The organism is Bacillus sp. Je.9.29.b (assembly GCF_051129925.1).
Classification (GTDB): Bacteria; Bacillota; Bacilli; order Bacillales; family Bacillaceae; genus Bacillus; species Bacillus safensis.
Genome location: NZ_JBCPSO010000001.1, coordinates 461,374 through 519,044 on the forward strand (window position 1 = coordinate 461,374; position 57,671 = coordinate 519,044).

At 41.1% G+C, this 57,671-nt stretch carries 60 protein-coding genes (2 of these 60 only partly in view); 42 read left to right on the forward strand and 18 right to left on the reverse strand.

The annotated features are described in order from the left end of the window. The 5 genes in view from AAZR19_RS02450 to moaD are tightly spaced (at most 9 nt apart) and all read left to right on the forward strand, a layout consistent with a single transcriptional unit that may run on beyond the window. On the forward strand, positions 1–900 hold the 3' portion of the coding sequence (locus AAZR19_RS02450) for a thiazole biosynthesis adenylyltransferase ThiF (protein ID WP_041108817.1). Its footprint begins 117 nt before the window's first position; 900 of the gene's 1,017 nt are visible here — the last part of the coding sequence; its start codon lies beyond the left edge, outside the window; the stop codon is at positions 898–900. Between the two features lie 9 nt (positions 901–909). Further along, complete coding sequence (locus tag AAZR19_RS02455; RefSeq protein ID WP_434702214.1) at positions 910–2,187, forward strand: molybdopterin molybdotransferase MoeA; 1,278 nt, start codon at positions 910–912, stop codon at positions 2,185–2,187. After that, on the forward strand, positions 2,169–2,699 hold the full coding sequence (mobB, locus tag AAZR19_RS02460) for a molybdopterin-guanine dinucleotide biosynthesis protein B (RefSeq protein WP_087975502.1): 531 nt from the start codon (positions 2,169–2,171) through the stop codon (positions 2,697–2,699). Before AAZR19_RS02455 ends, mobB begins: the two co-directional genes overlap by 19 nt. Continuing rightward, positions 2,696–3,187 (forward strand): molybdenum cofactor biosynthesis protein MoaE, encoded by a 492-nt coding sequence (locus tag AAZR19_RS02465; RefSeq protein ID WP_262089376.1) that lies wholly within the window; start codon positions 2,696–2,698, stop codon positions 3,185–3,187. Before mobB ends, AAZR19_RS02465 begins: the two co-directional genes overlap by 4 nt. Beyond that, positions 3,180–3,413 (forward strand): molybdopterin converting factor subunit 1, encoded by a 234-nt coding sequence (gene moaD / locus AAZR19_RS02470; protein WP_041108823.1) that lies wholly within the window; start codon positions 3,180–3,182, stop codon positions 3,411–3,413. The genes AAZR19_RS02465 and moaD overlap by 8 nt, the downstream gene beginning before the upstream one ends. Positions 3,414–3,460: 47 nt before the next feature. On the opposite strand, the gene AAZR19_RS02475 is transcribed toward moaD, so the two are convergent. Then, complete coding sequence (locus AAZR19_RS02475; protein WP_024424734.1) at positions 3,461–3,838, reverse strand: Rok-like winged helix domain-containing protein; 378 nt, start codon at positions 3,836–3,838, stop codon at positions 3,461–3,463. A gap of 517 nt (positions 3,839–4,355) precedes the next feature. On the opposite strand from AAZR19_RS02475, the gene AAZR19_RS02480 reads away from it, so the two are divergent. The 8 genes from AAZR19_RS02480 to lepB all read left to right on the forward strand — a co-directional run bounded on the left by AAZR19_RS02480 (position 4,356) and on the right by lepB (position 12,648). Continuing rightward, positions 4,356–4,982, forward strand: a complete 627-nt coding sequence (locus tag AAZR19_RS02480) for a YIP1 family protein (RefSeq protein WP_041108825.1) — start codon at positions 4,356–4,358, stop codon at positions 4,980–4,982. Between the two features lie 9 nt (positions 4,983–4,991). Beyond that, positions 4,992–6,098: an efflux RND transporter periplasmic adaptor subunit gene (locus AAZR19_RS02485; RefSeq protein ID WP_434702218.1), complete on the forward strand. Its 1,107-nt coding sequence runs from the start codon at positions 4,992–4,994 to the stop codon at positions 6,096–6,098. Further along, complete coding sequence (locus AAZR19_RS02490; RefSeq protein ID WP_434702220.1) at positions 6,095–6,796, forward strand: ABC transporter ATP-binding protein; 702 nt, start codon at positions 6,095–6,097, stop codon at positions 6,794–6,796. Before AAZR19_RS02485 ends, AAZR19_RS02490 begins: the two co-directional genes overlap by 4 nt. Beyond that, positions 6,783–7,976 (forward strand): ABC transporter permease, encoded by a 1,194-nt coding sequence (locus AAZR19_RS02495; protein WP_434702222.1) that lies wholly within the window; start codon positions 6,783–6,785, stop codon positions 7,974–7,976. The genes AAZR19_RS02490 and AAZR19_RS02495 overlap by 14 nt, the downstream gene beginning before the upstream one ends. A 318-nt stretch (positions 7,977–8,294) precedes the next feature. Further along, positions 8,295–9,050: a DeoR/GlpR family DNA-binding transcription regulator gene (locus AAZR19_RS02500; RefSeq protein WP_024424739.1), complete on the forward strand. Its 756-nt coding sequence runs from the start codon at positions 8,295–8,297 to the stop codon at positions 9,048–9,050. After that, positions 9,047–9,958, forward strand: a complete 912-nt coding sequence (pfkB, locus tag AAZR19_RS02505; RefSeq protein ID WP_041108833.1) for a 1-phosphofructokinase — start codon at positions 9,047–9,049, stop codon at positions 9,956–9,958. The genes AAZR19_RS02500 and pfkB overlap by 4 nt, the downstream gene beginning before the upstream one ends. Positions 9,959–9,971: 13 nt before the next feature. Then, positions 9,972–11,864 (forward strand): PTS fructose transporter subunit IIABC, encoded by a 1,893-nt coding sequence (locus tag AAZR19_RS02510; protein ID WP_041108835.1) that lies wholly within the window; start codon positions 9,972–9,974, stop codon positions 11,862–11,864. A gap of 211 nt (positions 11,865–12,075) precedes the next feature. Then, positions 12,076–12,648 (forward strand): signal peptidase I, encoded by a 573-nt coding sequence (gene lepB, locus AAZR19_RS02515; RefSeq protein ID WP_029706712.1) that lies wholly within the window; start codon positions 12,076–12,078, stop codon positions 12,646–12,648. 63 nt (positions 12,649–12,711) lie between these two features. On the opposite strand, the gene AAZR19_RS02520 is transcribed toward lepB, so the two are convergent. Beyond that, positions 12,712–12,987: a hypothetical protein gene (locus AAZR19_RS02520; RefSeq protein WP_041108837.1), complete on the reverse strand. Its 276-nt coding sequence runs from the start codon at positions 12,985–12,987 to the stop codon at positions 12,712–12,714. 143 nt (positions 12,988–13,130) lie between these two features. Here AAZR19_RS02520 and AAZR19_RS02525 point away from each other — a divergent pair, with 143 nt between their 5' ends. Continuing rightward, positions 13,131–14,750: an ABC-F family ATP-binding cassette domain-containing protein gene (locus tag AAZR19_RS02525; protein ID WP_024426884.1), complete on the forward strand. Its 1,620-nt coding sequence runs from the start codon at positions 13,131–13,133 to the stop codon at positions 14,748–14,750. A gap of 227 nt (positions 14,751–14,977) precedes the next feature. Here the strand turns inward: AAZR19_RS02525 and AAZR19_RS02530 are convergent, their stop codons facing one another. The 3 genes from AAZR19_RS02530 to mreBH form a co-directional block, all read right to left on the reverse strand. Then, complete coding sequence (locus AAZR19_RS02530) at positions 14,978–16,210, reverse strand: aminopeptidase (protein WP_434702225.1); 1,233 nt, start codon at positions 16,208–16,210, stop codon at positions 14,978–14,980. A 108-nt stretch (positions 16,211–16,318) separates the two neighbouring features. Further along, a complete protein-coding gene (locus tag AAZR19_RS02535) occupies positions 16,319–16,450 on the reverse strand; it encodes a protein YkpC (RefSeq protein ID WP_003210922.1) in 132 nt (43 codons plus the stop codon). A 74-nt stretch (positions 16,451–16,524) separates the two neighbouring features. Then, entirely contained in the window at positions 16,525–17,532 is a 1,008-nt protein-coding gene (gene mreBH / locus AAZR19_RS02540) for a rod-share determining protein MreBH (protein WP_024424745.1), read from the reverse strand. Positions 17,533–17,808: 276 nt separating this feature from the next. Between mreBH and AAZR19_RS02545 the strand changes: the two genes are divergently transcribed. The 5 genes from AAZR19_RS02545 (at position 17,809) to ade (ending at position 23,082) form a co-directional block, all read left to right on the forward strand. Continuing rightward, on the forward strand, positions 17,809–18,087 hold the full coding sequence (locus tag AAZR19_RS02545; protein WP_024424746.1) for an AbrB/MazE/SpoVT family DNA-binding domain-containing protein: 279 nt from the start codon (positions 17,809–17,811) through the stop codon (positions 18,085–18,087). Between the two features lie 144 nt (positions 18,088–18,231). Then, positions 18,232–19,542, forward strand: coding sequence for an ATP-binding protein (locus AAZR19_RS02550; protein ID WP_326148649.1), 1,311 nt, complete (start codon positions 18,232–18,234; stop codon positions 19,540–19,542). Positions 19,543–19,546: 4 nt separating this feature from the next. Then, positions 19,547–20,383, forward strand: coding sequence for a gamma-glutamylcyclotransferase (locus AAZR19_RS02555; RefSeq protein WP_434702229.1), 837 nt, complete (start codon positions 19,547–19,549; stop codon positions 20,381–20,383). A 37-nt stretch (positions 20,384–20,420) separates the two neighbouring features. Then, the gene (locus AAZR19_RS02560) at positions 20,421–21,089 is read left to right on the forward strand and encodes a potassium channel family protein (protein ID WP_008345123.1); all 669 of its coding nucleotides are present in this window, start codon (positions 20,421–20,423) and stop codon (positions 21,087–21,089) included. 262 nt (positions 21,090–21,351) lie between these two features. Continuing rightward, positions 21,352–23,082 carry an adenine deaminase gene (gene ade, locus AAZR19_RS02565; RefSeq protein ID WP_434702231.1) on the forward strand — a complete coding sequence of 577 codons (1,731 nt, stop codon included), beginning with the start codon at positions 21,352–21,354 and terminating at the stop codon, positions 23,080–23,082. A 92-nt stretch (positions 23,083–23,174) separates the two neighbouring features. Here the strand turns inward: ade and rnjA are convergent, their stop codons facing one another. Both rnjA and AAZR19_RS02575 read right to left on the reverse strand, forming a co-directional pair. Then, positions 23,175–24,842, reverse strand: a complete 1,668-nt coding sequence (rnjA, locus tag AAZR19_RS02570) for a ribonuclease J1 (protein ID WP_012009818.1) — start codon at positions 24,840–24,842, stop codon at positions 23,175–23,177. A 5-nt stretch (positions 24,843–24,847) separates the two neighbouring features. Continuing rightward, on the reverse strand, positions 24,848–25,057 hold the full coding sequence (locus tag AAZR19_RS02575) for a DNA-dependent RNA polymerase subunit epsilon (protein ID WP_008345114.1): 210 nt from the start codon (positions 25,055–25,057) through the stop codon (positions 24,848–24,850). A gap of 397 nt (positions 25,058–25,454) precedes the next feature. Here AAZR19_RS02575 and AAZR19_RS02580 point away from each other — a divergent pair, with 397 nt between their 5' ends. Then, positions 25,455–26,234: a Cof-type HAD-IIB family hydrolase gene (locus tag AAZR19_RS02580; protein WP_024426890.1), complete on the forward strand. Its 780-nt coding sequence runs from the start codon at positions 25,455–25,457 to the stop codon at positions 26,232–26,234. 38 nt (positions 26,235–26,272) lie between these two features. On the opposite strand, the gene def is transcribed toward AAZR19_RS02580, so the two are convergent. Together def and AAZR19_RS02590 are read right to left on the reverse strand one after the other, a co-directional pair. After that, positions 26,273–26,830 carry a peptide deformylase gene (gene def / locus AAZR19_RS02585; protein ID WP_024424751.1) on the reverse strand — a complete coding sequence of 186 codons (558 nt, stop codon included), beginning with the start codon at positions 26,828–26,830 and terminating at the stop codon, positions 26,273–26,275. A gap of 111 nt (positions 26,831–26,941) precedes the next feature. Beyond that, entirely contained in the window at positions 26,942–27,133 is a 192-nt protein-coding gene (locus tag AAZR19_RS02590; RefSeq protein WP_029706718.1) for a YjcZ family sporulation protein, read from the reverse strand. Positions 27,134–27,366: 233 nt separating this feature from the next. Between AAZR19_RS02590 and AAZR19_RS02595 the strand changes: the two genes are divergently transcribed. From AAZR19_RS02595 to lpdA, 5 genes are all read left to right on the forward strand, one after another. Then, on the forward strand, positions 27,367–28,035 hold the full coding sequence (locus AAZR19_RS02595) for a YkyA family protein (RefSeq protein WP_041108850.1): 669 nt from the start codon (positions 27,367–27,369) through the stop codon (positions 28,033–28,035). Between the two features lie 607 nt (positions 28,036–28,642). Then, complete coding sequence (pdhA, locus tag AAZR19_RS02600; RefSeq protein ID WP_024424754.1) at positions 28,643–29,758, forward strand: pyruvate dehydrogenase (acetyl-transferring) E1 component subunit alpha; 1,116 nt, start codon at positions 28,643–28,645, stop codon at positions 29,756–29,758. Positions 29,759–29,761: 3 nt separating this feature from the next. Beyond that, positions 29,762–30,739: a pyruvate dehydrogenase complex E1 component subunit beta gene (gene pdhB / locus AAZR19_RS02605; RefSeq protein WP_012009824.1), complete on the forward strand. Its 978-nt coding sequence runs from the start codon at positions 29,762–29,764 to the stop codon at positions 30,737–30,739. A gap of 107 nt (positions 30,740–30,846) precedes the next feature. After that, positions 30,847–32,187: a dihydrolipoamide acetyltransferase family protein gene (locus tag AAZR19_RS02610; protein WP_041108852.1), complete on the forward strand. Its 1,341-nt coding sequence runs from the start codon at positions 30,847–30,849 to the stop codon at positions 32,185–32,187. Positions 32,188–32,191: 4 nt separating this feature from the next. Continuing rightward, the gene (gene lpdA / locus AAZR19_RS02615) at positions 32,192–33,604 is read left to right on the forward strand and encodes a dihydrolipoyl dehydrogenase (protein ID WP_024426892.1); all 1,413 of its coding nucleotides are present in this window, start codon (positions 32,192–32,194) and stop codon (positions 33,602–33,604) included. 127 nt (positions 33,605–33,731) lie between these two features. Here lpdA and AAZR19_RS02620 read toward each other — a convergent pair whose 3' ends face one another. Continuing rightward, positions 33,732–34,112 (reverse strand): hypothetical protein, encoded by a 381-nt coding sequence (locus AAZR19_RS02620; protein WP_226014930.1) that lies wholly within the window; start codon positions 34,110–34,112, stop codon positions 33,732–33,734. A gap of 316 nt (positions 34,113–34,428) precedes the next feature. On the opposite strand from AAZR19_RS02620, the gene AAZR19_RS02625 reads away from it, so the two are divergent. After that, positions 34,429–34,548, forward strand: a complete 120-nt coding sequence (locus AAZR19_RS02625) for a GapA-binding peptide SR1P (RefSeq protein WP_003212464.1) — start codon at positions 34,429–34,431, stop codon at positions 34,546–34,548. A 43-nt stretch (positions 34,549–34,591) separates the two neighbouring features. Here the strand turns inward: AAZR19_RS02625 and AAZR19_RS02630 are convergent, their stop codons facing one another. Beyond that, positions 34,592–36,064, reverse strand: coding sequence for an aminotransferase class I/II-fold pyridoxal phosphate-dependent enzyme (locus AAZR19_RS02630; protein WP_087975682.1), 1,473 nt, complete (start codon positions 36,062–36,064; stop codon positions 34,592–34,594). 190 nt (positions 36,065–36,254) lie between these two features. On the opposite strand from AAZR19_RS02630, the gene AAZR19_RS02635 reads away from it, so the two are divergent. Continuing rightward, positions 36,255–36,524: a UPF0223 family protein gene (locus AAZR19_RS02635; protein ID WP_041108858.1), complete on the forward strand. Its 270-nt coding sequence runs from the start codon at positions 36,255–36,257 to the stop codon at positions 36,522–36,524. Positions 36,525–36,551: 27 nt separating this feature from the next. On the opposite strand, the gene AAZR19_RS02640 is transcribed toward AAZR19_RS02635, so the two are convergent. Next, positions 36,552–37,187 carry a DUF1054 domain-containing protein gene (locus AAZR19_RS02640; protein ID WP_024426894.1) on the reverse strand — a complete coding sequence of 212 codons (636 nt, stop codon included), beginning with the start codon at positions 37,185–37,187 and terminating at the stop codon, positions 36,552–36,554. A gap of 287 nt (positions 37,188–37,474) precedes the next feature. Here AAZR19_RS02640 and AAZR19_RS02645 point away from each other — a divergent pair, with 287 nt between their 5' ends. From AAZR19_RS02645 to AAZR19_RS02670, 6 genes are all read left to right on the forward strand, one after another. Next, the gene (locus AAZR19_RS02645; RefSeq protein ID WP_024424761.1) at positions 37,475–37,663 is read left to right on the forward strand and encodes a hypothetical protein; all 189 of its coding nucleotides are present in this window, start codon (positions 37,475–37,477) and stop codon (positions 37,661–37,663) included. Between the two features lie 132 nt (positions 37,664–37,795). Beyond that, positions 37,796–38,602, forward strand: a complete 807-nt coding sequence (locus tag AAZR19_RS02650; protein ID WP_024426895.1) for an inositol monophosphatase family protein — start codon at positions 37,796–37,798, stop codon at positions 38,600–38,602. A 111-nt stretch (positions 38,603–38,713) separates the two neighbouring features. Then, positions 38,714–40,645, forward strand: a complete 1,932-nt coding sequence (locus AAZR19_RS02655) for a hypothetical protein (protein ID WP_041108862.1) — start codon at positions 38,714–38,716, stop codon at positions 40,643–40,645. Then, entirely contained in the window at positions 40,635–40,898 is a 264-nt protein-coding gene (locus AAZR19_RS02660; protein ID WP_041108864.1) for a hypothetical protein, read from the forward strand. Before AAZR19_RS02655 ends, AAZR19_RS02660 begins: the two co-directional genes overlap by 11 nt. Beyond that, a complete protein-coding gene (locus AAZR19_RS02665; protein ID WP_041109739.1) occupies positions 40,898–41,416 on the forward strand; it encodes a sigma-70 family RNA polymerase sigma factor in 519 nt (172 codons plus the stop codon). The genes AAZR19_RS02660 and AAZR19_RS02665 overlap by 1 nt, the downstream gene beginning before the upstream one ends. Further along, positions 41,413–41,709, forward strand: a complete 297-nt coding sequence (locus AAZR19_RS02670) for an anti-sigma factor family protein (RefSeq protein WP_041108866.1) — start codon at positions 41,413–41,415, stop codon at positions 41,707–41,709. Before AAZR19_RS02665 ends, AAZR19_RS02670 begins: the two co-directional genes overlap by 4 nt. 42 nt (positions 41,710–41,751) lie before the next feature. Here AAZR19_RS02670 and AAZR19_RS02675 read toward each other — a convergent pair whose 3' ends face one another. Next, positions 41,752–42,387, reverse strand: coding sequence for a hypothetical protein (locus tag AAZR19_RS02675; RefSeq protein ID WP_041108868.1), 636 nt, complete (start codon positions 42,385–42,387; stop codon positions 41,752–41,754). Positions 42,388–42,662: 275 nt separating this feature from the next. Next, on the reverse strand, positions 42,663–42,842 hold the full coding sequence (locus AAZR19_RS02680) for a DUF5325 family protein (RefSeq protein WP_024424767.1): 180 nt from the start codon (positions 42,840–42,842) through the stop codon (positions 42,663–42,665). A 113-nt stretch (positions 42,843–42,955) separates the two neighbouring features. Here AAZR19_RS02680 and typA point away from each other — a divergent pair, with 113 nt between their 5' ends. Both typA and AAZR19_RS02690 read left to right on the forward strand, forming a co-directional pair. Then, a complete protein-coding gene (gene typA, locus AAZR19_RS02685; RefSeq protein ID WP_041084955.1) occupies positions 42,956–44,794 on the forward strand; it encodes a translational GTPase TypA in 1,839 nt (612 codons plus the stop codon). A gap of 96 nt (positions 44,795–44,890) precedes the next feature. Then, on the forward strand, positions 44,891–45,172 hold the full coding sequence (locus tag AAZR19_RS02690) for a YlaH-like family protein (RefSeq protein WP_051009092.1): 282 nt from the start codon (positions 44,891–44,893) through the stop codon (positions 45,170–45,172). A 31-nt stretch (positions 45,173–45,203) separates the two neighbouring features. Here AAZR19_RS02690 and AAZR19_RS02695 read toward each other — a convergent pair whose 3' ends face one another. Both AAZR19_RS02695 and AAZR19_RS02700 read right to left on the reverse strand, forming a co-directional pair. Then, positions 45,204–45,434, reverse strand: coding sequence for a YlaI family protein (locus tag AAZR19_RS02695; protein ID WP_024424769.1), 231 nt, complete (start codon positions 45,432–45,434; stop codon positions 45,204–45,206). 102 nt (positions 45,435–45,536) lie between these two features. Beyond that, complete coding sequence (locus AAZR19_RS02700) at positions 45,537–46,154, reverse strand: YhcN/YlaJ family sporulation lipoprotein (protein WP_041108870.1); 618 nt, start codon at positions 46,152–46,154, stop codon at positions 45,537–45,539. A gap of 140 nt (positions 46,155–46,294) precedes the next feature. Here AAZR19_RS02700 and AAZR19_RS02705 point away from each other — a divergent pair, with 140 nt between their 5' ends. Further along, positions 46,295–47,617, forward strand: coding sequence for a PhoH family protein (locus AAZR19_RS02705; protein WP_034281649.1), 1,323 nt, complete (start codon positions 46,295–46,297; stop codon positions 47,615–47,617). A gap of 15 nt (positions 47,618–47,632) precedes the next feature. Here the strand turns inward: AAZR19_RS02705 and AAZR19_RS02710 are convergent, their stop codons facing one another. Then, a complete protein-coding gene (locus AAZR19_RS02710; protein ID WP_434702240.1) occupies positions 47,633–48,115 on the reverse strand; it encodes a peptidyl-prolyl cis-trans isomerase in 483 nt (160 codons plus the stop codon). Between the two features lie 120 nt (positions 48,116–48,235). On the opposite strand from AAZR19_RS02710, the gene glsA reads away from it, so the two are divergent. The 5 genes from glsA (at position 48,236) to AAZR19_RS02735 (ending at position 56,028) form a co-directional block, all read left to right on the forward strand. Continuing rightward, positions 48,236–49,165 carry a glutaminase A gene (gene glsA, locus AAZR19_RS02715; protein ID WP_434702242.1) on the forward strand — a complete coding sequence of 310 codons (930 nt, stop codon included), beginning with the start codon at positions 48,236–48,238 and terminating at the stop codon, positions 49,163–49,165. Between the two features lie 122 nt (positions 49,166–49,287). After that, positions 49,288–49,569, forward strand: coding sequence for a YlaN family protein (locus AAZR19_RS02720; protein ID WP_003212509.1), 282 nt, complete (start codon positions 49,288–49,290; stop codon positions 49,567–49,569). Between the two features lie 210 nt (positions 49,570–49,779). Beyond that, positions 49,780–50,991 carry a putative lipid II flippase FtsW gene (gene ftsW / locus AAZR19_RS02725; RefSeq protein ID WP_024426905.1) on the forward strand — a complete coding sequence of 404 codons (1,212 nt, stop codon included), beginning with the start codon at positions 49,780–49,782 and terminating at the stop codon, positions 50,989–50,991. Between the two features lie 79 nt (positions 50,992–51,070). Continuing rightward, the gene (gene pyc, locus AAZR19_RS02730) at positions 51,071–54,517 is read left to right on the forward strand and encodes a pyruvate carboxylase (RefSeq protein ID WP_434702245.1); all 3,447 of its coding nucleotides are present in this window, start codon (positions 51,071–51,073) and stop codon (positions 54,515–54,517) included. A gap of 101 nt (positions 54,518–54,618) precedes the next feature. Next, the gene (locus AAZR19_RS02735; RefSeq protein WP_262089388.1) at positions 54,619–56,028 is read left to right on the forward strand and encodes a cryptochrome/photolyase family protein; all 1,410 of its coding nucleotides are present in this window, start codon (positions 54,619–54,621) and stop codon (positions 56,026–56,028) included. A gap of 64 nt (positions 56,029–56,092) precedes the next feature. Here AAZR19_RS02735 and AAZR19_RS02740 read toward each other — a convergent pair whose 3' ends face one another. Continuing rightward, positions 56,093–57,016, reverse strand: coding sequence for a COX15/CtaA family protein (locus AAZR19_RS02740; protein ID WP_076839830.1), 924 nt, complete (start codon positions 57,014–57,016; stop codon positions 56,093–56,095). Between the two features lie 393 nt (positions 57,017–57,409). Here AAZR19_RS02740 and cyoE point away from each other — a divergent pair, with 393 nt between their 5' ends. After that, a protein-coding gene (cyoE, locus tag AAZR19_RS02745; protein ID WP_034281660.1) for a heme o synthase crosses the window boundary here: on the forward strand, positions 57,410–57,671 show its start. The gene runs 656 nt beyond the window's last position; the window shows 262 of its 918 coding nt (coding positions 1–262); the start codon lies at positions 57,410–57,412; its stop codon lies beyond the right edge, outside the window.

The following is a 57,671-nucleotide window of genomic DNA, read 5'->3' on the forward strand; positions in this document are numbered from 1 at the left end:
GCGGAAGGGCTTGTTCGGTCTGGCATTGGTACGCTTACGATTGTCGATCGTGATTATGTGGAATTTTCAAATTTACAGCGGCAGCAGCTGTACACGGAACATGATGCAAAGGCACATGTGCCAAAAGCAGCTGCGGCAAAAAAACGTCTCGAGCAGATCAATCATGAAGTGACGATACACGCCCTGATTGAAGATGCAGGGGCGGAGCTGTTAAGGCCGTTATTCCAGAGAGCAGATATCGTCATTGATGCAACAGATAATTTTGAGACAAGAATGGTGATGAATGATTTATCACTAGAAACGAAGACGCCGTGGATATATGGCGCTTGTGTGAGCAGTCAGGGGATGTATATGACCATATTGCCGGATAAAACGCCATGTTTATCATGTGTGTTCACGGCAATGCCTGTTGGCGGCTTGACGTGTGATACAGCGGGGATTATTTCACCTGCCGTTCAAATGGTTTCTGCTTATCAGCAAACAGAGGCACTCAAATATTTAACAGGTCATGAAGAGCAAATCGAGCGGAAATTTGTCACGTTTGATCTTTGGCAGTCAACATCATTTAAAATGGATTTATCTCGCACTAAAGAGAAGACCTGTCCAACTTGCGGCACGGCAAGAACCTATCCTTATTTACATGACCAGCGTAAAAAATCGACGGTCCTTTGCGGACGTGACACTGTTCAAATTGTTTCAAAGGATTTAGCAAAACTATCATTTCAGCATATGAAAGAGCGGCTTTCATCTATATGTGAGGTGGAAGTAAACGACTTCTTAATCCATGTACGCTATGAAAACTACCGAATGGTCTGTTTCAAAGGGGGACGTGCATTAATCCATGGAACAAATGATGAAAAAGAAGCCAATTCATTACTAGCAAGACTGCTAGGGATATAGGAGTGATGTGTGATGGAAAGACGGCAGCCAATACCAGTAGAAGAGGCTATAAAGAAAGTCCACCAATACGAAAAACATGGAGAAATAGAATGGGTCCCTTTAAAGGATAGCCTTGGACGGTTTATTGCAGAAGATATTTTGGCAGACCATGATGTTCCGGCATTTGATCGTTCTCCTTATGATGGCTTTGCACTTCGGGCAGAAGATACAAAAGAAGCGTCAAGTGCGCATCCAGTGGAATTCGAGGTCATTGATCATATTGGTGCAGGAATGGTCTCAGCAAAAACCATCGGTCCCTTTCAGGCCATTCGTATTATGACAGGAGCAAAAATTCCAAATGGCGCAAATGTCGTTATCATGATTGAACTGACGAAGACTTTTGAAAAAGGCGGCAAATCATTCATGTCACTGAAAAGACCGCTGAAAAAGGGAGACAATATTTCTCGTCAAGGAGAAGAGGTACTCAAAGGAAACGTGATGGTCAAAAAAGGAATAGATGTCACTCCTGGCGTCACGGCTCTATTGGCGACATTCGGATATGCGGTAGTGCCAGTTGTCAAAAAACCGGTGATTGGCATTATCTCAACGGGCACAGAGCTTCTTCAAGTAAGTGATGCCATGGTGGACGGCAAGATTAGAAATAGTAATCTTAGTATGGTCTATGCGCAAGTACTTGAGGCCGGAGCTGAGCCGCTTGATTTAGGCGGAGTCTCCGATGATTTTGACAAAAGTTATCATGCAGTAAAAGCAGCCATGAGCAAGGTAGACATTCTGATCACAACAGGCGGTGTGTCAGTGGGTGATTTTGACTTTCTGCCTGCCATTTATGAAAAGCTGGGAGCCAAGGTCCTGTTTAATAAAGTAGCAATGAGACCTGGAAGTGTGACGACTGTGGCTGCAATGCCGAATGGTCAATTGCTGTTTGGGCTGTCCGGCAACCCTGCTGCCTGTTTTGTGGGCTTTGAATTATTTGTGAAACCGATCATTTATAAATGGTATAGGAAAGAAAATCCGTTTCCCGGCTTCGCTGAGGCGAAACTCACACATGATTTTCCAAAAGCCAATCCGTTCACTCGATTTGTCAGGGCGGCCCTTCAATTCACTGGCAGTCACATCAGTGTGACTCCAACAGGTCTTGATAAATCAAGTGCAGTGACCTCTATTGCAGAGGCTAACTGTTTCATCGTGCTGCCTGGGGGAACAAGAGGTTTTCAAGCAGGTGATCAAGTTGATGTTCTGCTGTTTCAGCACAAAGGCGGTGGGTCTCCATGCTGGATGACAAATTAAGCATATTACAGGTGGTCGGTTATCAAAATAGCGGCAAGACCACGTTGATCGAAAAGCTCTGTCAGCTGGCTGAACGTGAAGGGCTGAAGCTAGGCTGCTTTAAACACCATGGACATGGCGGGACACCAGAACGTCTTTTCAAAGACAAAGAAAAAGATACTGATCGATATATTCAGGCAGGTGCATATGCCGCAGGTGTGGAAGGAGAGGGTGAATTTCACTTTTCGATGCAGCACATCACGTTAGAGCAGCTGCTCAACATGTGTCAGCATCTTCCGTTAGACGCTGTGCTCATAGAGGGGTACAAACAGGCGCCTTATCGCAAAATCGTTTGTGTAAAGAATGAAGAGGAGCTTAATGACCTTTCGACTCTTTCTAATATACAAGCAGCTATTTATTTTTCTCAAGAGAATCCATTAACCGAAAATTACCCGTTTCCTGTGTTTTCAGCTTTTGATAAGCGCGGGATGACATTTGCTTTTCACTTATTGAAGGGAGGCGGCACGTTTTGAGCGAACTTTTTAAAATAACAAAAACGCCGATTGAGGTAAACGAATTGATTCAGCATGTGACAAGACGAAAGGCAGGAGCCATTACAACGTTTATCGGGACGGTCAGAGAATGGACAAACGGCAAGAAAACATTGCGTTTAACCTACGAAGCATACATACCAATGGCGGAAAGCATGCTAAGGCAGATTGGACAAGAAATGAAGAATCGGTGGCCTGACACTGAAGCAGCGATTGTGCACCGGATTGGAACACTTGAGATAACGGATATTGCTGTTGCGATCGCCGTTTCGTCTCCTCATAGGAAAGCTGCCTACGAAGCCAATGAATATGCTATTGAACGAATCAAGGAAATCGTTCCTATTTGGAAAAAAGAATATTGGGAAGATGGAGAGGCCTGGATAGGTGATCAGCTTGAAACGGTTTCATATCCAGAAGGTAAACCTAGCCATCTTCAACTTGCAGAGAAAGAAGGTGATCAGCATGATTAATGTGTTATTGTTCGCCGGCCTTGCTGAGAAGGCCGGTAAACAACAAATCATCATTCAAAAAGATCAAACAACGGTTGATGAGATTAAATTAGAATTACAGGAGGTATATGGTGTTGATGCTGCACAAAACGTAATGGTTGCAGTCAACGAAATATATACGAGGGAAAATGCTGAAGTGCGTAGCGGGGACACTGTTGCACTCATTCCTCCTGTAAGTGGTGGATAATAGATATTAGAGGATTTGGTTATGGCCACCCGGCTGTAACCAATTTTTTATGTGTGAAAAGTTTGTAGAGGTGCTTGGGTGTGATCTTCGTAAATAAAACATCCCCTTCTTGCTTTAGAAATGTGAGGATCGAGCTGCTGAATGAGATCATACAATTCGCTGATTCGTCTCACATTGAAATCTGTTTGAGCTTGAAGCTGTTCCTTTAATTCTTTTGTGCTCACAATGCTTCCCTTTTTCTCTTTAATAATATCTACACATCTTGCAGCGTAGTATATTTTGTCGTTAGAAGGTCTGCTTTCTTTCATATCAAGTAATTTGAGCTCATGATAAATCGATTCTCTTTCCTTTCGAAAGTATTGCCATGCTTCTTGTTCCTTTTCATACAGTAAAATCAATTGCATTTTTAATTTTTCTCTTAACATTCACTTGACTCCATTTCCACTATCATTTAACCTACCTCTATTTTACATTATATGAAAAAATAACTTTTGATCAAGTAAAATCCCTTTATTTTTAATTTTTTAATATGAAAGTATTGATACTAAAGGCTTATTTGTTCTGTAAAAGAAACCAATCATAGTCCTATAAAGCCGGGATTTGCCGAAATTACTAGGATTATTTTAACAAAAAATTGTTGTGTCTATCTAAGACCATGCGAATCCAAAAGAAAAGGATATTTATTCCGAAAGACATATTGTTTACTTAATAAAATGTTTTTAAGTCAGTAAAAGCACGATTCTTGATGTGAATATTGTCGGATCATGAGGTCATTTGAAGGGTTTCATTCGTGAAAATAGAATAATAGATAAAATTTTTTCTCAACGAAAATAAGAAAATTAAATGATCGATCACTTATTGGCAATCTTTTGATAAAATAGAAAGAAAAAGAGCGTCATTGTGCGTTTGCATACTTGCTTGACATAGAGAGGATGACATTTGGTGAAAGAAAACATGCAAAAACCTACGATCATTGGAGTGAGCACAAGACCATCAGAGCACCTGAAAAGAGTATGGGAACATCCAGTTGTTTGGTGGCCTTTATCTTGTGTGCTTATTTTAACAGTCGTTGTGACTTATTTGTCTGAGCTCGTAAATAAGGGAATGTGGGCAGATTTAAGTTTGCCGGTACCTGTTGTTTATGTGGTGACGCTTATTGGTCTGGTATTTGGGATTGTCATCAATGCTGCTATATATAAGTTCATCGTATTTTTAGCGAAAGGTGATGCATCATTTCGGCAGCTGTTTTCAGCGGTCCTGTTCATTACGCCCGTTACGATCATTGGGACGATTATTTCTCATTTGGCAGTAATCCTTTTTCATGTTCCAAAAGACATCACGGTTACCTCGTTAAACGCGCTCATTCGAATTTCTGGTCCATGGCAGGCGGTGTTAGCCAATATCGATCTTTTTGTGATCTGGAATCTTGTTTTAACAGGCTTTTTATTCATCCGAGTTGGGCGTATATCACCGAGAATTTCTTGGGTGATTATAGGCGTTTTTTATATCTTATCGTTAATTTTTCAATATGTAGGAACAGCAATTAACATATCAGTAAGCTGGGGGTAGAGGGTTTTTATGAGAAAGAAAATCATCATCGGATCTATTTTAATTATTGTGATTGGACTATTTATTGGATTTAATATTGCGAAAAACCAAGCAAAGCCTGCTTCTACAGCACCGATTAAAACAGTCAAACTCACGCCGAAAGAAATCACATCTACGGTGATGACACCCGGGACACTTTCGTTCTCTGAAGAGCAGTTCATCTATGAAGAAGAGGAAAAGGGGAAATTGAAGGGAATTGCTGTGAAAGAAGGGGAAAAGGTAAAGGCTGGAACGCCGCTTCTTACATATGAAAACAAGGAACTGGAGCTTGAGGAGCAGCAGCAAGCACTAGCCGCTGAGTCAAGTACATTAAAACTGGAACAATTGCAAAATAGGCTGAGTGAATTAGATGAGAAAAAAGCAGGCGGTTCTGACGCTAATGCCAAAAGCGAGCGAGATCAGCTTCAATTAGAACTGAAAGCGGCTGAATTAGAACAAAAGCAAGCAGAGATCAGCCAAGAAAAAGTAAAGGCGCAAATAGAAGATTTAACCGTACATAGTAAAATTGATGGAACAGTCATTTCCATTGAGCAAGAGGCCGGAGCAGGGGGGCCGGAAGAAAGGCAGCCGATCATCCATATTGGTAATGAGAAAAAAATGATTGTGCGGGGTTTGATCTCAGAGTATGATGCCATCAAAATCAAAAAGAAACAAAAAGTGAAGGTAACGTCTGATGTCATTCGCGGGAAGAGGTGGCAAGGAGTCGTGAAAAAAGTGGGCGCTGTTCCTGTCCAGACTGCAGCCGAAACACCTTCGAGCGATGAAACGGTTCAATATCCTGTTGAAGTTGAAATAAAGGGAAAGAAACCTGAGGCGAAGCCTGGTTTTAAAATGATCATGGAAATTGAAACAGATAAGCGCCAAGCGCAAACGATTCCTGAAACAGCGGTAAAAAAAGAGACTGATGGACAATACGTTTATGTTGTTCGAAAAAATGTACTGAAAAAAGTAAAAGTGGTCATAGGGGAAACGTCAGGTCATGATCTTGAAGTGACAAAAGGTGTCAAGGCAGAGGATCAAATCATTGCTCATCCAACAGACGACATGTATGACGGAATGGAAGTGAATGCTGAATGATTCAGCTTTCCAACGTAACAAAAAGCTATGAGGTCGCACACGAAACATTTGATGTATTAAGTGACATGAATCTTTTCATTGAAAAAGGCGAGTATATGTCCATTATGGGCCCGTCCGGCTCTGGAAAGTCAACATTAATGAATATTATTGGCTGTTTAGACCGCCCGACGACAGGACAATATCATTTTCAAGGTACAGAGCTGTCAGCAGCAAAGGATCAAGAGCTCGCGGTCATTCGAAATCAATCCATTGGATTTGTTTTTCAGCAATTTCACCTCCTGCCAAGGTTAAATGCGAGGCGCAATGTTGAACTGCCAATGATTTACGCTGGGATCAGCCAAAAGGAAAGAAAAGAACGTGCGGAATTGGCACTTGAAAAGGTTGGTTTGGCAGATCGAATGAAACATATGCCAAGTGAGTTGTCAGGAGGACAAAAGCAAAGGGTGGCAATTGCACGAGCGATTGTCAATAAGCCTCAGCTTATTTTAGCAGATGAACCGACTGGTGCGCTCGACTCAAAAACAAGCATGTCAATTATGGAACAGTTTACACAGCTGAATGAGGAAGGGACAACGATTGTGCTTGTCACCCATGAAGAAGAAATAGCTGCGTATACAAACCGTACGGTCGTTGTGAGAGATGGACGGCTTGTTGAAGATAGATGGATACAAGGGGACGCTATGAATGAAACTCTTTGAAAATATCAAAATAGCGCTGAATTCGGTTTTAGCTCATAAATTACGTTCTATTTTAACGATGCTTGGGATTATTATTGGTGTTGGATCGGTCATTGCAGTTGTGGCGATCGGTCAAGGCGGTGAGCAAATGTTAAAAGGATCGATTTCAGGTCCAAACAATACCATTGATATGACATATACGCCTTCTGACGAAGAGTTAAATGCAAATCCAAATGCCTTATTCGAAGCCTCATTTACTGAGGAAGACATAAAAAGCATTAGGACAATCAATGGGGTGAAGCAGGTCGCCTCCTCGACTGCACAAGGAATGCAGCTGAGATTTCAAGATACGACAGTTGATGCGACAGTTAACGGCATAAATGAGGGGTATACGAATGTACATTCATTACAAATCGCAGAAGGACAGAATTTAAGAGATATTGACTTTAGAAGCGGCAGAAGAGCTGCCCTCATCTCGGATGGCTTACAAAAAGAACTATTCAATGGACAAAAGGCATTAGGTGAACTGATTTGGATGAACGGACAGCCGGTTGAAGTCATCGGTGTGTTAGCAAAACAGAAAGGGATGTTTTCATTTGATATGAATGAAATATATGTCCCATTTGCGATGCTCACCTCCACATTTGGTATGAATGAATATGATAAGTTGTCTATTCAAGTCGCACATGCGGATCAAATGAAGGAAGTAGGAAAGAACGCGGCTGCCATATTAAATGAAAATCATCATACAGAAGATGCTTACGAAATGATCAATATGGAAGAAATCGCAGAAGGGATCGGTCAAATAACGTCCGTTATGACAACGATCATTGGCTCAATAGCCGGAATCTCTTTACTTGTCGGCGGCATCGGTGTGATGAATATTATGCTCGTTTCTGTGACAGAGAGGACAAGAGAAATCGGTATTCGAAAGGCGATGGGCGCAACAAGGGCGCAAATTCTCGTTCAGTTTTTAATTGAGTCTGTCGTTTTAACGCTTATCGGCGGGCTGATGGGAATTGCACTTGGTTTAGGCGGTGCTTCGCTAGTATCACTATTTGCCGGCTGGCCGTCTCTCGTATCTTGGCAAGTGGTTTGTGGAGGCGTACTGTTTAGTATGCTCATTGGTATTGTTTTTGGGTTAATTCCTGCGAATAAAGCAGCGAGACTAGACCCTATTGAATCGCTCAGGTATGAATAATTCGGAGAAGAAAAAAGCATACAAATGGTTTACATTTGCCTTCATTACACATCAATAGCTTTTATGCAAATCGCATAAAAGCTTTTTTTAGTTCCATTGAATGAAATAAAAAATGATAGAAATGCTAATATCATGACTTTCATCTTAATGTCACATATTTTTCAGTTTACAAATGGTACATATAAAGGTAAGATGACCATGGTGAAAGATTTTGATAGTTATTGAATGTATTTGATTGTTTTGTATTGATAATGTTGAAAAAAGCGATTACAATAAAGGTGCGCGCAAAATGAATACGTTTTCAAAAGGGGTGTTCTCATGTTAACACCGGAAAGACATCAACTCATTATCGACAGCTTAGAAGAAAATGATGTCATTAAAATACAGGACTTAACGATGATGACGGATGCGTCTGAATCTACAATTAGAAGAGATTTATCAGCCCTTGAAGAAAAAGGATTTCTTAAAAGGGTTCATGGAGGAGCAGCCAAGATTTCGAGTATTCGCCTTGAACCAGATGTATTTGAGAAATCTGCCAAAAACCTTCAAGAAAAGTCATTGGTAGCAGAGGCAGCGGCATCTCTTTTAAAACAGGGCGACTGTATTTATTTAGATGCAGGTACAACCACACAGCAAATGATTGAATATATCGATCCAGATCAAGATATTGTCGTGGTGACAAACGGTGTGATGCACATTGAAGCACTCATGAGAAAAGGCATTACCTTTTACTTGATAGGCGGATCAGTGAAACATCGAACAGGAGCCATGGTGGGAGCCGCAGCTCTGACAGCGATGGAAAATTATCGTTTTGACAAAAGCTTTGTTGGGACAAACGGCATTCATCCTGAGGCGGGTTTTACAACACCTGATCCAGAGGAAGCTCTCATGAAAAAAAGAGCCATGAAACAGGCGAAAAAAACCTACATCTTATCAGATGCCTCGAAGTTTGGCGAAATATCGTTTTCAGCCTTTGCTAGTTTACAGGAAGCCACCATTATCACAAACGACGCAAAAGAGGATTCATTCGATAATTACCATGAAAAAACGGTTATAAAGGTAGTGAAAACATGATTTATACAGTTACTTTAAACCCATCAGTTGATTACATCGTACACGTGGAGGATTTTGCAGTCGGCGGTTTAAATCGTTCAACCTATGATCAAAAATATCCAGGTGGTAAAGGAATCAATGTCTCAAGGCTATTAAAACGTCACGGTGTTGAATCAAAAGCACTTGGATTCATTGGTGGATTTACAGGCAAATATATTCAAGATTTTTTACAGAACGAACAATTACAAACAGCGTTTCACGAGGTGTCAGAAGATACAAGAATCAATGTGAAACTAAAAACAGGTGAAGAGACAGAAATCAACGGACTCGGCCCATCAATTACTGAAGCGCAATTTGAGTCTTTTCTATCTCAATTTTCTTCACTGACTGAAGGAGATGTCGTGGTTTTAGCTGGCAGCATTCCTTCTTCATTACCTCATAACACATATGAGCGCATTGCTGAAGTTTGCAAAGAGCAAGGTGTAAGAGTTGTTCTTGATATTTCTGGCGAAGCGTTAAAAAAAGCAGCAGACATGAAACCGTTCTTAATGAAGCCAAATCATCATGAGCTTGGTGAAATGTTTGAGACGAGTATTTCATCAGCAGAAGAAGCAATTCCTTATGGGAAAAAGCTGTTAGAACAAGGTGCTGAACATGTCATCGTCTCCATGGCTGGAGATGGCGCCCTCTTATTCAGTAAAGAAGGAATCTATCAGTCCAATGTTCCAAATGGAACGCTCGTTAATTCAGTTGGAGCAGGAGATTCAGTCGTTGCAGGGTTTTTAGCCGGCGTTTCAAAAGGCCTTTCAATTGAAGATTCATTTAAGCTTGGTGTTACTTCAGGAAGCGCTACAGCCTTTTCTGAGGAGCTTGGCACAAAAGAGCTTGTTGACACACTATTACCACAAGTAAAAGTCACACGCATTTAAAGGAGGAGTCATCATGAAAATTACAGAACTACTCACGAAGCATACCATTAAGCTTCAATTAAACAGCCAGCAGAAAGAAGGAGTCATTGAAGAGCTGGTCACTGTTTTAGATACAGCAGGCAAGTTAAATGATAAAGAGGGCTACAAAGAAGCTGTGATCAATCGTGAAAAACAGAGCTCTACTGGTATTGGCGAAGGAATTGCCATCCCGCATGCTAAAACAGCAAGTGTAAAAGAGCCTGCCATTGCATTTGGCCGCTCAACTGCTGGCGTTGATTATGAATCACTAGACGCGCAGCCGAGTCATCTTGTCTTTATGATTGCCGCAACTGAAGGCGCAAACAACACGCACTTAGAGGCACTTTCTCGTTTATCCACACTTCTTATGCGTGAAGAAATTCGAAAGCAGCTCCTTGAAGCGGCGACTGAAGATGAAATCATTGAGATCATCAATACACATGATCAAGATGATGAAGAAGAAGAGGAAGTTCAAGAGGAGCCGGCAGCAGAAGGAAAACCTGCTAAAATTTTAGCAGTAACAGCTTGCCCGACAGGCATTGCCCATACATTTATGGCAGCAGATGCTTTGAAAGAAAAAGCAAAAGAAATGGGCGTTGACATTAAAGTTGAAACAAACGGCTCTGGCGGTATTAAACATGCCCTTACAGCAAAAGAAATTGAAGAAGCACCAGCCATCATTGTGGCAGCGGACAAGCAAGTAGAAATGGAACGCTTTAAAGGCAAGCATGTCATTGAAGTCCCTGTAACAGCTGGTATTCGCCGTCCACAGGAATTAATTGAAAAAGCAATCAATCAAGATGCGCCGATTTATAAAGGTTCAGGCGGCAGTTCTTCTAAAGACGAAAATGAATCATCTGGCAAAGGAAGAAGCGGATTTTACAAGCACTTAATGAGTGGTGTAAGTAACATGCTTCCATTTGTTGTCGGAGGCGGTATCCTTGTTGCGATTTCATTCTTCTGGGGCATTAACTCAGCAGATCCTAAGGACCCTTCATTTAATTCATTTGCAGCTGTCTTAAAAGGAATTGGCGGCGATAATGCACTTGCCTTAATCGTTGCGGTATTAGCTGGATTTATTGCCATGAGTATTGCAGATCGTCCAGGTTTTGCGCCAGGTATGGTCGGTGGTTTTATGGCGTCAGCAGCAGGTGCAGGGTTCTTAGGCGGATTGATTGCTGGTTTCCTAGCAGGTTACATTGTTGTGCTGCTCAAAAAAGTATTCACATTCGTACCGCAGACACTCGACGGGATTAAACCGGTTCTGCTGTATCCATTGTTCGGTATTTTCTTCACAGGCATTATCATGCATTATATTGTCAACACACCAGTGAAAATGGTGATGGACGGATTAACACATTGGCTTGAATCATTAGGTACGGGAAACCTTGTCTTAATGGGTATTATTTTAGCTGGTATGATGGCAATTGATATGGGAGGCCCAATTAACAAAGCGGCTTACACATTTGGTCTTGCGATGATTGCTGCTGGCAACTATGCACCGCATGCTGCAATTATGGCAGGCGGAATGGTACCACCACTAGGTATTGCACTTGCAACAACGATCTTTAGAAATAAGTTTTCAAAACGTGACCGTGAAGCAGGGATTACATGTTACTTCATGGGAGCTGCCTTCATCACGGAAGGAGCAATCCCATTTGCGGCGGCAGATCCTCTTCGTGTGATTCCTTCAGCTGTTATTGGTGCAGCAGTTGCTGGCGGATTAACGGAATTCTTCAGAGTGACGCTTCCTGCACCGCATGGCGGACTATTTGTTTTCTGGGTAACAAATCATCCAGTTCTTTATATCATCAGCATCTTAATCGGTGCCGTTGTGACAGCGATTTTACTGGGTATTTTGAAAAAACCAGTTAGGCAAGAAGCGTAATGCAGATGAGAAGCATCGTGTAAAACGGTGCTTCTTTTTGTTTAATTATCAGTGAATTAGGAAAAAATATCTAATTAGATGGTTGTCTTGTGAATTTTTAATTGACATATGATAAAGTAAAGTTATTCAATTCACGTTTCAAGTCTTTTAGCAGAAAGTCTTAGGAGGAAGCAGTATTTTGAACGAAGAAAACAAACAAAACGAAAATGACATTCAATCTGATGCGAAGCAAGCCAAAACAGAGAAGAAAAGTTCACTGTTTGAATGGATCAAAGCCATTTTAATCGCACTTGCGCTCGTCTTGCTCATCCGTACGTTTATATTTGAACCGTATGTGGTGGAAGGAGAGTCAATGGAACCGACCCTTCATGACGGGGAAAAGCTGTTTGTCAACAAAACCATTAATTATCTCGGTGGTGTGAAACGCGGTGACATTGTGATTATTAATGGAAAAGATGGTCAGAAGATTCATTATGTCAAACGATTGATCGGCCTTCCAGGTGATACGATTGAAATGAAGGATGATACGCTTTACATTAATGGTAAAAAAGTAGATGAGCCTTATTTAAAAGAGAACAAGGCGCATGCGAAAGAGTATGAAGTGCATTTAACTGGAGATTTTGGTCCAGTGAAAGTACCGAAAAACGATTACTTTGTAATGGGGGACAACAGACTCAATTCCATGGACAGCCGAAATGGACTTGGCCTCATTGAAAAGGATCGGGTTGTCGGGACATCAGAATTTGTTTTCTTCCCATTTGGCGATATTCGACAGACAAAATAAAAGCACCTTCTCATGGGCAAGAGAAAGGTACTTGAACGAGCGACCCTTACAGAAGGGTCGTTTTTAATTTGGTGTGAGCACCGTAACAATGATTACAATCGCAAGAACAGAAGCGAACACAGATCCGGTAATGGCTAAAACGGATCGAAACAATCCGATCTTTTGGTTTTCTTTTCCCCGCTTTTGTAAAAAGCGTTTGGAAAAGATGTGGACCAGTGTGTAAATGAGGACAAGCCCAATATAAAGCCCAAAGTCCCTCGCATTAAAGCCTGTTGCAGATAAATAAATGCCCATAAAGAAAATCAATAAACAGTATTCCAACAGTGTGAGTAATCTCAAATCGCCCGAACTCCTTCAATCAATCATTCCCGTTTATTATATCATAATAGACAAAAAGCCTTCGTTCTTAGCGAGAGACGTTTCTATCAAACGTTATTCATGTTATACTTCATAATGATGAATGAGTGATGGAGGATTAATAAATGATTGCAGTAAATAATGTTAGTTTGCGCTTTGCTGATCGTAAACTATTTGAAGAAGTAAATATTAAATTCACTCCTGGCAACTGTTACGGATTAATTGGTGCCAATGGAGCTGGTAAATCAACGTTCCTAAAAATTCTTTCTGGAGAAATTGAGCCTCAAACGGGCGATGTTCATATGAGTCCTGGCGAGCGTTTAGCGATTTTAAAACAGAACCACTTTGAATACGAAGAGTTTGAAGTGCTGAAAGTCGTCATCATGGGTCACAAACGTCTATATGATGTGATGCAGGAGAAAGATGCGATCTATATGAAACCTGATTTCTCAGATGAAGACGGGATTCGTGCAGCGGAGCTTGAAGGTGAATTTGCCGAATTAAACGGCTGGGAAGCTGAAAGTGAAGCAGCAATCCTATTAAAGGGTCTTGGCATTCCAGAAAGCCTTCAATCGAAGAAAATGTCTGAGCTTGGCGGTTCTGAAAAGGTAAAAGTACTTTTAGCTCAAGCTTTATTTGGCAAGCCTGACGTTCTTCTTCTCGATGAGCCGACGAACCACTTGGACTTACAAGCAATCCAGTGGCTCGAAGAGTTCCTCATTAACTTTGAAAATACCGTCATCGTCGTTTCGCATGATCGTCACTTCTTAAATAAAGTATGTACACATATTGCGGACCTTGATTTCGGAAAAATCCAAGTATACGTCGGTAACTATGATTTTTGGTATGAGTCCAGCCAGTTAGCGCTGAAACTAAGCCAAGAAGCGAATAAGAAAAAAGAAGAACAAATTAAGCAGCTTCAAGAATTCGTTGCCCGGTTTAGTGCGAACGCTTCTAAATCGAAGCAAGCGACATCAAGAAAGAAATTGCTTGATAAAATCTCTTTAGATGACATTAAGCCGTCTTCACGTAAATATCCGTATGTTCATTTTGCGCCAGAGCGTGAAATCGGAAATGATGTCCTTCAAGTAGAAGGTCTATCAAAAACAATTGACGGTGTAAAAGTACTGGATAATGTCAGCTTTATTATGAACCGCGAAGATAAAATTGCGTTCTTAAGCCGTAATGAGCTTGCTGTGTCCACATTATTTAAAATCCTTGCTGGTGAAATGGAGCCAGACAGCGGATCATTTAAATGGGGCGTCACAACGTCACAAGCCTTTTTCCCGAAAGATAATAGTGAATACTTTGAAGGAAATGACGTTGATCTCGTTGATTGGCTCCGTCAATATTCTCCGAATGATCAAAGCGAAAGCTTCCTGCGTGGTTTCTTAGGACGTATGCTTTTCTCTGGGGAAGAAGTGAAGAAAAAAGCAAGTGTCTTATCAGGAGGAGAAAAGGTTCGTTGTATGTTATCAAAAATGATGCTGTCTGGAGCGAATATTTTGCTGCTGGATGAGCCAACGAACCACTTAGACCTAGAATCCATTACAGCGCTGAATAACGGTCTCATGAGCTTTAAAGGAGCCATGCTCTTCTCATCTCATGACCATCAGTTTGTTGAAACAGTCGCAAACCGGATTATCGAAGTGACGCCAAATGGCATCGTCGATAAACAAACAACATATGATGAGTTTTTATCAGATCAAGACATCCAAAAAAGACTTGAAGAGCTTTACGCATAAATAAAAAAGACATCCATAGGATGTCTCAGCGTGTAGACAAACCCTCGCATTCGGTGTCAGGTCTGCGCTCCAGTACTCACGAATGTCAAATTCGCTCCGTTCTGGTGCTCGCCCTTCCTAGACTGCAAAGGTTTTCTATACGCTGAAAAGAAAACAAAGGGCTAAAATAAAGATCATTTTAGCCCTTTGTCTTCAATCTGAGACATCCATAGGATGTCTTTTTTTGATTAAATCGCCCAGTTTCCATTTCGAAAGATCGGTTCGTGTTTCCCGTCTTTTGTGATTCCGTCAATATTCATTTCCTTTGAACCAATCATAAAATCAACGTGTGTAATACTGCTGTTCACACCCGCAGCATCCAATTCCTCTCGTTTCATTTCTTTTCCGCCTTCGATATTAAACGCATATCCGCTGCCGATGGCAAGGTGATTTGATGCATTTTCATCGTAAAGTGTATTGTAATAAAGAATATTTGAGTTAGAAATTGGTGAATCATCTGGTACGAGGGCAACCTCACCTAGATAATGAGAGCCTTCATCTGTTTCAACGAGAGATTTTAAAATATCTTCGCCTTCTTTTGCTTTCACATCCACAATCCGGCCATTTTCAAAGGTTAATGAAAACTCATCAATGATGTTTCCAGCATAGCTGAGCGGCTTTGTGCTTGAGACTGTCCCGTTTACACCGTCTTTTTTCGGTACGGTAAAGACTTCTTCTGTCGGCATGTTGGCCATGAACGAGACTCCGCGTTCACTTACGCTGCCAGCACCTACCCAAATATGCTGCTCTGGAAGCTCGATCGTTAAGTCTGTGCCCGGTGCTTCATAATGAAGCTTGTGGTAGTGGCGTTCATTGAGTATTTTGACCTTTTCATTTAATGACGCATCGTGCTTTTTCCAAGCCTCAACTGGATCTGTTTGATCAGCGCGTGCGACTTTAAAGATTTGATCCCACAATAACGTGACAGCTTCTTCATCTGTATGATCAGGGAAAATCTTTTTCGCCCATTCTTTTGATGCAGCACCTACGACTGTCCAAGCGACTTTGTCAGATTGAACGTATTGACGATATGTATGTAGTGCTGAACCAGCAGCTTTTTGCTGTGCAGCGATTTTTTTCGAATCAATGCCTCGCAAAAGGTCAGGGCTTTCTGACAGGATGGTAATAAAAGCGCCTCCGTGTTTTGCGATGGTTTCCATCATCTGTGCTTCCCATTCAGGGAATTGCTCAAATACATCCTGTGGCGCATGTTCATACTTTAAACGGGTGAGAACACCATCACTCCAGCGGATATGTACGTTTTTCGCCCCGCGCTCATACGCGTGTTTCGCTACAAGACGAACAAGATGTGCAGATTCAGTAAATGCCGATACAACGACTTCCTGCCCCTTTTGTACATTCACACCGACTTCAACGATGGTCTTCGCATATTGATCTAGTTGTTTTTCAAATGAACTCATAAAAAAACCCTCCTTTAGTCATGTTCATCATATCAGATTTATGACCGAAAAGGAAAATGGGGAGCCCGTTTAAAGCCAAAATAAAAAAGCCGCTTTTGGGCGGCTTTTTTAGCGGTTCAGTTGTTTCACAGGCTGTGCATTAGAAGGCGGCATATGTGAAAACGACAGGCTCATTCCTCCTAAAATAATACCCGTTAAAATGACTGTGACAACGACCCGTTTACCTAAATCAAGCAACATGTTCTTCCTCCTTCACGTTTATCCATTTCTCACGATATGATCGAAATGACAAAAAAAGAAGTAGAACAAGAAGATTATTTTAAAGTTTTTTGCAATTTGTCGATCACTTCTAATGAACGACCTGTTCCAATTGCAACAGATTCAAGGGGATTGGCTGCAATATGGACTGGAACCACAATCTCTTGAGAAAGCCATTCTTGTATTCCATTTAAAAGAGCGCCTCCGCCAGTTAAAATGACGCCGCGGTCTACAATATCTCCGCTTAGCTCTGGAGGGCTGTCCTCTAGTGTGGCACGGATCGCTTCTAAAATATGAAGAAGTGATTCTCGCATGGCGCCTTGAATTTCATGAGAGACAAGTGTGATCGTTTTTGGCAGACCTGTCACAAGGTCGCGACCGCGCACTTCTAATGATTCAGGCTCATGTTCAATGAGACCATACCCAATTTCCATTTTCACCTGCTCGGCCGTCCGTTCGCCGATTAATAGGTTATATTTCTTTCTGACAAACGTAATGATATCTTCATCCAGCTGATCGCCGCCAATTCGAATCGAATGACAAGAGACAACGCCGCCAAATGAAATGATCGCAACTTCTGTTGTTCCGCCGCCAATATCGACTACGACGTTCGCAACAGGCTCGTCTACCGGAAGATCAGCACCGATTGCAGCTGCAACAGGTTCTTCAATTAAATGCACATGTTTTGCTCCGCAGTTTTTCACAGCATCGCTGATGGCGCGGCGCTCAACAGCTGTTGAACCAGAAGGTGTACATACAACGACAGTTGGCTTTCTGAAGGTAAACCCGATATTTTTTCCTGCTTTTTTCATGATTTGTTTAAGTAAATCTGTTGTCATATCATAATCAGCGATGACACCGTCTTTCATCGGACGGATCGCAACAATTTTTCCAGGTGTTTTCCCGATCATTTCTTTTGCTTCTGATCCGACGGCAAGTACAGTCTTTGTTTCTGTATCGACTGCTACGACGGAAGGTTCATTTAAAATAATTCCCTTATTTTTACTATAAACCAATATGTTAGCTGTTCCTAAATCAATTCCAATTTCGGCATTTTGAAACATGTTTTCACCCAATCTCTATTTTTGCTGTTTTAAACAATTTTACATTTAAAAGTTCAGAGGGTTGATGTCATTTGTGGGGGTTTGTGATCACCTTGAAATGAATCTGTAAAATTCAAGTATCATTTTGACAATCACAATAAATTTTCCCTTTGTTTTTTCTTTTATGAAAAAAATTTTTATAGAGGAGAAACCTTTTAAGAATCTCTTACGTCTACGATATATCAATTGGTGAAAAACAGATTGATCTTGAGCTAATGAAAGAAAGAGGGAACGAAATTGAAATCTATCGGAGTCGTAAGAAAAGTAGACGAACTAGGGCGTATTGTGATGCCAATCGAATTGAGAAGAGCACTTGATATCGCTATTAAAGACAGTATGGAATTTTTTATAGATGGAGATAAAATCGTCTTGAAAAAATATCAGCCAGAGGGCGTTTGTCTCATGACTGGTGAGATTACATCAGAGAACCATGAATATGGAAATGGTCAAATTACATTAAGCGCTGAAGGCGCAGAACTGCTGTTAAAAGAGCTGCAAGAAGCTCTTCAGAAGTAATCAAATAGCCTGCTCTCTTCCTTAGTGCTGAGAACAGGCTATTTTTTCTTTAAAAAAGTTCCTTAAAAATGCCCCATCTCCCTCAAAAAATAAGTGGAAAATGGTACAATTGACAAAGAATCTCAGGGCGGCAGGTGGAATCATTTGAACAAAACATATCAAGTGCGGATCGTGTTATCTGTTCTTGCATTTATCTTAATCATAAGCTGGGATTTCTTTTATTATGTAGGCGGCTATCAAATTAATTGGCCGCTCGATCTAGCCTTTACAGTCGTTGTGTTAGCAGGGATCTGGGTTGTCTCAGGATATGTAGACCGCTTGAATTTACTTGTGTCAGATCTAAATAAGAGAGAAAAAGAAGCACACAAGCTGACAGAGCGGCTGAATCGAATTACAGATAACTTGCAAGAAATTGTCTTTGAAACAGATGAAAAAGGGCACATCATCTTCTTAAATCAAGCATGGAAACAAATGACCGGCTATGATATAGATGAATGTCTAGGTACGATGTACAATCAGTACTTTGATCAAGAAGAAAGAGTTATTCAGCATTTGTCATCTGTCATCAAAGAGCATAAAGATTCAGGGCGGATCGAGCTGCAGCTTCTTCATAAAGAAGGGAAGAAAGTATGGGGAGACGTTCATTATAAGCTCTACTTTGATGAGCAGCACCAGTTTACTGGAGGTATTGGAACAGTTGCAGATATTACAAAACAAAAGCTGGCAAAGCTTGAGCTTGAAAAATCAAATCAACAATTGCAAATGCAGGCGCAAAAGCTGGCCGTTGCAGGACAAATAGCCGCTGGAATCGCCCATGAAGTCAGAAATCCGCTGACCTCAGTAAACGGCTTTTTGCAGCTGATGAAAACGCAATATCCTGAAAGAACCGATTATTTTGACATTATCTTTTCCGAAATTAAACGGATTGATTTTGTTTTAAGTGAGCTGCTTGTACTGGCAAAGCCGCAGTCGGTCCAGTTTCAAGAAGTTCAGCTTCATGCACTGTTAGAGCAGGTCATTACATTGCTAAAAACCAATGCAGTCCTTTCGAATATTGATCTCAAACAGCCATTTAAAAAGCAGGATGCCGGCGCTATATTAGCAGACGCTAACCAAATGAAGCAGCTGTTCATTAATTTAATCAAAAATGCCATTGAGGCTATGCCTGAAGGCGGCAGTATATACATATCAACAGAAAAAGTGATGAACGAATGGAAAATTACCATTCAAGATGAAGGAAAAGGGATGTCTGAAGAGGATATTCAGAAAATATATGATCCTTTCTTCTCCACAAAAACAGAAGGGACGGGACTTGGCCTCACCATCTGTGCAGCAATTTTAAAAGATCATCACGGTAGGATGGATGTGGTCAGTGAGCTGGGAAAAGGTACAGCTTTTCATATCTATTTACCTGTGTGGCAAAAATGCAGACAGCAGCAAGGCGAGAGGACGTGATTTCATGAAGGCGAAAGCTTTATTTGTATATGGGACGCTTCTGCAGCATGAAGAGCACCACGAGACGTATATGAAAGAAAGCAGGCCATTAGCTAAATCAGCTTGGATCAGCGGCAGAATCTATGATACAGGTCAAGGATACCCTGCGTGCGTTCCAAAAGAGAAAAGCACAGTATATGGAGAATTGTACGAGGTAACCGCAAGCACGCTGAATAAGATAGATTTACTTGAGGAAGGGTATGACAAGCAGGCGGTCGATGTCATGACAGACAAAGGGCCGGTGGCGGCTCTTACATACACTTTACCAAAGCAGAAGGCATCATCGCTGAAGGAGATCGAGAGCGGCTGCTGGAAGGAATATAGAATGTGGCAGCAGCAGCCGGCATCCTTCTATTATTTTGCCTATGGCTCCTGTATGGATGATGCAAGATTTAAACTGGCGGAAGTTGATCATTATTTTAAACAAATCATCGGCGGCGGTGCTCTGAACGGCTTTACAACTAGATTTACATTGGTAAGGCCTGATGGATCAAGAGCCGATATGGTAGAAGACGGCGGAGAAACAGAGGGCGTTTTATATGAGGTTCCTTTTAATGCCATTCGATATTTGTACAAACGAGAAGGCGTCTATGAGGGCACATATCGTCCAGCTTTTGTCGATGTCAAAATAGGTGATCAAATATATGAAGACTGTTTAACCTTTCTAGTTCTTCAAAAGAGCGAAGAAATTGCTCCGCCAGGTCATTACCGCAGTGAAATTGAAAAAGGAGCAGATCTTTATTTAAGTGAAGCATTCCGCAAAAAAATTCGCTTGCATATGGATTCGTTAATCAAACCGTAGTAAAATGCATGGTAAGTGAGATAAAAGGAGTCTGAAGATGAAAAAGGAATATGCAGTCATTGGTCTTGGGCGTTTTGGCGGAAGTATTTGCAAGGCGCTGAGCGAAGAAGGACTTGAAGTCATGGCCATGGATATGAATGAAGATCGAGTGAACGAATACGCGAAAATTGCCTCACATGCGGTGATTGGCGATTCGACGGACGAATCTGTTTTAAAAAATCTCGGTATCCGCAATTTTGATCATGTCATCGTTGCGATTGGTGAAAACATTCAGGCCAGTATTTTAACGACGATTATGCTGAAAGAGCTTGGCGTCAAAATGGTCACAGTAAAGGCGCAAAACGACTATCACGAAAAGGTACTAAATAAAATTGGGGCTGATCGCATCGTTCATCCAGAGCGGGACATGGGCAGACGAATTGCACATAAAATCATCTCCAATAACGTATTAGATTATCTTGAGCTGTCAGATGAGTACAGCCTCATTGAAATCGTGGCCAACAGCAGGCTTGCAGGGCATTCTCTTTTAGATCTCGATATTAGAGCGAGATATGGCATTAATATTGTGGCGATTAAGCGTGGGAAAGAAGTGATTGTTTCACCGCTCGCAGATGAAATGATTCAAAAAGAAGATATTCTGATTGTCATTGGGGCAGTTGCCGATATCGGACGCTTTGAAAAACGAGAAATGCAGAACGATTATTAAACACTCCTGGGCGGGGTGTTTTTTAATATGATTGTGTACACATGAGGTGGACAGTGAAGAGGAAAGAAGACATTTAAAAGGGGTGTTTTGTTCTGCATAAACAGCTAAAGTCAATCATCATATTTTTCATGCAATTATCACTATTCAGAAATAAAAATCAGTCTTTTTATCTGGATGATTTTCTCTAAATGTCATTGACTGGGCAAACAGATTCGTTTAGGATAAGAAACATTATATTGTTTACTTGGAGGAGGCAGTGTCGTTGGATAAGGAGCTTTTCAGACATCAAATTGAGGTAGCTGCAAAGAGAAAAAAAGCAGCCCTAGTGATTAAACATGCGAAGGTTATGGACGTGTTTAACCAGGAATGGCTAGACGCTGATGTCGCTGTTGAAAATGGACAAATAGTAGGGATTGGAGAGTACGAGGGAGAACAGGAGCTGGATGCAGCAGGTCAAATGCTTATACCCGGTTTTATTGATGGCCACGTTCATATCGAGTCCTCTATGGTTACTCCTGCTGAATTCTCCAAAGCTGTCGTCCCGCGCGGTGTGACAACTGTCGTAACAGACCCGCATGAAATTGCCAATGTGTCAGGGATCACAGGCATCCGTTTTATGCTGGAAGAAGCGAGAAAAGCTGCCTTAAATATTTATTTCATGCTGCCATCCTGCGTACCGGCAGTTAGTTTTGAGCGATCAGGTGCTGTTTTAAAAGCGAAAGATTTAAAGCCTTTGTATCAAGAGAAAGAGGTTCTTGGTCTTGCCGAGGTGATGGATTACGTCGGTGTGGAGCAGGCAGAAGAAGATATGCTTCAAAAGCTGCTTGATGCTCAAAATGAGAATAAATTGATTGATGGCCATCTAGCAGGCTTAACAGGCCGTTTAATAAACGTTTACCGCACAGCGAGTGTCCAAACAGATCACGAGGTGACAACAGCCGGCGAAGCCCTTGAACGTGTAAAACGAGGCATGTATGTCATGCTGAGAGAAGGCTCTGTTGCCAAAAACGTGAAAAACGTTTTACCAGCTGTGAATGAAAAGAATGCGAGACGCTTTTTCTTTTGTACCGATGATAAACATTTAGATGATTTAATGGCTGAAGGAAGTATTGATGAACAAGTACGTATGTCTATAAAAGAAGGATTAGACCCATTTTTAGCGTATCAAATGGGAAGTTTAAACGCAGCGGAGTGTTTTGGCCTCAAAACAAAGGGAGCCATTGCGCCAGGCTTTGATGCTGATTTTATGCTTGTCTCTGATCTTCATCAAGTAGACATCACCAGCGTATTTATTGCAGGAGAATTGGTGGCGCAGCATGGAGAGTACAAGCCAAGTGTCGAAAAAATTGCACCGAGTCCAGCCTTATTACAATCTGTTCATGCTATAGACGTTCAAGAGCAGGATCTGGCTCTGCCTATCACAGCTCATCAAAAAATGAATGTCATCCGCATTATTCCGAATCAGCTAGAAACAAAATTAGAACAAATCTCTCCTTCAGAAACGAACGGACAATTCACTAGTGATAAAGATAGAGATGTATTAAAAATGGTGCTTGTCGAACGTCATCAAGGCTTATCTGAAATGGGGATAGGGGTTGTCAGCGGCTTTGGATTAGAAAAGGGCGCAATTGCAACAACGGTTGCACATGATTCTCACAATTTAATTGCGGTTGGCACAAATGATGCTGATATCGTGAAAGCCATTGACGCGTTAAAAGAAGCAGGCGGCGGTTTGACGGTTGTCAAAGAGGGCCAGACTCTTCATACACTGCCATTACCGATCTCTGGTTTACTTTCAGATCAGCCGGCACATCTTGTAAATGAAAGCCTTCATGCACTCCATGAAGCGTTGAAAGAAACAGGCTTTACTTTAGATTTTAATCCATTTTTAACGCTGTCCTTCTTGGCACTCCCAGTCATTCCTGATGTGAAAATGACGACAAAGGGTTTGTTTGATGTCAGAAGCTTTCAGCATCTCCCAATTCAATCATAAAAAGAGAGAAACCGCATATGTATATATGCGCTTTTTTCAATGAATGGTGAAAAAAAGAGACACAAGCCGCTTGGCTGTGTCTCTTTTTGTGATTACACTTCCATAATAATCGGTAAGATCATTGGACGGCGTCTTGTTTTTTCATAAAGGAAAGGTGCAAGGGTGTCAGTAATTTCGTTCTTAATTTCAGACCACTGAGTTGTCTTACGTTCCATTACTTTTTCAAGATGCTTTGAAATTAGATCCTGTGCATCGTTGATCAGGTCTCCAGATTCTCTCATGTAGACAAAACCTCTTGAGATCAAATCAGGACCAGCAGAGATTTTGAATTCTTTCATGTCCATGCTGACGACCACAATAACAAGGCCCTCTTCAGAAAGAATGCGGCGGTCTCTTAAAACGATGTTTCCGATATCGCCAATACCGCTTCCGTCGATATACACGTTGCCTGATGGAATTTTGCCAGCGACACTTGCTTCGTCACCTTTCAGTGCAAGAACTTCACCGTTATCCATGATAAAGCAGTTTTCCTCAGGGATGCCGCAATCATTCGCAAGTTTGATATGCGTTTTTTGCATGCGGTATTCACCGTGAATCGGCATAAAGAATTTTGGTTTAATTAAACGGAGCATGAGTTTTTGTTCTTCTTGTCCGCCGTGACCAGATGTATGAATATTATTAAGCGAGCCATGAATGACCTCGGCGCCGGCACGATAAAGCTGGTTAATGGTGCGGCTTACGCTAATATTGTTACCTGGGATTGGTGAAGACGAGAAGACAACAGTGTCTCCAGGGTTAATAGAAATCTGGCGGTGAGTACCGTTCGCAATACGAGAAAGAGCTGCCATCGGTTCACCCTGGCTCCCAGTACAAAGAATTGTCACTTTGTTTGCTGGAAGGCGGTTGATTTCATTATGTTCAATAAACGTGTTTTTTGGACATTTAATATAGCCAAGATCTTGTCCAATATCAATAGCAGACTCCATACTGCGTCCAAATACAGCGACTTTTCTGCCGTTGGCAACAGCAGACTCAATCACTTGCTGAAGTCTGTGAATGTTTGAAGCAAACGTGGCAAAGATGATGCGTCCATCGACTTTTCTAAAGATGTCATCAATGCTTTCACCTACGCGTCTTTCAGACATCGTAAATTCTGGGATTTCACTGTTTGTACTATCAGATAAAAGACAAAGAACGCCTTCTTTTCCGATCTCAGCCATTTTGGTTAAATTGGCAGGCTCGCCAACAGGAGTAAAGTCAAACTTGAAATCACCTGTATGTACGATGTTACCAGGAGGTGTCTTGACGACAATTCCATAAGAATCTGGAATACTGTGTGTCGTTCTAAAGAAAGACACAGCTGTTTTTCTAAATTTAATGGTATCTTCTTCTTCAAAAATATGAAGTTTTGTTTGTCTCAAGAGACCATGCTCTTCCAATTTATTACGAAGTAGGCCGATTGCGAGTTTGCCGCCGTAAACTGGAATATTCACTTGCTTGAGAAGGTAAGGGATACCGCCGATGTGGTCTTCATGTCCGTGAGTGATGAAAAGACCTTTGATTTTATCTTCGTTTTTAACTAAGTACGTATAGTCAGGGATGACGTAGTCAATTCCAAGAAGCTCGTCTTCAGGAAACTTAATACCTGCATCAATTAAAATGATTTCATCTTGAAATTGAACGCCATACGTGTTTTTACCGATCTCGCCTAAACCGCCGAGCGCAAAAACTGCCGCCTGATCGTTTTTAACAAATTTCATTCCTCTCATAGCTCCAATACTTTAAAATTTTCACTTTCTCGTTCATAGTCTAAAAAAGCACCGTCTACAGGCTGAATGAATTCAATGTTGTAGTTATGTTTTTTCAACTTATCGCGTACGTCTCTTTCAGAAACCGCTTCAACGTATAGTGAATCTGTGTGTTCTCTTACAGGTACCTCAGTAGTACTTGCCTGAAAAAATACCTTATATATCATCCAAATCTCTCCTTAAATACCGTATGTTACACTCGCTTATTCTATTATATTAAAAAAACGCGCATAAGAAAAGTCTCTGAGAAAAAAGGACCTTCGGCAAATGTGCGGAAGATCCCTTTAAGCAATCGATTTTTTGCGAAGCATGTCCTTCCATTGTCTTCGAATTTTCTTACGCAGACGACGAAGCATCACATGCCGCCTCCTTTCGGGTTGAAGTAAGCTTAACCAGCGTGTTCCGGTCTCTCTATATACTTGTATTATATGATGTTTCTATTGAATGTTACATGGTTATATGTGGGAAATAGGCGCTTTCAAAAGGAATTGGTTTCGAAAGCTGAAATCTTTCTGTATGATGAAAGGGAGTGTATATACATAACGAAAGGCAGGAGGGCGAGATATGAATAAAAAAGTCATCTTTTTTGATATCGACGGTACTTTATATGATCATGATAAAAATATACCTGAGTCAACGAAGCGAGCGGTTCATTTATTAAAAGAAAAAGGTCATCATCTCTTTATTGCATCTGGGCGTTCTCCTTTTCTGATTCGGCCCATTTTAGAAGAATTAGGGCTTGACTCATTCATTGCTTATAACGGTCAGTATGTCATGTATGAGGGAGACGTTATTTACGGTAATCCGCTGAAGCAGGAGCTGATGGAGCGGATTTATGAGACAGCGGATCGTCATGATCATCCACTCGTTTTTATGGGAGAAGAAACGATGAAGGCGTCTGTGCCGAATCATCCGTTTATCCATGAAGGAATCGGTACTTTAAAAACAGAGCATCCTGAGCACGATGTATCTTTCTTTAAAGAAAACGACATTTTTCAAATGCTGTTATTTTGTAAGGCAGAAGAGGAAGTGGAGTATAAGGCATTCCGCGAAGAAATTGACCTTGTCAGATGGCATGAGCTGTCAACAGACGTTCTGCCAAAAGGCGGATCAAAAGCTGAAGGAATCAAACGAGTCATCGAAAGACTTCCTTACGATCAAAAGGATACCATTGCCTTTGGAGACGGACTGAATGATAGAGAAATGATTTCGTTTGCTGGAACAGGTGTGGCGATGGGAAATGCTGTGAGTGAACTGAAAGCATTGGCTGATTTTGTGACAAAGCCAGTAGATGAGGACGGCATATTCCATGCAGTGACCCAGCTTGGCCTCATTGAAGAATAAAAAAGAAGACCCTTAGATCGCCGGGTCTTCTTTTTATGTTATGATCTGCCGATCGCAACAGAGTTTTCTGGCTCAGCGAACGGCTGATCCTTTTGGATATGATCATAAAACATAATGCCATTTAAATGGTCAATTTCATGCTGAAAGACAATGGCAGGGAACCCTTTTAGACGGATATCAATGTCCTCTCCTTCAAGCGTAGTGGCCTTGACCCTGATTTTTTGATATCGAGGAACAAATCCAGGGATGGCTTCATCAACTGATAAGCAGCCTTCACCAGTCGCTAAATAAGCTCTTTTGACTGAATGACTGACAATACGCGGGTTGAACAGAGCATAGCTGTATTCTTCTCCGTCTTCATCCTCACAGTGAACAGCGATCATTCGTTTACTAATATTGATTTGCGGAGCTGCCAATCCAACGCCGGGTCTTAGTCCATATTTTTCAGCAATGTCAGCATCCTGACTGTTTTTGACGAATTCGATCATGTCAGCTAATTGCTGTTTTTCCTCTTCTGTCGGCGGGAGCTCGACCGCTTCAGCTGTTTGTCTTAAGACGGGATGTCCGTCCCTTACGATATCATCCATGGTAATCACAAAACTTCACTCCTATTTCCTTTGTATGTAAAGTATATAAAATGATACACAACATATGCAATGAAATAAAGAAGACCGGTCCTATGAGACCGGTCAGAGGCTTAAACAGCCTTAGCAGCAGCCACCGCCGCCTAAGAATGCTGCGCCAACAATAATTAATAGGATGAAAAGCACAACGATTAAAGCGAATGTACGTCCGCCGCCGTATCCGCATCCGTATCCACCGCCATAACTTGGGTAACAACAGCCGCCGCCATATCCACCACCGAAACCATATCCGTAACCGCCGTATCCACCATACATACTTCCATGACTATAATTAGACATACTTTTGACCTCCTTTGGAAATACACTTGGCCTCTCATAAGTGAAGGCGAAGCGTGTAATATAAACTATGTATGAATGCACTATTTGTATAGTCATGCGCCTATTGCTTGAAAAAAATCTTCTCCGCCTCATTTGACTGACCTCTTTCCTTGTCACAAACGTCTATAAAAATTATAGTGGTATGTGGAGATGTAAAGGGGGACCTTGTCATGAGACAGATGAAAAGAAGCATGAAAGCAGGTGCTGCTTTAGCGGGGATATGTACCCTTTTGCTGACAGGGTGCGGAGGTCAAAGTCCATTCAATGATATGCAGGACGCAATGACGAAAATGAGTGAAAAAGAAGCATCCTTCGAAAAAGAGCAAGGTACACTGCAAAGCTATGAAGAAAAAGAGCAGAAGCTGTATAAAAAAATGATTCAAACAACAAAGGACCATACAAAAACAGTGGCAAGCCTTTCTGATCAGGCGTTAGCATCGGCAGCACAAAGAGAAGAACATTTAAAGACAGAAAAAGACAGTATGGATGAATCGAAAAAAGAATTGAAAACGGTAAAGGAATCTGCCGCACGATTGCAAGATGCGGAGTTAAAAGAGAAAGCAGATCAAACGGTCAAATCGATTGAGAAACGATATGCGTCATATGATCAGCTTTACAAGGAGTATCAAAAGGCGCTGAAACAAGATCAGCATTTGTATCAATCTTTGAAGAAAAAGGATCTCGGATATGAAGAGCTGAAGTCAAAGCTGAAGACCGTGAATCGTTCATATAGCAAAGTCAGAAAAGAAAGTAAGAAGTTCAATCGATATACAGATCAATTGAATGATCATAAAAAGGCTTTGTATAATGCAGCAGATCAAGGGTCGAAAAAGAGCTGAAAAACAGCTCTTTCAGCGTGTAGACAAACCCTCGCATTCGTTGTCAGTTCTGTGCTCCGGTGCTCACGAATGTCAAATTCGCTCCGCTCCGGTACTCGTCCTTCCTAGACTGCAAAGGTTTTCTATCACGCTGAAAAGAAGACAAAGGGTTAAAATAAAGATCATTTTAGCCCTTTGTCAACAATCTGAAAGAGCTGAAAAACAGCTCTTTTTTTATTTTTCGACAAAAACAAACATTTTCTATTGTAGTACAGCAGTGCACTCTATACTAGTACAGATTAGGTTGTTTGTTAAACAGATTGATACAGTTCACCATAAAAAGTAAAGCGAATACATTTATTTAAATAAAGCCGTTAAATCAATTGACGGACTATTTTTCTTGTTGTAAACTATTCCTTGTTAACAGAAGTTGTATTAGTTTTTTGTGAACTATCGTTAATACAGTTAGAAGGGCTCAAAAACGATTGGTCAACCAATGTTTCGACAACGATCTTAGTGGCTATTATATACAGGAGTCATATGCGTATTTTGGGTTATCCTATATCTGTATGTATAAATGGATTCACGACAAATGGACTGTTAAAAGAAAGGAAGAGGTGACTTTAGAATGGCTGCAAAAACAAAAAAAGCAATTGTTGATAGCAAAAAGCAATTTGATGCCATCAAAAAGCAGTTTGAAACGTTTCAAATTTTAAACGAAAAAGGCGAAGTCGTAAACGAAGCGGCAATGCCGGATCTTTCAGATGACCAATTAAAAGAATTAATGCGCCGTATGGTGTTTACACGAGTATTAGATCAACGTTCAATTTCATTGAACCGTCAAGGACGTCTTGGCTTCTATGCGCCAACAGCTGGACAAGAGGCTTCTCAGCTTGCAACTCACTTTGCACTTGAGAAAGAAGATTTCATTCTTCCAGGATATCGTGACGTACCACAATTAATCTGGCATGGTCTTCCGCTAACAAAAGCATTCTTGTTCTCTCGCGGACACTTTGTTGGTAACCAAATGCCTGAAGATGTGAATGCACTTTCACCGCAAATCATTATCGGTGCTCAAATCATTCAAGCTGCTGGTGTAGCTCTTGGTTTGAAAAAGCGCGGTAAAAAAGCTGTTGCAATCACTTACACTGGTGACGGTGGAGCTTCACAAGGTGATTTCTACGAAGGTATTAACTTTGCAGGGGCTTACAAAGCGCCAGCGATTTTTGTTGTCCAAAACAACAGATATGCGATCTCTACACCTGTTGAAAAGCAGTCTGCTGCACAAACAATTGCACAAAAAGCTGCTGCAGCTGGTATCGTAGGCGTACAAGTTGACGGTATGGATGCATTAGCTGTTTATGCAGCAACTGCTGAAGCTCGTGAGCGCGCTGTAAATGGTGAAGGTCCAACATTAATCGAAACTCTTACATTCCGTTACGGCCCACATACAATGGCTGGTGACGATCCAACAAGATATCGTACAAAAGAAGATGAAAACGAGTGGGAGCAAAAAGATCCATTGGTACGCTACCGCAAATTCTTGGAAAACAAAGGTCTATGGTCTGAAGAAGAAGAGAATAAAGTGATCGAAGATGCAAAAGAACAAATCAAACAAGCGATCAAAGAAGCTGACGAACAGCCTAAGCAAAAAGTCACTGACTTGATTGAAAACATGTACGATGTAAAACCATTCAACTTAGTTGAACAGCTTGAAATTTACAAACAGAAGGAGTCGAAGTAAGCCATGGCGCAAATGACAATGATTCAAGCGATCACTGATGCGTTACGCACAGAACTGAAAAATGACGAAAACGTTCTCGTTTTCGGAGAAGACGTTGGTAAAAACGGCGGCGTATTCCGTGCGACTGAAGGATTGCAAAAAGAGTTTGGTGAGGATCGTGTATTCGATACTCCACTTGCTGAATCTGGTATTGGCGGTCTTGCTATTGGCCTTGGACTACAAGAATTCCGCCCGGTAATGGAAATTCAATTCTTCGGATTCGTTTACGAAGTATTAGATTCTGTTTCTGGACAAATGGCTCGTATGCGTTACCGTTCTGGCGGACGCTGGCATTCTCCAGTGACAATCCGTTCTCCATTCGGCGGGGGAGTTCACACACCTGAGCTTCACGCTGACAGCTTAGAAGGTCTTATCGCACAACAGCCTGGTATCAAGGTTGTTATTCCTTCAACACCTTACGATGCAAAAGGACTTTTAATTTCTGCAATTCGTGACAACGATCCTGTAGTGTTCCTTGAGCATATGAAACTTTATCGTTCTTTCCGTCAGGAAGTTCCTGAAGAAGAGTACACAATTGAAATCGGTAAAGCTGACGTGAAACGTGAAGGTTCTGACCTATCAATCATCACTTACGGTGCAATGGTTCACGAATCACTAAAAGCTGCTGAAGAGCTAGAAAAAGAAGGCGTTTCTGCTGAGGTTATCGACCTTCGCACAGTAAGCCCGCTTGATATTGAAACAATCATCGCTTCTGTTGAAAAAACAGGCCGTGCGATCGTTGTTCAAGAAGCACAAAAACAAGCTGGTATTGCTGCAAACGTAGTAGCTGAAATCAATGACAGAGCGATCCTTAGCTTGGAAGCACCAGTACTTCGTGTAGCTGCACCTGATACTGTATTTGCTTTCTCTCAAGCAGAGAGCGTATGGCTTCCAAACCATAAAGACGTACTTGAAACAGCGAAGAAAGTTCTTGAATTTTAATTAAATGACAGAGGGGAAAAGAATTTATTTCTCTTCCCCTTTATCAATTACATGACCGTGTAAATATACACAACAAGGGTTCAACAAAATCTAGGAGGCGAAAAACAGTGGCATTTGAATTTAAACTTCCGGACATCGGAGAAGGTATCCACGAAGGTGAGATCGTTAAGTGGTTTGTTAAACCAAACGACGAAATTAATGAAGATGACGTTTTAGCAGAGGTACAAAATGATAAAGCAGTGGTAGAAATTCCTTCACCTGTTAAAGGAAAAGTATTAGAATTAAAAGTTGAAGAGGGAACAGTTGCAACTGTAGGACAAACAATCATTACGTTTGATGCACCTGGTTACGAAAATCTTCAATTTAAAGGCAGCGAAGAAGAAGGCGAAGCAAAAACTGAAGCTCAAGTACAAGGTACTGCTGAAGCTGGTAACGAGCCAGAAAAGAAAGAAGTAGCACAAGAAGAAGCGGCAGCAGCAACTGGTGCAGGCGCACAAGAGCAAGTAGACGCTGATCCAAACAAACGCGTGATCGCTATGCCATCTGTACGTAAATATGCTCGCGAAAAAGGCGTTGAAATTTACAAAGTTGCAGGTTCTGGTAAAAACGGCCGTGTATTAAAAGAAGATATCGACAGCTTCGTTAATGGTGATTCTGCAGCTCAAGAAGCAGCACCTCAAGCAGCTGAAAGTGCGAAAGAAGAAGCAGCTCCTAAAGCGGCAGCAGCTCCAGTTCTTGAAGGAGAATTCCCAGAAACTCGCGAGAAAATGAGCGGAATCCGCAAAGCAATCGCAAAAGCAATGGTGAACTCTAAGCATACAGCTCCTCACGTAACATTAATGGATGAAGTTGATGTAACAAACCTTGTTGCACATCGTAAACAATTCAAACAAGTTGCAGCTGATCAAGGAATCAAGTTAACTTACTTGCCTTACGTTGTAAAAGCTCTAACTTCTGCTTTGAAAAAGTACCCAGTACTTAACACTTCTATCGATGATAAAACAGATGAAGTTGTTCAAAAGCATTACTACAATATCGGAATTGCAGCTGACACTGAAAAAGGCCTGCTCGTTCCAGTTGTAAAAAATGCAGATCGCAAAGCGATTTTCGAAGTATCTAACGAAATCAATGAGCTTGCAACAAAAGCACGTGATGGTAAATTGGCTCCAGCTGAAATGAAAGGTGCATCTTGCACAATCACAAACATCGGTTCTGCTGGTGGACAATGGTTTACTCCAGTCATCAACCACCCAGAAGTAGCGATTCTTGGTATTGGCCGTATCGCTGAAAAAGCGGTTGTTCGTGATGGCGAAATCGTTGCAGCTCCAGTCTTAGCTCTTTCCCTAAGCTTTGACCACCGTATGATTGACGGAGCTACTGCGCAAAATGCCCTTAACCACATCAAGCGTTTATTGAATGATCCACAATTAATTTTAATGGAGGCGTAATGTCATGGTAGTAGGAGATTTCCCAATCGAAACAGATACTCTTGTCATCGGTGCAGGTCCTGGTGGATATGTAGCTGCTATTCGTGCTGCACAGCTTGGACAAAAAGTAACAATCGTTGAAAAAGGAACACTTGGCGGTGTATGTCTAAACGTCGGCTGTATCCCTTCAAAAGCATTAATCAATGCTGGCCATCGTTTTGAAAATGCTAAGCATTCTGAAGACATGGGTATCAAAGCTGAAAACGTAACAGTTGATTTCACAAAAGTTCAAGAGTGGAAAGCTTCTGTTGTTAATAAGTTAACAGGTGGAGTTCAAGGTCTTCTTAAAGGAAATAAAGTAGACATCGTCAAAGGTGAAGCTTATTTCGTAGACAGCAACTCTGTACGTGTAATGGATGATAATTCAGCACAGACTTACACTTTCAAAAATGCAATTCTTGCAACTGGATCTCGTCCAATTGAATTGCCTACTTTTAAATACACAGACCGCGTGATCAACTCAACTGGTGCTTTAGCGCTTAAAGAAGTACCTAAAAAGTTAGTTGTCATCGGTGGTGGATACATCGGTACTGAGCTTGGTACTGCTTACGCAAACTTTGGAACAGAAGTTGTGATCCTTGAAGGTGGAGACGAAATCCTTCCAGGTTTCGAAAAGCAAATGAGCTCATTGGTTAAACGTAACCTGAAGAAAAAAGGAAACGTTGAAATCCATACAAACGCTCTTGCAAAAGGCGTTGAAGAAAAATCTGATGGTGTCACTGTTACGTTCGAAGTAAAAGGCGAAGAAAAAACAGTTGATGCGGATTACGTACTTGTGACTGTTGGTCGTCGTCCAAACACGGATGAGCTTGGTCTTGAGCAAGTTGGTGTTGAATTGACTGACCGCGGAGTTGTCAAAACAGACAAACAATGCCGTACAAGCGTATCTAACATCTATGCAATTGGTGACATCGTTGATGGACCACCACTTGCTCACAAAGCTTCTTACGAAGGTAAAATTGCAGCTGAAGCAATCGCTGGAGAGCCAGCTGAAATTGATTACCTTGGTATTCCTGCTGTTGTATTCTCTGAGCCAGAACTTGCAACTGTTGGATACACTGAAGCAGAAGCGAAAGCAGAAGGAATCGAAATCGTTGCAGCGAAATTCCCATTCGCAGCGAACGGACGTGCACTTTCTCTTGATGCAACTGATGGCTTCATGAAAATGATCACTCGTAAAGAGGATGGTCTAGTGATCGGTGCTCAAATCGCAGGTGTTGGCGCTTCTGATATGATTTCAGAGCTTAGCCTTGCAATCGAAGCTGGAGTGACTGCTGAAGATATCGCTATGACAATTCACGCTCACCCAACATTAGGGGAAATTACAATGGAAACGGCTGAAGTAGCAATCGGAAGCCCAATCCACATCGTAAAATAATGAAACCTATGAAACCCTCTCCTTGATGGAGAGGGTTTTTTTGGCGCCCTGAACACCATATGAAAAACCCCTCATGTGGTGAGGGGTTTTTTCATATGGATATATATAAGTGCAAGGTTAAATATCATTAGTTTGTATTGACGCGGTCTAAAGCATGACATAAAGGCGATAAGATCTCCTGTTTACTGCGGACATTTCCTTCCACCTTCACGATCACTTTTTCATCATTGACAAGTAAAATAGCCGGTAATTCGTCCACTTCATTTTTCCAGCCTTTACGATCTTCTTTTACAATCATTTTTGACATTTCCTTAGGGTATTCATTTTTTAAATCGAGGACTGCATCATAATAAGGGCTTTCTTTATCAAGGTTTTCTGCATCAGTAAAAAAGAGAATTCTCGGTTTTTGAATATGACGGACTTGGTCGGTCTGATTCGGTATGATATACGCTAATGAGCATGAACTAAGTACAAAGAGCATGGGGAATATAATGAGAAGTGTCCTCATAAAATTCAATCTATTCACCTCAAAATCATTTGGGGTTGTCCCAACATTTTTAGGAGCTTGTTCCCTGTTAGTCACTCTAGTTTATCATGTCCCTTTTGACAATTTTCGATTGTTACTCAATTGTTACAGAATTGATATGAAGCAAAATACAATTGAAACGTTCCCTCAATATGATAAGAAAAAAGCACATATTTATAAAAAATGATTAAATGTGTCATACAATTAACCGTTGACAACTTAAATGTGACATCATATTATAGAAATAAGAAATAGATCAAACGCTTTCAAACTATGAATGAAGAAAAGGGGAATGTACGTGGGTACAATTATTTGTCAAGATTGCAATGAAACCATTGATCAATTTGAAAATGAAAAAGTGACAACGCTATACGGAACGTGTGGTCACTGTCATTGCTGTGATGAAGCCTCTGAATAAATAAAAAAGCATGCAGCTCCATTTGGGGCTGCATGTTTCTTTTTTATAAAATTGGTTTTTGTTCCTTAATCACACGGATCATTTCAAGCGTTGAATCTTCAGGTCCTTGGACAGGGAGACCAATTTCAATATTTTTAAAGATATACGATATATTTTCTTCTGTGATAATTTCACCTGGTATAAAAATCGGAATACCTGGCGGATATACCATCACAAACTCTGCGATAATGCGGCCGACTGCTTCCTTAAACGGAACGACTTCCGTTGTAGCGTAAAAGGCGTCACGCGGCGTCATAGCAAGCGATGGGATCTCAGGCAGCAGCACTTCCGTTACCGGTTGTTTGCCGCCCTCACAAGTAGAGGCTGCGGCAATTTCCTGCATCGCCGTCACGAGCGTATCAATTGTCTCATCTGAATCGCCAGGGGTGACGATACATAAAATGTTGTACAGGTCAGAGAGCTCTACTTCAATTCGGTAACTTTCTCTCAGCCATTTTTCGACATCATGTCCGTTTAACCCAAGGTCTTTAATAGAGATAATTAATTTCGTTGGGTCATAATCGTAAGTGGAAGCTGAACCGAGTACTTCCTTGCCAATGCAGGTAATGCCGTCAATTTGATTCAAGCGGTTTCTCGCTGATTCAGCCAAACGAATGGCTTCATCAGCTAGTGCCTTACCTTCAGTGGCTAATCGTTTTCGAGCGACATCAAGTGACGCTAAGAGCAAATAAGAAGTGGACGTTGTCGTCAGCATACTCAAAATCGATTGCACGCGGTCTTTTGAAACAAGCCCTTCCTTCATATTTAAAATAGAGCTCTGCGTAAGAGAGCCGCCGAGTTTATGGACACTTGTTGCTGCCATGTCGGCACCTGCCTGCATCGCAGAGAGGGGAAGCTCATCATGAAAATGTATATGCACACCGTGTGCTTCATCGACAAGGACAGGCACATCAAATGAATGGGCAATGTCTACGATTGATTTTAAGTCTGCTGAAATACCAAAATACGTTGGATTAATGACAAGCAAACCTTTCGCATCTGGATGCTCAGTGAGCGCCTTTTTGGCTGATTCAGGTGTAATGCCGTGAGAAATGCCAAGCTCTTTGTCTATTTCTGGGTGAATAAAAACAGGAACTGCGCCAGAAAATACAATCGCGGACATAATTGATTTATGGACATTACGCGGAACGATAATTTTATCTCCAGGTCCGCATACCGTCATCACCATTGTCATGATGGCTCCGCTTGTGCCTTGAATGGAGAAAAACGTATGATCAGCACCGAAGGCTTCAGCAGCAAGCTCCTGAGCTTCTTTTATCATCCCTCGAGGTGAATGTAAATCATCGAGAGGTTCTATATTAATGAGGTCAATGCTTAATGCATTGTCGCCAATGAATGCTCTAAATTCAGGATCCATTCCGGCTCCTTTTTTATGGCCTGGAATGTGAAATTGGACTGGATTGGTTGCTGCGTGTTTTTTTAGTCCAGTATATAAGGGTGTATCATGTTGTGACAATTGCTTTCCCACCTTCATCGAAATACCTGCTATTATTGTGCCAATTACAGCAGATTTCATTGCATAAAACAAAAGAATTATATTATGAACTGATCGGAATGTAAAGCATAAAATCAATCGGTTTCTGATCAAACAGATGCTATAATAAAAGTTCAAATTAGAAATGAGTGTTAAAGTGAGGGACAAGTAAATGGAATATCAATATCCAATGGATGTCGACTGGACGACAGAGGAAAAAATTGCGGTCATTTCATTTTTTCAGGCTGTTGAAAAAGCCTATGAAAAAGGAACTGCGAAGCAGGAGTTATTAGATGCTTATAAACGATTTAAAGAGGTTGTACCCTCAAAAGCAGAGGAAAAAACGCATTGTGCGGCGTTTGAAAAGGGAAGCGGGTATTCCCCTTATCGTGCAGTGAAAACCGCAAGAGAGGCAGAAGAGACAGCCGTTATACGCATGTGAAAAACGAGCCTATAAGGGCTCGTTTTTTTATACAGATTCTTTCTGTGTGAAGCGGTATAGATACGTCAGCGTGCGGAAGGCATTTTCGATTTTCGATAGGAATTCTTCATTATTCATTTGAACGACTTCCTCTCTAGGCAGCTGGATGCCGCATAGAAGCTCGGCTTTCTTCACTGTTTGAACACGTTCAAACAGCGTTTTCAGCTGTTCGGAATCTAGTTCGCTGTGACGCATGACATCTGGTTTCATATGATCTTTAGACCAAACAAAATCTTGCGGTATTTTCTGCTGGATGGTGTCTAGCTCTTTTTCAAATAACTGGCCGTACTCACCTTTCACTGGAGATTCATAAATGAGCGCAAACCAGACAAAGACATGTGTTTTCCAAAGCCCAATTTGAAAATGAGGGAGTTTTTTATATCCGCGCTTACTGTTTGCAAAAGCAACCCATGTATCATTTGGCGGGTTGACAGATCTTCTAGCATGCTTTGCGACGTGTACAAACATTTCGTCTCCTGTAATAGAAGAAAGAAGTGGTGCAAAATGTTCGCCAAGTGCCTCAAGCTTTGGACGGACTCTTTCTTTTAATACAGTCATTCGTTCATCTAAACCATCAACTGTGAATGTTTCAAAATCTTCATCTCTAAAACGCATTTCACTCATGTTATGCCTCCTGTATCTTTTCGCTGATCATATTTTATCATAGCTTGGGTCAAGCTCAAAAAAAGATGCACCGTCAGATAAAAGATTGTAAAGGGCGTGGTGCAGCGTTTAAAACCTTTCATTTTGTGGTACATCATTAATAGGTAAAGACACAATTTTCAGAATGTCGTTGCGGTTATGCGATCGCTTCATACGATATAAGCAAGAACCATTTCTCTTATCGATTGAATTTTTTATCAATGAAAACTGACAAGGAATGAATCATTCTCTGGAAGGGGCGTTGACCAATGAAGCAAATCGTGAAGCAGGGGTATAGACAGGAGAAGAAAAATCGCATCGCTGTGTGGAGATTAGAGGTTGATTATGAGCTTTCTACGCTTCATGAAGCCATCGAACAAAAAGATGACATCCAAATCGAACGCAGCAAACGAAAGCTTGAGCGCCTAAGAAAAGAATGGGAGCAGCTTCAAGGGTAAAACAGGGGAGGTAAAAACGAACCAATTCATCGGTTCGTTTTTGTATGAAGCTGCTTTTTTCTTGCTTTTACGTACATAATATCAGTATGCTATTACAAATAGGTCCTACATAGAAAAGAGGTTTACAATCTGATGACAAACTGGGTGGAAATTGACCGTCTTGCAAAGCTCTGGGTAAAAGAAGCAGGGAGCCGTATTAAAGCGTCCATGCAGGAAGGTCTATCAATTGAAACAAAATCAAATCCAAATGATCTAGTCACGAATATCGATAAAGAAACAGAACGTTTTTTTATTGAAAAAATACAGTCGACATTTTCAGATCATCACATTTTAGGAGAAGAGGGACAAGGGGAAGAGGTGACCTCACTCGATGGAATTGTGTGGATCATTGATCCGATCGATGGCACAATGAACTTTGTCCATCAAAAACGCAACTTTGCCATTTCAATCGGGATATTTGAAAATGGTGTGGGGAAAATCGGTCTTATTTATGACGTCATTCATGACGAGCTCTACCATGCCATTAAAGGAGAAGGAGCCTATATGAACGATATCCTGCTCCCTCCATTAAAAGATGTGGAGATTGAAAAAGCCATTGTGGGTATTAATCCGACATGGGCGATTGAAAGCCCTTATTTTGACGCCAAACCATTTGCCCGTCTTGTGCGTGACGTGAGAGGGACACGAACGATTGGATCAGCTGCCCTTGAGCTTGCTTATATTGCAAGCGGCAGAAGTGACGCATATGTCACCTTAAGGCTCGCGCCGTGGGATTATGCAGCTGGCTGCGTACTGCTTGATGAAGTAGGGGCCGTTTACTCAAATATTCACGGAGAACGTCTTACGTTCCTAGACAAAAACAGTATAGTGGCTGGAAATCGATCCATTTGTGAAAAAATCTTGCATGATTACATAAAAGGAAGCGGAAATAAAAAATAAACGACATCACTTCATGAGAATGAAGTGATTTTTTGTTTTTCCTGAAACTTTTTGGTAAGGCGAATGTCTATACGAATGAGGCCTTAATTTCATGTAAAGGATTGTGTATCAATGTTTGATTTGTTTAGTGATTTATCGCTCCATTTTGAAAGGTATTTTATTTTAAATGAGTACAGTATCCACATCATTCAATGGTGTGTACTTGGACTATTTGTCCTGTTCGTGACACTCCCCATATGGAAAGAAAAGAGGAGTAGTTATGTATTCTATGCTGGTATCGTATTAAGAATCGTTCTGCTTGGCGGGATGACAGTTGAAATGGTCCACCAAGTCCTAGCTAGACAGTATACGATCGAAACATTTGAAGTGCTGACAGATTTCATGCAATTTCTCATTTATGGGTATGTCTTGCTTGCATCACTGTACTATGTGATTACTCTTCCTTATTTAAAAAATAAAGGTATGTTCTTTGTTTTTGATTTATCTGTATTACTTCTGCCTTTATGTCAAACAGTGTTTATTGTGTTTGCTGAAAGCAAAAAGTTCTTTCTTAGCGGTGATACGGGGCTAGTATGGAGAGATATGATCACCATTTTGGCTATGGCTTGCTTTGCCGCTTTGTTGCTGCACCTTTTCTTTCGCTTGTTTTGGCGTCAAAAGTGGAAGGAATTGCTTTTGTTCTATGGCTTGATTTTCGCAGCCTTGCTTTATATATTTTATCCTTCTATCTCGAAGCATGAGCTCCAATCTTCATTTAAATCGATTGTCATTTTAGCGGCAGCAGCAGGAAGCTTTATGACGATTGATTTGTTATCTGCTTTACTACGGGACAAGCTGAGATTAAGGCAGTGGGGTGCTGGTTGTATAACTGTCTTTTTTCTGCTGTTACTCAACCCGGTTGTCAATATTCCTCATACCATGTTCCAATTTACCAAAACGGAACTGGTAGATACTTTTTCACAAGAATATCGCCCTTTATCAGCAGTAAGTTCAAAAGCATTCGCTTCAAAATTTGTACCAGAAGATCAATCGCTTTATTTAAATGCTAGTCATCAGCCTATCCCATATCATTACGTGTTTGCAGATGATCAGTATGAAGTGAATATATCTGCGTTTACAGGTGAATTAAGCGGATATTCTTATCGAGGTCGTGTAGAGGGAAAGGGGCTGACCGATAAAGAATATAGGAAAAAAACCATTGAATTTTTCGAAAAAAGCGGGCGGTCAATCGATCTACATCGCATTCAATTGGCTGTACAAAAAAAAGACGGAGAGACGAATGTTCTTCTTCTGCCAAAAATGTCTCAGAATGAACGTGACAGCTTTGCGTTTGCCACTTGGAAAAAAGGGACCCTTCGACAAGCGCAATACGAAAACGCCATCTTTCAATTAAAGGATATAGACGGAATCCATCTAACAGAAACGGAGATAAAAAACAGGATCAACAGTATTTATAAACATTTAAATCTAGAGCCGCCAGCCTATCAAATCACAGGCATTGATGAATTTTATTTTAATTGGCAGCATGAAGTGAGGGTCACAACTAAAGATCAATCGGAGTTTCTGTTTAATGGCTCAACAAAAGAAGTTATCAGCTTTAAGCTGTCAAAAGCGTTTCTTCAACAGAAAAAAGGGAACGTCAGCGATGAAGATTTGTTAAAAATCATAGGGAAAAAGCCAAAAGACATAAGAAAAGAAACAGGCACTAGTGAAAGCAAACAATTTACATTTAACCACTCCTCTCATGTCATCAATCTATTTAAAGGGGATGATGGAATTGAGTTGAGAGTGCAATCGCAATCAGCTTCTTCTATCCCGCACGCAGTATCTAATCAAGATCGGGAAGACGTCTATCAGCAAGTACTTAAGAGGTATAAACCATCTACGATCTATAAAAAGCAAATAAAACCTGTGAGGATGATCGACAAAGAAGGGAATATCGACATTTCATGGCTTGTCATCATACAAACCTTCGGATCAAATGAGCATAAAATCTATGAAGTGAATGGACGAACAAAAGAGGTGCATCGTTTTGACAGATAAAGAAAAACAAGCCATCTTTCAAGACTTATATGAACTGTATCAAGAAGGGGATCTGGGAGGCGAGGCAGCCAGCTGGATGAAGGCACACGAACAGCAATTTCAGCAAGTGGTCGCGGGTAAAAAGCAGTCTTCAGCGCCGATGGAAAGTCAGAATGACTATGACGATTTAAAACGCATGAAAGGGTTTATTTACTCGTTATACTTCTTTTTTATCGTTTTATCGATTTGGATGACTGTGTGGTTTTATTTTTGATGTCCAGACCAGCAGACCAAATTGAAAAAATCTATGAAGAATATTTTCAGGAAATCACTAAATATTTATATCGCCGGACGGGAAATATGGAAACGGCCAAGGACCTTGCACAGGACGTATTTATGAAGGCACTGCATGGGTTGTCCTCCTTTAAGGGACATTCTAGTATGAAAACATGGCTTTATACCATTGCGTATCACACATTTGTGAATGATTATCGCCGAAAAATAAAATGGACTTTTACAAACGTAGAGGAAATAGATTTCTTAGAGCAGCAGTCGTTCACAACACCAGAAGATTACATCGAAACACAAGCTGACATCGAAAGGCTGTGGCATCATATTCATCAGCTGAAGGATTCATATCGGGAGGTCCTCATTTTAAGAGATATTCAAGAATTGTCATATGAAGAAGTAGCTGAAATTTTGAATTGGACTTTATCTAAAGTCAAAACAACCCTTCATCGAGCCAGATTAGAGCTGAAGCGAATGCTACATTGTGAGGAGTTCAATAAATGAGCTGTTATTTGATTGAAGAATTGTTACCACTTTATATAGAGGGGGACACGAGTGCAGAAACAAATAAAATTGTTGCAGATCACATACAATCCTGCGAGAGCTGCCGTCACCTTTATCACGAAATGAAAGAGCCAATAATCCTTATACAGACTCCTGATCTCGTGCCATATATAGATGAAAAGGAAGAAAAAAGAAAATTTGAAAAGCGCTACTATGGCAAGCTGCTATATCGAGCAAGTATCGCGTTTTGTATAGGATACGTCATGATGATCATTCTTTATTGGCTGAAATAAAAAACCCCCATCTGGATGAACCAGGTGGGGGTTTTTCTGAGCTTAGCTTAATTTTTCTTTCGCAATTTGAACTGCATCATAGAACACTTTTAATTGCTCTTGAGGAATTTTCTTAAGCATTTGGTTGAAAACAAGTAATTCAGTAGAGCTGAATCCAAGACCTTTTGCGATTTTTGAATCAATCACAACGTTTCCTTTTTTGTCTAGAACAAGGGCATCGCCAGCAAGATCAGCAATTCTGATCACTGATTTGAAAAGCTTTTCGAATTTAGCCGCTTCTTCTTTTGTAAGACCAAGTTCAACAGCTTTTGCTGCATCAAAAACCAATTTTCCTTTTTCGTTTTTAGTGATGCTTTCACTGAAAACGATTGTAAGAACAGCTGCGCGATCTAAGAATTTCTCAGCAGTCGCCGCTTCTTCTTCAGTTAGTCCGAGCTCAACAGCTTTTTTCACATCAAATGTGTAGTTGTTGTCTTCCTCAACAAATGAATTGATGAGAATGTTGATGACACGCTCGTTTTTCTCCAATAATTCTTTAATGATTTGCTGCTGTTCAAAAGGAATTCCTTTGAAAGTTGCAGCGCTTGCTTGCCCAGGAGCTACTGTTGTGAAAGTAAGAATGATAGCTAAAGCGAAAAATACAACAGAGCTGAGCGATTTGCTCAAAAACTTCTTCATGCTTCTTTTCTCTCCCTTTTCTGTTAAATTTTGTTGCAAGAAAAGCATACCATGAGAAACTTTGTGGAAGAATAGGAAAATTGTAACTTTATGTTTGATTTTGGAGAACTATAAAAGTTCTTGTCGATAAATAGAGGGGTTCAGATTGCTTACTTTTGTCAATTCTTCAAGATACGTTCCGTCTGAAAAATGGAGCTTTCATAGGTGATTTGTCTTGTTTTTACTCAAAATAAAAAGCCTTCTACATATAGAATGTAAAAGGCTTTTAACTAATTTTATGATTGCACGTTTAATTTTCTTTTTAATGTAAATCCTGTACCCATGAAAATCATGGCGAACACGATACTTAAACATATGCCCAGTATGTTTTTTTCTGCAAGAGATACCCCAATAAACGCCATACTGACAACTGCAAGTAATGCACATAATAATAGAAGCCATTTGATTTGTTTCATTTGTCTTCATCCCTTTTTTTAGAGTTAATATAAGTTTACAGAAAAACGATCGGCATTTAAAGGGGATTGTGATATAATATGAAAGTTATCTAATTATTTTAGGAGATGAAAATGTGAAACTTCGAAAAGACCTTCGCAACATCGCAATTATTGCCCACGTTGACCATGGTAAAACGACGCTTGTTGACCAATTGCTCCATCAAGCTGGTACTTTCCGTGCGAATGAAAATATCGCTGAGAGAGCCATGGATTCAAATGATTTAGAGCGAGAGCGCGGTATTACGATTTTAGCTAAAAATACTGCGATCCATTATAAAGATACACGCATTAATATTTTAGATACACCAGGACACGCCGATTTCGGTGGTGAAGTTGAGCGTATCATGAAAATGGTAGATGGTGTACTCCTCGTTGTGGATGCTTATGAAGGCTGTATGCCTCAAACACGCTTTGTGCTGAAAAAAGCACTTGAGCAAAACTTAACACCAATCGTTGTCGTCAATAAAATTGACCGCGACTTTGCTCGTCCGGCTGAAGTAGTCGATGAAGTAATCGACTTGTTTATTGAATTGGATGCAACAGAAGAACAGCTTGAATTCCCAGTTGTCTATGCATCAGCAATCAATGGTACAGCAAGTAATGATGCGAGCAAGCAAGATGAAAACATGGAATCTTTGTTTGAAGCCATTGTGAACCATATTCCTTGCCCAGTTGATAACCATGAAGAGCCGCTTCAATTCCAAGTGGCACTACTTGATTACAATGATTATGTTGGCAGAATTGGAATTGGCCGTGTATTCAGAGGAACAATGCAAGTAGGACAGCAGGTAGCCTTGATGAAAGTCGACGGCACTGTGAAACAATTCCGTGTAACAAAGATCTTTGGTTTCCAAGGGTTAAAACGAGTGGAAATCAACGAAGCGAAAGCGGGAGATCTTGTCGCTGTATCTGGAATGGAAGACATCAACGTAGGTGAAACGGTTTGTCCGGTAGAACACCAAGAAGCACTTCCAATCCTTCGTATTGATGAGCCGACACTTCAAATGACGTTTGTTGTAAACAACAGCCCATTTGCAGGCCGTGAAGGAAAATACGTGACATCACGTAAAATCGAAGAGCGTTTAGAGCAGCAGCTTCAAACAGATGTCAGTCTTCGTGTAGATCCAACTGATTCACCTGATGCTTGGGTTGTTTCTGGACGCGGAGAGCTTCACTTATCCATTCTCATTGAGAATATGAGACGTGAAGGTTTTGAATTACAAGTATCGAAGCCAGAAGTTATTGTAAAAGAAGTTGATGGTGTTCGATGTGAGCCTGTAGAGCGCGTTCAAATTGATGTACCAGAAGAGCATACTGGCTCTGTTATGGAATCAATGGGTGCAAGAAAAGGTGAAATGATTGACATGATCAATAATGGTAACGGTCAAGTTCGCCTGATCTTTACAGTGCCATCACGTGGTTTAATTGGATATACAACTGAATTTCTTTCATTAACTCGTGGTTTTGGTATTTTGAACCATACGTTTGACAGCTACCAGCCAATGCAGTCTGGTCAAGTTGGCGGACGCCGTCAAGGTGTACTTGTTTCAATGGAAACAGGTAAAGCGACTGCTTACGGAATCCAAGGCGTGGAAGAGCGCGGTGTGATCTTTGTTGAGCCGGGTACTGAAGTATACCAAGGCATGATCGTTGGGGAGCATAACCGTGAGAACGACCTTGTTGTAAACGTAAGCCGTATGAAACAACAAACAAACGTACGTTCAGCGACGAAAGATCAAACGGTTAGCATGAAAAAACCTCGTATTATGTCACTTGAGGAATCTCTTGAGTACTTGAATGAAGACGAATACTGTGAGGTTACACCTGAATCAATTCGTCTTAGAAAGAAAATTTTAGACAAAAACGAACGTGAGAAAGCAGCGAAGAAGAAAAAGCTAGCAGGATTATCTTAATTCCATGAAGAATTAAAAAGATAGAACCCTGAAAGATAAGGGGAGGGAATCTTTTTGAATGATCAGGAAGTAAGTGAAAATTTATCCTTTTTCGCGATGCTGTTTCGTGTCGATGAAAATCCGCAAACAGGGATGTGGCTCCTATATGGCACCATCCTTGTTTTAGCGATTATTGTTTTTAAGCTCGGCTTTGCAAGACGTTTACCGATTTTAAAAGCGCTCGTAATTTATTTGTTTTTGATTTTTGGCTGCACGTTTCTCACATTTCTAGGAATCTTCCTGCCGGTAGCGGAAGGACTGGTTGTGGCAGCTGCCATTTTGATTATTTATAAAATACGGTTGCATCGTGCGAAAAAAGAAGGAACAGTCAGTACGTAAAAAAAGACCTGAACATGTGTCAGGTCTTTTTTTATGTCTTTTGTTCTTTCTTTCCTTTTTTCTTCTTTTTCTCTTTCGTCGCAGGATCCTGATAAAGAGAGAATCTGCCAGTTTTGATGCGAGCTTCAGTCTTTATTTTAATGCGTTCTTGGCAGTCATCGCACATATATGTATGAATGGGCCGGTTTCTTAACCGTTTAGCAACAAGTGTATCATCATCAATGGTTTCAAGCTTTTCACATAATGAGCACTTCACTCTCATCATTTTCACCTCACTTTATTGCATTTATTATAGCATGTTTTCCAGCTACTTAAAATCAGCGTAGAAAAAGGCTTATATCACAGGAGATATAAGCCGTTCTCATTAGTTCTTCTGATTCATATGATGGTTTGATTGGTCGTTTTGATTTTTTTCTAACTGCTTTTGATCCTGTTCTTTGAGCTGATTATTCGGATCATTTGTCGGATCCTTTTCGTTACGGTCGATCTCATTTCTCGGCATCTCTGGCATCACGCGGCCGACAATGGCAGCCAGTTCATCCATAATACCGCTTACAGGACGGCCTGCTTGGATTTCTTTGCCCATTTCTTTTAAACGGCTGACTGTATCCGGATCAGCAACCACAACAGCATTTGCACCTTCCGGGTCATTTCTCAGCGCTTTTGCAACTGAATATTTAATGGTTTCTACTTTGCTTCTATCTAAATCATTTTTTACATCAATACCTACAACAGCATAACGGCCGATGACGATTGCCGTTGCATCATTGACATCTGCTACGTGCTCTGTCACATTGACAAGATGCTCCGCAACATCTGTAGATGGGCGGGCTTGATTTGTCTTTTTCTTCGATGAGTCTGACACCCGTACTAAGTGCTGGCGTCCATCTTGCTTGTCCAGCGCCTCTGGCTTTTCCTGCTGCTGGCAAGCGCCTAACAGAATGATCGTTTGAATCATGAATAATGTCAAAAATAGTCGCATTTATATTCCCTCCTTCACAAACTGCATGATTTATTTTATTGTTGAATTAACCTTCTAACTTTATTCATGAAAACATATATTTTAACAATCGTTTTGGGAAAGACAAGGATGAATGAAACCCCGATCAGGAGGCGAAGGACCTGAGTAAAATTTATGTATTAGACACAAATGTGTTATTACAGGATCCGAATTCAATCTTTTCATTTGAAGACAACGAGGTCGTCATTCCGGCCGTTGTGTTAGAAGAAGTAGACTCGAAAAAGAGATACATGGACGAGGTTGGGCAAAACGCCCGGCGCGTCTCACGTTTAATCGACGGTTTGAGATCGAAAGGGAAACTGCATGAAAAAATTACGCTAGAGTCAAAAGGGACGCTGCGCATCGAGCTGAATCACCGCTCTTTCCATGAACTTCAAGAAATTTTTATTGAAAAAACGAACGATAATCGGATTTTGGCTGTCGCGAAAAATTTGAGCTTAGAGGAAGAAACAAAGCCTCACGGCCGGCCTGTCATTTTGGTCAGTAAGGATGTCTTAGTCAGGGTAAAGGCAGATGCTATAGGTCTCCAAGCAGAGGACTTCTTAAGTGACCGTGTGCTGCAAAACGAAGACATTGATAACGGCTATCATGAGCTCTATATTCCGACGGAGCAATTGAATACATTTTATAAGCAAAGTCAATTGCCGATAAAAGAAGTCACAAGTGCACCATTAAACCCACATCAATTCGTCATTATGAAGGGGAATGAAGGCGGCTCTGCTTTAGGAATGCTTGATCAAAAAGCCGAGAACGTGAAACGCCTCATTTATGATCAAGAGCATGTTTGGGGAATCCGTCCGAAAAATGTTCAGCAGACGATGGCCCTAGAGCTGCTATTGCGCCGTGATATTCCGCTTGTAACATTGATCGGAAAAGCGGGTACGGGTAAAACACTCCTTGCACTGGCTGCCGGATTAATGCAGACAGAGGATCTCGGCATGTTTAAAAAGCTGATCGTAGCCCGTTCCATTGTTCCTGTCGGCAAGGACTTAGGCTACTTGCCAGGTGAAAAGGAAGAGAAACTCAGACCATGGATGCAGCCGATCTATGACAACTTAGAATTTTTATTTAATACAAAAAAACCTGGTGAACTTGATGCGATTTTGGCGGGAATTGGTTCTATTCAAGTGGAAGCTTTAACGTATATCCGCGGAAGAAGTATCCCTGATCAATTTATTATCATTGATGAGGCACAGAATTTAACGAAACACGAGGTAAAAACATTATTAACGCGCGTCGGAGAGGGAAGTAAAATTGTGCTGATGGGGGACCCGGAGCAGATTGATCATCCTTATTTAGACAGCTTAAATAATGGGCTTACGTATGTCATTGAGCGGTTCAAAGGACAGCAAATATCTGGACATGTCAAGCTTGTCAAAGGAGAAAGGTCTGGACTTGCACAGCTTGCAGCTGATTTGCTGTAGTCCAGACCCTCTGTCTTATGTAATGATGAGCTCTTTGACACCTTTTATCGGCTGAGTGAGGTTGGACTGATCCGCGAAATAAACGTGGATTGGTCCTTCTTCAGTCATAGGCTTCCCATTTTGGCTGAAGTGTGCAATGCTTTCCATTGCCTGAGAAAGCGGAACAGCAATTGTCTCTGTTTCTGTGACAAATTTGCATGTGTCTGCATGTTCAAGCGGTTCTGCATTTTTCAGCATATCACCCAGCTTCATTCCGAAGCTGCCTGTGATGAGTCTTTCCTTTTCGTACTTCTTCTCTGTTTTTAAAGTGGGTGGAAGTGTTTGTCCTTCTCTGATTACCCGCTCTTGGTCAAGCTCCTGATCCAGCTGACTTTCTTCATCTGCTGTCCTTTTTTCAAAAAATGAATCCATTAAAAATTTGCGGTCATCAAAAATCCATACACTTGGATCAATGGTGATCTTGTACTTTACGTTCCCCTTAATTTGAATGATGCTCATGTTCAAGACAACCCCTTTCCACCATAAATTATAGAAGTTTTCGCCTGCTTTGTCACTTTCATAAACATGCTTCCTCTTGTACACACTAATCTTACATGAAAGATAGGGAGGATATTGGGCATGGCATGTCGCGACAATGAAGAGCTTCAGCGATTTGTAGAAGAAGCAAAAAAAGTGGCCAAAGATGGCAAAGTAGCATCCTATATTCCCGCTCTCGCCAAAGCGGAGCAGACGGATTTATCTGTGGCTGTGTACCATGTGAGTAATACTTGTCACTCGGCAGGAGATGTAGATAAACGCTTTACCCTGCAAAGTATTTCTAAAGTATTAGCCCTTGCGCTCGTACTCTCAGAAGAAGGGCCAAAAAAAGTCTTTCAATATGTTGGACAAGAGCCTACAGGTGACCCGTTTAATTCAATGATTAAGCTGGAAACAGCAAGTCCGAATAAGCCGCTGAATCCAATGATTAATGCAGGAGCGCTTGCAGTCACAAGCTTAATAAGAGGAGCGACTCCGCAAGATCAGCTGAACCGCCTTCTTGGCTTTATTAGAGAGCTCGCAAATGACAAAAGCATTACATACTGCAAGGAAACAGCCGCATCTGAATTTGAGACATCGATGATTAACCGGGCTATGTGCTATTATATGAAGCAATATCATATTATTAGAGGGAACGTAGAAGAGGTCATGGACGTGTATACGAAACAATGTGCCATCATGATGAACAGCTTAGATTTGGCGAAAATTGCTTGTGTTTTTTCATTAGATGGCAGACATCCAGAAACGGGGCAGCAAATTCTTTCAAAAGATGTCGCTAGAATTTGTAAAACCTTTATGGTGACGTGCGGCATGTATAATGCAAGCGGTGAATTTGCCATTAATATCGGCATACCTGCTAAAAGCGGTGTTTCAGGCGGGATTATGGGAGCGGCACCATATGATTTTGGGATCGGAATTTTCGGTCCTGCCCTGGATGAAAAAGGGAATAGTATTGCTGGGATTAAGCTGCTTGAGCTCATGAGTGAAAAATATGAGATGAGTATCTTTTAATGAGAAATGTCTTCTTTTTATTTTCACAAAGCGAACTGTACAAATCTGCTTGCAATTTTGGGCGTTTCGCTTTATGATAAATAGAAGAATTAGGTACTCGCCTGGGGAACGGAGGGATACTTTTGGCGTCAGAAATTTTAGTCGATCATCGGCAAAAAGCACTGGCTTTATTAAAATTGGATGCAGATAAAATTTTAAAATTGATCCAAGTGCAAATGGACAACTTAACGATGCCGCAATGTCCTCTTTATGAAGAGGTTTTAGATACTCAAATGTTCGGATTATCGAGGGAGATTGATTTTGCTGTCCGGCTTGGATTAGTTGATCAACATGAAGGCAAGAAACTACTCGATAAACTTGAGAGAGAGCTTTCCGCACTTCATGATGCGTTCACAAAAAAATAACGATTGAAAACTCAAACTTCCACAACATAAGTTTGAGTTTTTTTGTCCCCTATTTTCTTTTGATGGATTGACGGCAAACGGACTTGATTCTTTCATGAATGACGAACAATATAAAAGAGGTAATACGGGATCAAACGGAGAAAATGTAGTAGAATAAGAACAGCTAAGAAGATATCAAGCAGTAGAAACAGACGTTAGGAAGAGGATTATATGTTAAAGAGAATGCTAAAATCGTATGACTACTCATTATTGTTCGCCATTATCTTAATCAGCGCATTTGGTTTGGTTATGGTGTATAGCTCAAGTATGATTACATCTGTTATCAGATACGATGCCGCGCCAGATAACTTTTTTAAGAAACAGCTCTTATTTATGATTGTTGGAGCAGCCATCTTGATCTTTACAGCATTAGTTCCATATCAGCTGTTTTCAAATAAGAAATTCCAGATTGGTATGCTGCTGATTTCAGTTTTTTCCCTCATCTATGTGTACTTTGGCGGTCATATTGCAGGGAACGCAAGAAGCTGGATCAAATTAGGCCCTTTTAGTCTTCAGCCAGCTGAATTTGTAAAGATTGTCGTCATCATCTATCTTGCTGCTGTGTATGCCAAAAAGCAGCATTATATTGATCATATTTTAAGAGGTGTCACGCCTCCAATCGTGATTGTCTCTATCCTGTGCGGATTTATCATTTTGCAGCCAGACTATGGGACAGCCTTTATCATTGGCATGATTGCCCTTGCGATGATTTTATGCTCAGGCTTTAGCGGCAAAACGCTTGCGAAGCTGCTGGCGCTATTTAGTGCAGTGATGGTCGTCGTGACCCCGTTTATTATTCTTTTTTGGGATAAAATTTTCACGCAAAATCGTCTCGGACGTTTTGAGAGTTTCCAAGATCCATTTAAAGATGCAGGGGCTACTGGGCATCAATTGATTAATTCATATTATGCGATTGGATCAGGCGGCTTTTTTGGACTCGGTCTAGGGGAAAGCGTTCAAAAGTACGGGTATCTTCCAGAGCCGCACACAGACTTTATCATGGCAATTATCTCAGAAGAGCTTGGCTTTTTCGGCGTGTTTTTTGTTCTCGCTCTTCTTGGTTTCATCGTCGTGAAAGGTTTTTATATTGCGAGAAAGTGTGAAGATCCGTTTGGAAGTTTGCTTGCAATAGGAATTTCCTCCATGATTGCGATCCAAACTTGTATCAATTTAGGCGGTGTTTCAGGTCTTATTCCAATTACTGGGGTGACACTTCCGTTTATCAGCTACGGGGGATCGTCTATCATTTTACTTAGCATCTGTATGGGAATGCTGCTGAATATCAGCATGTTTACTGAATATAAAGAGCGTTACAAAAAGAAAAAATCAATGAGCAAACCATCGGTTGAAAAAAATGGATTGCAGAAAACTTTGAATCTTTAGAAAACAAAAGTGTACAGTTTTCATTTCTTCCTTTATTATAGAGTACATATAAAATTTTAAGGGATATGGAGGAGTGAGAATGTCACAGAGAACAATTCAAAAGGTTCTAGTTGCAAACAGAGGGGAAATCGCTATCAGAGTCTTCAGGGCCTGTACGGAGCTCAATTTACGTACAGTGGCCATTTATTCCAAAGAAGATTCGGGCTCTTATCATCGCTATAAAGCTGATGAAGCATATCTAGTTGGAGAAGGGAAGAAACCGATTGATGCCTACCTCGATATCGAGGGGATCATCGAAATTGCAAAACGAAATGACGTGGATGCAATTCATTCAGGCTACGGATTTTTATCCGAAAACATTCATTTTGCAAGACGATGCGAAGAGGAAGGCATTCAATTTATCGGTCCAACTTCTCAGCATTTAGATATGTTTGGAGATAAAGTAAAGGCGAGAGATGAAGCGAAAAAAGCTGGTATTCCAGTCATTCCAGGAAGTGACGGACCAGTTGATTCGGTCGAAGAAGTCGAAAAATTCGGTGAAGAATACGGTTACCCGTTTATTATTAAAGCTTCACTAGGCGGCGGCGGCCGGGGGATGCGGATTGTCAGATCAAAAGAAGAGCTGAAGGAAGCCTATGACCGTGCGAAGTCAGAGGCAAAAGCTGCTTTTGGAAATGACGAAGTATACGTTGAAAAGCTGATTGAAAATCCAAAACATATTGAAGTGCAGGTGATTGGAGACAATCACGGCAATATCATTCATTTATATGAGCGTGACTGCTCTGTTCAAAGGCGGCATCAAAAGGTCATTGAAGTGGCGCCAAGTGTGTCTCTAACAGATCAATTGCGTGAAGATATTTGCGAAGCGGCTGTCCAGCTAGCCCAGAATGTATCGTACATTAATGCAGGGACTGTAGAATTCCTTGTTGCAAATGGAGAGTTTTACTTTATTGAAGTCAATCCAAGGGTGCAGGTAGAACACACGATCACAGAAATGATCACAGGTGTCGATATCGTTCAAACCCAAATTCTTGTTGCAAAGGGGCATAACCTTCACAGCAAAGAAGTTGGTATTCCAAAGCAAGAAGATATCTTTACACACGGCTTTGCCATTCAATCAAGGGTCACAACAGAAGATCCTCTAAATGACTTTATGCCAGACACAGGAAAAATTATGGCCTACCGCTCAGGTGGGGGATTTGGTGTACGTCTTGATACAGGGAACAGCTTCCAAGGTGCGGTCATTACACCTTATTACGACTCATTATTGGTCAAGCTGTCTACATGGGCGCTCACGTTTGATCAAGCGGCTGCTAAAATGGTCCGAAATTTACAAGAATTCAGGATTCGCGGAATTAAAACTAACATCCCATTTCTTGAAAATGTGGCTAAGCATGAGAAGTTCCTAAAAGGGGAATACGATACATCGTTTATCGACTCAACGCCAGAGCTATTTAATTTCCCTAAGCAAAAAGACCGCGGAACGAAGATGTTGACTTATATTGGTAACGTTACCATTAATGGGTTCCCAGGTATTGCGGAGAAAAAGAAGCCTCATTTTGACAAGCCAGACGTACCGAAGCTTCCTCTCAATCAAGAGATTCCGTCTGGGACAAAACAATTGTTAGATACGCATGGACCTGAGGGGCTTGCCAACTGGGTGAAAGAACAAAATAACGTCCTTTTAACTGACACAACCTTTAGAGATGCGCATCAGTCTCTGCTTGCGACACGCTTCAGAACACATGATTTAAAGAAAGTTGCCCAGCCAACAGCAGGTTTATGGCCAGAGCTGTTTAGTATGGAAATGTGGGGCGGGGCTACATTTGATGTTGCGTACCGTTTCTTAAAAGAAGATCCTTGGGAACGATTGAAAGAGCTTCGTCAAGAAGTGCCAAACACGCTGTTCCAAATGCTATTAAGATCATCAAACGCTGTCGGATATACAAACTATCCGGATAATGTGATCAAAGCATTTGTAAAAGAATCAGCCGAGGCAGGCATTGATGTGTTCCGTATTTTCGACAGCTTAAACTGGGTAAAAGGCATGACGCTTGCCATTGATTCTGTTCGGGAATCAGGCAAAGTGGCAGAGGCGGCGATTTGTTATACGGGAGATATTCTTGATCCATCTCGTCCAAAATATGATCTTGAGTACTATGTATCTCTTGCAAAAGAGCTTGAATCTGCCGGCGCGCATATTTTAGGTATTAAAGATATGGCGGGGCTATTAAAACCGCAGGCAGCCTACGAGCTAGTCTCTGCTTTAAAAGATGAGCTTACGATCCCTATCCATCTTCATACGCATGACACGAGTGGAAATGGACTGTTCACCTATGCAAGAGCGATTGATGCAGGTGTTGATATTGTGGATGTTGCCGTCAGCTCTATGGCAGGACTCACATCGCAGCCAAGTGCAAGCTCACTTTATTATGCTTTAGATGGACATGAAAGAAAGCCAGACATGAACGTCCAATCTGTCGAACGCCTTTCTCAATACTGGGATTCCGTCAGAAAATACTATCATGAATTCGAAAGCGGCATGAATTCGCCTCATACAGAAATTTATGAGCATGAAATGCCTGGCGGTCAATATAGTAACTTGCAGCAGCAGGCGAAAGGTGTCGGTCTTGGCGAGCGCTGGAATGAAGTAAAGGAAATGTACAGACGTGTGAATGACATGTTTGGTGATATTGTAAAGGTAACACCATCCTCTAAAGTAGTTGGAGATATGGCACTTTATATGGTGCAAAATGATCTAACAGAAGAAGATGTTTATGAAAAAGGCGCAACACTAGACTTCCCGGATTCTGTTGTGGAATTATTTAAAGGCTATTTGGGCCAGCCGCATGGCGGATTCCCAGAAAAGCTGCAAAAGCTGATTTTAAAAGGGGAAGAGCCTCTTACTGTCAGACCTGGTGAGAAGCTGAAGCCAGTGGACTTTGAAGACATTAAGAAGCAGTTCAAAGAATCTCATGACCTGACGTTAACAGAGCAAGACGCAATTGCGTATGCCTTATATCCGAAAGTCTTTTCTGAATTTGTCCAAACAGCAGAAAGCTATGGTGACATCTCTGTTCTTGATACACCAACGTTCTTCTACGGGATGAGGCTTGGAGAAGAGATTGAGGTAGAAATCGAAAAAGGAAAAACTCTGATTGTCAAACTCGTATCAATTGGTGAACCGAATCCAGATGCCACAAGAGTTCTTTACTTTGAATTAAATGGCCAGCCGCGTGAAGTGGTGATTAAGGATGAAAGCATCAAATCCTCCGTTCAAGAAAAAATGAAGGCGGACCGTTCAAATCCAAATCACATCGCCGCATCGATGCCAGGCACTGTCATCAAAGTACTCGTGGAAAAAGGGCAGAAAATTTCACAAGGTGAGCATTTGATGATCAATGAAGCCATGAAAATGGAAACGACTGTACAAGCTCCATTTTCTGCGGTCGTAGATGAAATACATGTGACAAATGGAGAACCGATTCAAACCGGTGATCTATTAATTGTATTAAAGCCTGAATAAGAAGCGAGACACATCCACCGTGATGTGTCTTTTTTTTTGAGCGCATTAAAATGTGCAGCAGCCAGTGAGAGTGATTACACTATAGAGTGAGGTGAAGAAGGTTGGACAACATTGTTGTGATTTGGTTTCGCCGGGATATGCGATTAGATGATCATATCGCCTTATCAAAAGCGATCACATATGCAAAAAAACACGAGTACAAATTATTTGCTCTTTATCATCTAGATCCATTTTTTACTGAAATGGACCTCGATTTAAACAACGAACATTTTTTTCAAAGCTTGGCGCATTTTATCAAGGAAGCAAGAGAATCTCAAATGTATGTTCATCTTCTCTATGGCGATGTCTTGCGTGCCTTTCAGCAAGTTATCGATGTATATGACATCAAAGCTGTCTTTTTTAATGAAGATCAAGTGGGAATCGGTCAAAAGCGTGACCATCAAGTAACCGCTTTTTTAGAAAAGAAGGGCATTCATGTATCAAAATGGCAAGATACACACCTTCACGGGGTGCAAGATATTTTAAAAAGGGATGGCACTCATTATCAAGTGTTTACTCCATACTATCAATCATGGCGAAAGCAAGAGAAGCAGCCTGTGATAAAAGTTGACAAATCATTTCTCAGCAGCGCTCATACGATTTGTGATGAGTCACTTTCACACAAAGGGAATGACAAGCTACGCAGTATAATCATGAGATGCTCAAGAAAATTTGATCAAATCGGCTCACACAAAGCGATGAACACGCTTCATGACTTTATCCAAAAAAGACTAACACGTTACCATGAAAAACGAGATATTCCATCTGTTTTTGGAACGAGTAAGCTGTCACGTTTCTTGAAAACAGGAGCCATCTCAATTCGAACGATCTTTCATGCGGTACATGAGGAGGCGCTGTTTGAAGACGAGGGCCGAGAAACCTTTATCAAAGAGCTGGCGTGGCGAGATTTTTACCATATGATTTATGCTCATTATCCAGAGATGAAAGAAAAAGAAATCAATTCGGTATTTCAAGGGATGAAATGGAATGAAGATAAGAAGCTGTTTGAAGCATGGTGTAAAGGTGAAACAGGCTTTCCTTTCGTTGATGCAGGGATGCGGCAGTTAAATGAGGAAGGCTGGATGCATAATCGTTTAAGAATGGTTACTGCCTCATTTTTAACAAAGGACTATTTGATTGATTGGAGAAAGGGAGAAGCGTATTTTGCAAAAAAGCTTGTGGATTATGATGAGGCTTCGAATATCGGAGGATTTCAGTGGGCAGCTTCTGTTGGGACAGATGCCGTACCGTACTTCCGTATTTTTAACCCAACGACCCAGTCGAAGCGGTTTGATCCAAGCGGGGAATATATTAGAAAATATGTACCAGAGCTAGAGCGTGTTGATGAAAAATGGATTCATGAACCAAGTAAAATGCCGATAGATGAACAACGGAAATCGAGCTGTGTGCTAGGTGATACATACCCGCTGCCGACAGTTGATCACAAGGAAAGACGCAAAAAAGCCATCTAGCTATTCGAAGAAGCAAAACAACAATAAAAAATCCCCCTCTCCACATGAAAGGGGGATACAATTCTTATCTAAATGGCTCTTTGCTTTCATATTTAAACCGGGCAATGAGTAAGCAGAAGTAGCATAGTACCCCAAACAAACAAGAAATAAAGAATGAATGAGCCAGCGCGTAACCAAGTGCAAGCTGAGAATAAACAGACATCACACCTGAAATGGCTTGAAGTGTAATGAGAATGGCTGAAATGATCCATCCATAATACAGCTGCTTCTGTTCTTTATAATGTTTCATGGCATGGAACATAGCGACAAATATCCAGACGAATAAAAGAAGTGCTGCTGCTCGGTGGGACATTTGAACCCACTGATTAAAATACGTTGGAAGCGCACCGTCTTTTGAACAAAACGGGAAAACAGAGCATGCAAGGCTTGACTTTGTATGTCTCACATAAGCGCCCGTATATACCACGATATACGTATACGTGATCAACCCATAAATATGGAACTGCATTTTTTTGCCGATATGAAGCGGCTTCACAAGCTTTGTTTCAGATCTGGTTGCTTCAAAGACAAGAAGTGCAAGCAGTAATACTGAAGCAAATGAAATGAGTGAAATACCGAAGTGCAGTGCCATCACAAGTGCGTTAGAACCAAATACGACAGCAAGAGCTCCTAACAGCGCTTGAAGCATTAAGAATATAATGGACATGATGACCAAAAATTTGGTTTCACGGAATACTGGACTAATTTTTTTCCAGCATAAGACCGCCAGTGCCAGAACAAGAATGGTGGAAACTCCTGTTGACATGCGGTGACTCCATTCGATGATGGAAGCGGGGTTCATTTCAGGAAAGAAACGACCGTGGCAAAGGGGCCACTGTCTACCGCAGCCAAGACCCGAACCGGTTTTCGTCACAAGCGCACCGCCAATCAGTACGATCAGCATCACAAACGTTGTGATCGCGCTCAATAGCCTTAAAGCAAATTTCATCAAATTATTTCACCTTCTCTAAAAAACTTCTGATGTAAATGAAAACCTCACATGCTCTCAAGTTTAAGCCAAATGCGTGTTCTGTTGCAATTCATAATGACCAAAGTTCACAAAAAAATGATATGTTAGTTCACAAAGTTTACAGATTTAGAGTGCTTGATCTTTCTTTGACAGTCTGATAGAAATAGAGGAGAGAATATTTCATTTTGCACCGCCTTCTGAAACACACATATATCCTAATAAATTCACGAAAAGTTCACAAATAACTTCAAGTTTGTCGTTTATTATTTAATAGGATGTTTTTTTACAGCTGTTTATCTTGTATGATAGAGTTGTAATGATTTTACGTGTCATTCGTTCGTTTGAAGGTTTGGGCAAGGGAGGTTATACACATTGGCAAATTCCAAAACAGCCGCGGAAGCAGCTATTCATGGACAAATAGAAGAAACAACAGCGTGGAAAGATTTTCTTGCTCTGATTAAAATGGGCATCGTCAATTCCAATTTCATTACGACATTTACTGGAATGTGGCTTGCTTTTTATTTTACAGGTATGAGTTTTCTTGGAAATCTTGATATTGTGCTGTTAACAATGATTGGTTCTTCTCTTATTATTGCCGGTTCATGCGCAATTAATAATGCGTTTGACCGTGATA

Coding starts and splice junctions, on each gene's coding strand:
- mreBH (WP_024424745.1), bottom strand. CDS start 17,532: ATGTTTCAAAATGCCGAAATTGGAATTGATTTAGGAACAGCTAACATA.
- AAZR19_RS02510 (WP_041108835.1), top strand. CDS start 9,972: ATGAAAATTACAGAACTACTCACGAAGCATACCATTAAGCTTCAATTA.
- AAZR19_RS02700 (WP_041108870.1), bottom strand. CDS start 46,154: ATGCGACTATTTTTGACATTATTCATGATTCAAACGATCATTCTGTTA.
- AAZR19_RS02580 (WP_024426890.1), top strand. CDS start 25,455: ATGAATAAAAAAGTCATCTTTTTTGATATCGACGGTACTTTATATGAT.
- glsA (WP_434702242.1), top strand. CDS start 48,236: ATGGCATGTCGCGACAATGAAGAGCTTCAGCGATTTGTAGAAGAAGCA.
- AAZR19_RS02690 (WP_051009092.1), top strand. CDS start 44,891: ATGCTGTTTCGTGTCGATGAAAATCCGCAAACAGGGATGTGGCTCCTA.
- mobB (WP_087975502.1), top strand. CDS start 2,169: ATGCTGGATGACAAATTAAGCATATTACAGGTGGTCGGTTATCAAAAT.
- AAZR19_RS02485 (WP_434702218.1), top strand. CDS start 4,992: ATGAGAAAGAAAATCATCATCGGATCTATTTTAATTATTGTGATTGGA.
- pdhB (WP_012009824.1), top strand. CDS start 29,762: ATGGCGCAAATGACAATGATTCAAGCGATCACTGATGCGTTACGCACA.
- AAZR19_RS02695 (WP_024424769.1), bottom strand. CDS start 45,434: ATGAGAGTGAAGTGCTCATTATGTGAAAAGCTTGAAACCATTGATGAT.
- AAZR19_RS02740 (WP_076839830.1), bottom strand. CDS start 57,016: ATGAAATTTGCTTTAAGGCTATTGAGCGCGATCACAACGTTTGTGATG.
- rnjA (WP_012009818.1), bottom strand. CDS start 24,842: ATGAAATTTGTTAAAAACGATCAGGCGGCAGTTTTTGCGCTCGGCGGT.
- moaD (WP_041108823.1), top strand. CDS start 3,180: ATGATTAATGTGTTATTGTTCGCCGGCCTTGCTGAGAAGGCCGGTAAA.
- AAZR19_RS02495 (WP_434702222.1), top strand. CDS start 6,783: ATGAAACTCTTTGAAAATATCAAAATAGCGCTGAATTCGGTTTTAGCT.
- AAZR19_RS02525 (WP_024426884.1), top strand. CDS start 13,131: ATGATTGCAGTAAATAATGTTAGTTTGCGCTTTGCTGATCGTAAACTA.
- AAZR19_RS02620 (WP_226014930.1), bottom strand. CDS start 34,112: ATGAGGACACTTCTCATTATATTCCCCATGCTCTTTGTACTTAGTTCA.
- AAZR19_RS02640 (WP_024426894.1), bottom strand. CDS start 37,187: ATGAGTGAAATGCGTTTTAGAGATGAAGATTTTGAAACATTCACAGTT.
- AAZR19_RS02500 (WP_024424739.1), top strand. CDS start 8,295: ATGTTAACACCGGAAAGACATCAACTCATTATCGACAGCTTAGAAGAA.
- AAZR19_RS02575 (WP_008345114.1), bottom strand. CDS start 25,057: ATGATATATAAGGTATTTTTTCAGGCAAGTACTACTGAGGTACCTGTA.
- AAZR19_RS02475 (WP_024424734.1), bottom strand. CDS start 3,838: ATGTTAAGAGAAAAATTAAAAATGCAATTGATTTTACTGTATGAAAAG.
- AAZR19_RS02490 (WP_434702220.1), top strand. CDS start 6,095: ATGATTCAGCTTTCCAACGTAACAAAAAGCTATGAGGTCGCACACGAA.
- pyc (WP_434702245.1), top strand. CDS start 51,071: ATGTCACAGAGAACAATTCAAAAGGTTCTAGTTGCAAACAGAGGGGAA.
- AAZR19_RS02645 (WP_024424761.1), top strand. CDS start 37,475: ATGAAGCAAATCGTGAAGCAGGGGTATAGACAGGAGAAGAAAAATCGC.
- AAZR19_RS02670 (WP_041108866.1), top strand. CDS start 41,413: ATGAGCTGTTATTTGATTGAAGAATTGTTACCACTTTATATAGAGGGG.
- AAZR19_RS02655 (WP_041108862.1), top strand. CDS start 38,714: ATGTTTGATTTGTTTAGTGATTTATCGCTCCATTTTGAAAGGTATTTT.
- AAZR19_RS02665 (WP_041109739.1), top strand. CDS start 40,898: ATGTCCAGACCAGCAGACCAAATTGAAAAAATCTATGAAGAATATTTT.
- AAZR19_RS02530 (WP_434702225.1), bottom strand. CDS start 16,210: ATGAGTTCATTTGAAAAACAACTAGATCAATATGCGAAGACCATCGTT.
- AAZR19_RS02650 (WP_024426895.1), top strand. CDS start 37,796: ATGACAAACTGGGTGGAAATTGACCGTCTTGCAAAGCTCTGGGTAAAA.
- ftsW (WP_024426905.1), top strand. CDS start 49,780: ATGTTAAAGAGAATGCTAAAATCGTATGACTACTCATTATTGTTCGCC.
- pfkB (WP_041108833.1), top strand. CDS start 9,047: ATGATTTATACAGTTACTTTAAACCCATCAGTTGATTACATCGTACAC.
- AAZR19_RS02635 (WP_041108858.1), top strand. CDS start 36,255: ATGGAATATCAATATCCAATGGATGTCGACTGGACGACAGAGGAAAAA.
- pdhA (WP_024424754.1), top strand. CDS start 28,643: ATGGCTGCAAAAACAAAAAAAGCAATTGTTGATAGCAAAAAGCAATTT.
- AAZR19_RS02535 (WP_003210922.1), bottom strand. CDS start 16,450: ATGTTGCTTGATTTAGGTAAACGGGTCGTTGTCACAGTCATTTTAACG.
- AAZR19_RS02680 (WP_024424767.1), bottom strand. CDS start 42,842: ATGAAACAAATCAAATGGCTTCTATTATTATGTGCATTACTTGCAGTT.
- AAZR19_RS02590 (WP_029706718.1), bottom strand. CDS start 27,133: ATGTATGGTGGATACGGCGGTTACGGATATGGTTTCGGTGGTGGATAT.
- AAZR19_RS02675 (WP_041108868.1), bottom strand. CDS start 42,387: ATGAAGAAGTTTTTGAGCAAATCGCTCAGCTCTGTTGTATTTTTCGCT.
- AAZR19_RS02555 (WP_434702229.1), top strand. CDS start 19,547: ATGAAGGCGAAAGCTTTATTTGTATATGGGACGCTTCTGCAGCATGAA.
- AAZR19_RS02560 (WP_008345123.1), top strand. CDS start 20,421: ATGAAAAAGGAATATGCAGTCATTGGTCTTGGGCGTTTTGGCGGAAGT.
- lpdA (WP_024426892.1), top strand. CDS start 32,192: ATGGTAGTAGGAGATTTCCCAATCGAAACAGATACTCTTGTCATCGGT.
- AAZR19_RS02595 (WP_041108850.1), top strand. CDS start 27,367: ATGAGACAGATGAAAAGAAGCATGAAAGCAGGTGCTGCTTTAGCGGGG.
- AAZR19_RS02710 (WP_434702240.1), bottom strand. CDS start 48,115: ATGAGCATCATTCAAATTAAGGGGAACGTAAAGTACAAGATCACCATT.